The sequence below is a fragment of the Bacillus sp. JAS24-2 genome, assembly GCF_008274905.1.
Lineage (GTDB): Bacteria > Bacillota > Bacilli > Bacillales > Bacillaceae_G > Bacillus_A > Bacillus_A cereus.
Map to the genome: position 1 here is coordinate 4,006,470 of NZ_CP031068.1, position 54,500 is coordinate 4,060,969.

Consider the following 54,500-nt stretch of genomic DNA (forward strand, 5'->3'; position numbering starts at 1 on the left):
TCACAGCCTTTTTCTTTTCCTTTCACATAAGAACGAGATGCTGGATCTTCTCCAACTAAAATAACTGCTAATCCTGGTACAATACCTTGCTCTTTCAACTTCACAACTTCTTCTGTTAATTGTGCTCGTTTTTTCTCCGCAACTTCATTTCCTTTGATGATTACTGCTACCATTTTAAGATTCCCCCTTAAAGAATTTACAGTGTATCTTTTATATTAGATAAAACGCCGTTAATAAAACGACGAGATTCCTCATCCCCAAATGTTTTTGCAATTTCAATTGCTTCGTTAATTGTTACGTTGTGTGGAATTTCTTCCATGTACTTCATTTCATACACAGCTACACGTAAAATACTGCGATCAACAATACTAATACGCTCAAGCTTCCACTTTTTTAAGTTTTGACGAATCGCTTCATCGATTGCTTCTTTATTTTCTACAAAACCTACTACAAGTGACTCTAGAAACTCATTTGTTTCTTCGCCTTCATCCAGCGTGTTTTCCACTGCTACTTTCGGTTCTAATTCACCTGTAATATCCATTTGGTATAATGCTTGCATTGCTCTTTCTCTAGCCGTCCTACGTTTCATTGTAACTCTCCTTTATGCTTCAAGTCTTTCCTTATACTTTGTTATATTATTATAATTTATAAGCCGTCAATTCACTTACTCTTACAGTTTTCATTGATTTTCCAACCTTATAATACAATGATAATAACACAATTTATCGTTTCACACACGGGTTACAAGGCTGAAAAATAATAAAAAGATTAACTTCAAGTTCCATATCTTATCACAATGTACGTTTTTTGGAAAAACGACACATTTTCTTGTTTATTTCTTATTTTTTGAAATAGTATAATAATTAGAGGGTTGTAATTTGTGAAGAAATGAAACGATAAAAAAGATGCCTATGTTACTAGGCACCTTTTCATTCTTACACTGGTTCGATTTCTGTTTTTTGTGTTTCGAATGTTACGCCAACGATGTGAACATTCACTTCTTTTGGCTCAAGTCCTGTCATTGTAAAGAGTGCTTGGCGAATATTGTCTTGAATCTTTTGTGCAACAACTGGAATTGCTACACCAAAATACATTACAACATAAAGGTCAACGATAATATCTTCGTTTGCTAATTCAACCTTTACACCTTTACCATGATTTTTCTTACCTAACTTCTCAACAACATCTGTAGCAAAATTACCGCGCATTGCCGCTACACCTTCTACTTCAGCAGCTGCAATACCTGCAATTACTTCAATTACTTCTGGTGCAATTTCTACTTTACCAAGAGTTGTATCTTGACCCATATCTAACATATGTTCAGCCATGAAAAAAACCTCCTTTAATGTATCACTGCGTCACAAGTTCATGCTCTTCCAAAAATTTCGTATTAAACTCACCTTTTACAAAATCAGGATGATCTAGCAATTGCAAATGGAACGGGATTGTTGTATGTACGCCTTCAATGACAAATTCACTAAGTGCGCGCTTCATTTTTGCAATTGCCTCTTCACGTGTTTTTCCGTGAACAATTAATTTAGCAACCATCGAATCATAGAAAGGTGGGATTGAATATCCCGGATATACAGCTGAATCGACGCGAATACCAAATCCTCCTGGTGGTAAGTACATTTCTACTTTACCTGGAGATGGCATAAATTTTTTGGCAGGGTTTTCCGCATTAATTCGACATTCAATTGCCCAACCATTAAATTGTACTTCTTCTTGCTGTAACGATAACTTTTCTCCTGAAGCAACAAGAATTTGCTCTTTAATTAAGTCCATTCCCGTTACCATTTCAGTAACCGGATGCTCAACCTGAATTCTCGTATTCATCTCCATGAAATAAAAGGTTTTCGTTTTATATTCATAAATAAACTCAACCGTACCAGCACCTGTATAATCAACCGCTACCGCCGCTTTAACTGCCGCTTCACCCATCTGCTTGCGAATATCTTCATCAAGTGCAGGTGATGGACTTTCTTCTAGTAGTTTTTGCAAACGGCGCTGAATTGTACAATCACGCTCTCCTAAATGAATGGCATTTCCGTGTGTATCTGCCATTATTTGAATCTCAACATGGCGGAAATCTTCAACGTACTTTTCTAAGTATACACCAGGGTTCCCAAAAGCGGTACTAGCTTCTTGCTGTGTAATTTGAATTCCTTTTATAAGCTCTTCTTCATGGCGTGCAACACGAATACCTTTTCCGCCGCCACCTGCAGTCGCTTTAATAATAACTGGATATCCAATTTGATTAGCAAGCTCGATCGCTTCTTCGGTATTTTTAATAATCCCTTGTGAACCTGGTACAATCGGAACCCCTGCTTCTTTCATTGTATCACGAGCAACGTCTTTTGTGCCCATCTTTGAAATAGCTTCTGGACTTGGACCGATAAAAATCAAGTTACATTCACGGCATAATTCTGCGAAATCTGCATTCTCTGCTAAAAATCCGTATCCCGGATGAATAGCATCGCAGCCTGTTAACTTCGCAACGCTAATAATGTTCGTCAAATTTAAATAGCTTTCTTTCGAAATCGTTGGTCCTACACAATACGCCTCGTCTGCAATCTGTACGTGAAGTGACTCTTTATCTGCTTCTGAATAAATTGCAACTGTTTCAATATCCATTTCTTTACAAGCACGAATAATTCGTACAGCAATTTCCCCACGATTGGCTATTAATACTTTTTTTATCATCACAAAGACTCCCTTATTACGCTTTTACAAGAAATAGCGGTTGTCCATACTCAACAAGCTGTCCGTTATTAACAAGAATTTCAACAATTTCGCCCTCTACATCAGCATCAATTTCGTTAAATAACTTCATAGCCTCGACAATACACACGATAGAATCTTTCGATACTCTATCCCCAACACTTACATATGGAGGTGTATCAGGCGAAGAAGAAGAATAGAATGTACCTACCATCGGTGATGTGATTTTATGTAGGTTTTCATTTTGAACAGCCTTCTTCTCTTCTTGTTTTGGCGCTTCTGCTTGTGCTGCTGCTACTTTCGTTTCAACTTCAACAGGCGCTACTGGTTGCATAGCTTGTTTTGCTGCAGGTGCTTGCACAGCAACAACTTCATTACCACGCTTTTTCATTTTGATTGTTGTACCGTCTTTTTTGTATTCAAATTCATCAATATTAGAGCTATCAATTAATTTAATTAATTCGCGAACTTCTTGAATTTTAAACATGTAAAATCCACTCCCATACTCTTGTTTGTCCCGTTTTTACAGATTCTCGTCACGAAAACTAGATTGACTGTAAAAATACGATGTATTCTATTAGAAAATATATTTCATTAACTAATAGAAATATTTACTATTTCCATCTTACGATAAATTTTTTAAACATTCCAATTTATATTTCTTTATAATAAATCGAAACTCCTGTAAAAATATTATTCCAATAAAAATTTAATACCTAGTAATAATACCAAGTTTCACACGAAATTGGCAAGACCACTTCTTAAAAAACATTCACTACTTTTTCAAAACGTTACACAGCAAACATGCCATTCCCTCTTCACTCTTCACCACACCTATAGTCAATAACATATTTTTACCAAATATTTTTTTTTGTTTACACACCGTTCATCATTCCTTCATATAAGAATAGTATGTTCAAAGTGTAGAAAATATATTGTGTCGAGGTGTGGAAATATGATATGGCTCATTCTCTTTTTACCTGCTGTAATCGTTTGGGCATGCGTTCTTTGCATCCACGTCAAATCCGGAAAAAGTAATCATCAGTACCATGAACCATTAATCTTTTACTCACAACGTGTTTCTCCATTCCGAGCTGAACATAGTAAAAATAATTACAAAGACGCAATAGAAAAAAGCTATCGAAAATGATAGCTTTTTTCTATTCACACGTACTTGCATACTCTTTTTACTATTTGCATACCCTTTGCTTAGTAAAAGATAATAATCCGTAGGGAAATCCCTACGGATTAAAGTTTCACTTATTTCGCTGGTGGATCAAATTTCACACCTACATCTTTTGATCCGCCTTCACTTCTTACAAGTTGAATAATTTTATTTGCTTCTTTCTGTGAATGTTTTGCCGCTTTAACCGTTACTCTAATATCAGTACCATCAGCTCTTACAAGAGCATCTGGATATCCTCCTTGAGATTTAATTACTGTCTCAAGTAATTCTTGCTTCGTTTCCATTGTCGTAATGGCATCAAAATTTTCTTTCGCTTTATTCTTTTCTGTTGCTGAAGCTTTTGTTGAACTCATCACTTCTTGTAATTTTGCTTTTTGTTCACTACGCTGATCTTCCATTTGCATACGTAAAGCTGTGAAATTCTCATCACTTGATTGAACTGATACATTGCCCTCTTTTTTACTTGTTTCTTTTTTTGCATTTTCTTTTTTGTCTGTTTCTTTATTTGTTGTTTCTTTGCTTGTATTTTCTTTTTTCGGAGTTTCTTTAGGCGCTTCGTTTGTTACTGCTTTATCAGTACCTTGTTTTTCTTGTCCAATCTTTTCACCTGTTGCTGGCGATGCTGTATTCATTTTGTCAGGAGTTGTCACGTAATACACAGATAGTACAACAACTAAACTTAACATCGTTAATAACCAAACTGTTTGTTTTTTTAACACTTTATTTCCTCCCTATCAATTTTTCGGTGAAACTGAAACGCGATGGGCCGGTACATCTAGCAGCCTTATCACAGCTTCTTTTACCATTGCTTTAACTTGTATATTATCCACTCCCTTTGCTACGACAAGAACACCACGTACTTTCGGCTTCTCTGTTCGTAAAACAACAGGAGTTTCTTTATCCCCTTCACGTATAATGACAGTCTTTTCATCAAGAGACTCGTCCTCTACTTCTCTCTTACCGCCTGTTTTATCTGTTTCACCTGTTGTTTGTGAGCGTTTCACTGTATTTTTTTCTAAAATTTTTTCTTCAGATGAATCTAAATTCACTTTAATCGTTACGTCTTTTACTCCTGCTATTTCTTCTAAAGCAGTTTTTAATTCTTGTTCATACGCTTTTTCATATTTTTCTACATTTGACATACTATCATTACTTTTTTGTCCGAAAGTTGGTACGTCTTTTTCTTGGTTTTGAGTTTTTTGTTCTTTAAATACAGGTACTTCTTCTTTTTTACTTGAAAAGAGACTACTAGAAAACATAAGCAAAATTCCAAGTATGAGTAGGACAAGTAAAAACTTAGGTGTTACCTTTTTACCCTTCTCGTTACTTTCTTTTTGATCCCCATTCAATAAGTTTCGAAAAAATGAGAACTTCGAATTTTTATCTTTATTGTCCATTTACTCTACCTGTCCTCCCTTCCATTTGAACTTGGATTTGTTTACCCTCTAGTTGCCACCTGCTTGAAAAGAAATCTTTCATTTCTACATTCGTTTCTTCCACTTTTTTTGGAGGCTCTTTCGTGTTAATTTCAATTGGCTTTACTGTTTCGATTGCATCATTTTTACTACGTTCTTTTTCTTTCAACGTCACAACAACAGATTGAATATCTTTCGCTGACTTTACTTCTTCTATATTTTCTGCTGCGACTATTTGTATTTCAGAGACAGCCATACCATACTTTTTCTCAAACTCTTTTCCTACTTCTTTTTTCATTTTGGTAGCCATCTCTTCTAAACTATATGCACGTGTTAGAGCTTGTATTTCTTTTTTCTTCGAATCTATTGAATTTTTTACAGATCCTTCTGCTACGTACTTTTCTTCATTAAAATTTGCAATTACTTCATTTACATCTGTCTGCAATAGTTTAAAAAGGGGTGTTAAAATTAATACGACTAACAAAAGACTTACAACAAATTTAACGTATTTTTGCAAATTCGAATTTGGAAGAATAAGATGAAGCATTGTCGCTAAGAGCAAAAAAACGATAATATTTCTGATCCACTCTGTAACAAATTGCATACTCTTCACCTCCTACCGCATCATAAGTGTAATATTCCCCGCAGCAATAATAATTGTAATACTTAAAAAGAACATAAATGATACGATAGCTAAGCAAGCAAATACGTAAATGATGCTTCTTCCAATAATGTCTAAACATTGAATAATTGCTCCGCCGCCAACCGGTTGTAATACTGCTGCTGCGAATTTATAAATAAATGCAATACAGAAAATTTGAATCGCAGGAAAAGCAACAATTAAGCATAAAATGACGAGCCCAATAATTCCGACTGTGTTTTTCAATAATCCTGATGCGCTAATAACAGTATCTGCCGCTTCCGTAAACATCCTTCCAACTACTGGAATGAAGTTTCCTGTTACAAATTTAGCAGTTTTCACAGCTATGCCATCAGCAACGGCTGTCGCTGTTCCTTGTACAGATAATACCCCTAAAAAAATCGTTAAGAAGATACCGATAATCCCAACGCTAACGTTTTGCAGAAGCTTGGACAATTTTGTAACTTTATATTGATCACTCATTGTACTTACAATACTTAATATCGTTGCCAGTAATAAAAGCGGTAGAACGATATAATTCATAAGAAGCCCGCTTGTATTCATTAAGAAAATGATAATCGGATGAAAGAAAGATACAGATACAACCCCGCCACCAGTCGCTATAAGCGCCAATAAAATTGGCAATAGCGCTAATATGAAATCTACCATTGTTTGTATCGTTTCTCTTGCATATGTCATAACGACATAAAAACTATTTAAAGCAAAAATAATAAGTACCATATATACAACAGCATCAGCAATTTTACTTACACTACTTTTTGAAAAAGCGGATTGCAGTGATTGCAACAATGCACTAAAGATTGTGAGCATAATGAGTGTGCCAAGCAGTTTTCCATTAGCTGCAAGCTCATGAAATAAATATTTTAATAACCCTATCATCCACTCTTTTAGAGAGAATTCTTTTTCTCCCTTTACAAACTCCATAAAACTCCCTTTTTGACTCTCTGGCAAATAGCCACCATATTTTGTAACAAGCCCGTCCCAAAATTGCTTCACATCTTCAATTCCGAGCTTATCCAATTGTTGATCAACGACGTTTGTTTCTACAGGAGAAGCTTGTACAACAACCGGTAAAGAAAAGAAAAGGAAGCAAGCAAATAGCAGCTTAGCTCCAAACCTCCTCAACATTCACTCCCCCTTATCCCGTCGGTAAAAATCCGAGAATAGTTTCAATTACAACCGTCAAAATAGGAATTGCCATAACGAGAATTAAGATTTTCCCAGCAAGTTCAATTTTCGAAGCGATGGCACCTTGACCAGCATCTTTTGTAATTTGAGCTCCAAACTCGGCAATATAAGCAATTCCAATAATTTTTAGTAACGTTTCCACGTAGACGTTGCTAACTTTCGCTTCACTCGCTACTCTCTCAATCATTTGTAAAATAGAATGAATTTGATCGATTAAAATAAGAAACATCACGCTACCTACGAACACAATAAATAAAGATGTAATACTAGATTTATGCTGGTTCAAAACAGCAGCTAAAAACGTAGCAACGAGGCCTAATCCGACAATTTGTATAATTTCGATTCGAACCGCCTCCTTTACTGGAAGAGAAAGACACTTTTAATCTTGTCGAATAGCGTATTAATTAAAAATGCAACATGAAATAAAATGACGACAAAACCGACAAGGATAACCCAATTTGCAATATCCTCACGCTTCAATTCTTTTAGTACAGTATGAATGAAAGCTAAAACAATGCCGATTCCGGCGATTTGAAATATTAATCCAACATCAATGGACATCGCCTTTCTCCCCCCTATAGCAGTAAAATTACAATAAGTAGCCCTGCTAGTACCCCTAAGCTCTTAATCATTTTTTCGTATTGCAGTTGTAAAGCTTTCGCTTCCTCTTCTTCTCTCTCCAAATGTGTAATACATAAGCGAATATGTTTTTGTTGTGATTCACGATCATGTTGCCCGAGCGTTTCACCAAATTGCTGCAGTATTTCATACTCGGTTTGTTGAAAAGCCGTCAACTTCCAATTCTCTTTCAAACTATCTATCCAAGCTTCCCTTACTGTTTGTTCTCCACTTTCTAGTTTTTTAGCGAAACTTTGAAATATCCAATTTAATGGCTTTGGCATTTGTTTAACTAATCGCTCGGCAGCCTCAGATAAAGGTGTGTGTCCATACATAATTTCTGCCTCTAATGATTGAAGTGCTGATTTTAATAACCTAAGTTGCCTCGGTCTCTCACTGTATCTTTTAGCGTACGAAAACCCGAAAAAGGTGCTGACCGCAACGATTAACACTGCACCAAATATTTTCACCATACGCCCTCAGCCTTTCTATTTGATAACACTGGTTTTCCATATTTATCTTTCACCTGCATAACCGTTCCTGGACCCCTCGCTTTTGACAACTCCACAAACCTATCAAATATACCAAGCTCTAGCACTGCCTTGAGCGATGGACGTCTCACAACATCCTCATAGGAAAATCCGTGTGCGCTTATAAAAAGCTGGACACCTGCATGCACTGCCTCCATAATTGCTTCACTATCTTCTTTACGGCCAATTTCATCTACGATCAAAATATCAGGACTCATAGAACGAATCATCATCATCATTCCTTCTGCCTTTGGACATGCGTCTAACACATCGACTCGGGTACCAAAATCATATTGCGGGATCCCTTTCACACAACCAGCAATTTCTGACCGTTCATCAACGATCCCCACTTTACAGGAAGGAATTTCCGAAGCACTTACCCCTTGACTCATGCAACGTGCTACATCTCTTAAGAGTGTCGTTTTTCCCGTTTGGGGAGGGCCAATTACCATCGTGTTTAACCACCTTTTTTCATACAAATATGGCAAAAGCGGTTCAGCAATCCCTATTTTTTGACGAGCAATACGAATATTAAAGGAAGAGACATCACGAATCATTTTCACTGCGCTTTTTTCTGTAATGACTTTTCCTGCTAACCCGATTCTATGCCCTCCGCGAAGCGTCACATACCCACGTTTTAATTCCTCTTCCATCGTATAAATTGAGAATTGACTTAACTTATTCAATAAGTAAATAGCATCCTCTGCAGTAGTGATATAGTCATAAAAAAACACCTTTCCGTGTGCAATACACTCTAGCGGCCTTCCAATTCGAACACGAATTTCCTCTAAAGCATCGTATTGCTTACATTCTTCAATTAAGTACTTCATCGTTTTTGGTAAAACTTCTAATACCTCTTTCATCGGCTTCTCCCCACTATACTCGACTTACTATTTCAGTAATGCGATAAAAATACAGCAAATTCCAAGCGCTAGAAAAAAGAGCTTCAAGAAAGAAATTTCACTTGCTACACTCGCTATCCCAATTGTCATTGTTAAAATTAATACGGTAGGTCCAACAAACGCCAACATACCATTTATAAACAACGCTTTCTTCGCATCATTCACATAAAGCATAAGCAAAGCAGCAAATATCTCCGCACTACCTGAAAATAATCGAAGTGCCCCCATAACAAGCACGGATGTTTCCATTGCCGCTAGCCACTGTTTCATTCTTCCACCTTCTCCCGTAACAGTTACTAACTTCGTATTCTAAAAAAGAATATATTTGTACAACCATATGCAGAGGTTGTCTATTTCAGAAGTAAAAACATAATTTTTCTCTAAAGTCTGAATTACAATCTGAATATTCATATTATTTCATGGTATATTATGGTACATTTAGTTTAAAAGAGGTTTAAACCATGCAGCACGTCACTTTATTACCACTAGATTTATGCTATACAAATGTGATTTTCGAGCTATCAAGTGATCCACATATAAAAAATGCATTGGGGATAACGGTAGAAAATATCGAAGACACGAAAACATTTCTTCTTTTCGCAATAGAAGAAGAGCGTCAAAAGAAATCCTTATCGAGAATGATTGTGAATGAAGAAAATGAAATAATTGGCCTCACCACACTTAAACATATTAATAATGAGAAAAAGCAATCTCACATTGGTAGTTGGCTCGGCTATCCGTACTGGGGAAAAGGCTATAACGAGGCTGCTAAAAAAGAAATCTTTAAAATCGCCTTTTTAGACTTACAACTTTCCTACGTATTTGCTGGTGCTAAAACGAATAATATCCGCTCTTTAAAAGCACAAGAAAAACTACCTTATATTTCATTGCATGTGGAAAACAAGTTTCCAGACGAACACGCTGCACTAGAGAAAGAAGTAAAGTCACCTTGCTCTCTGCATGTCGTGTCACGTGAAAATTTTTTAAACTGGTTGAAATTAAAGAATGAGGGGGAAAAATATGAAGGCATTGAAAGTTAGTTTAACCGTTGTAGTAGAATTAGCTCTTATTTATCTTTTTTCATTATTGGTCGGTTGGTCATTTATAGAGACCTTTTTCCTTGGTAGTTTAGCAATATTTGCAATTATGTGGTTAATTATTATGAGTAACCATAGAAATAACATTACAGATCACGCAATAAGTAAAACATTAACTGGCGTTGAGACTGGCGAAATAAAACCATTTCAAATTGTTTTGACTCCATCTATTATGGGTACTCTTTCACTTGTTTTAGTCAGTTTTATAATAACAGCTATTTACTATCTACCCTATTTCCTATAAAAAAAGCACTCGTGAATTATCACGAGTGCTTTTTTACTATGCACGAGAAACGTATTTACCTTCACCAGTGTTGATGATAAGCATTTCGCCTTCGTTAATGAAGATTGGTACTTGTACAACAAGACCAGTTTCTAATGTAGCTGGTTTTGTTACGTTAGAAGCAGTATCACCTTTAATACCAGGCTCTGTTTCTGTAACTTGTAATTCAACTGTGTTTGGAAGTTCAACACCAAGTACTTCGCCTTGGTAAGTCATGATTGCTACTTCCATGTTTTCTTTTAGGAATTTAAGCTCGCGCTCGATTTGTTTTTCACCAAGTTCGATTTGCTCATAAGTTCCGTTATCCATAAATACGTGAGCCTCACCGCTTGCGTATAAGTATTGCATACGACGGTTTTCGATGTGTGCTTTTTCTACTTTCTCACCTGCACGGAATGTTTTCTCTTGAACAGAACCTGTGCGAAGATTACGTAGTTTAGAACGAACGAATGCAGCACCTTTACCTGGCTTTACGTGTTGGAAATCAAGTACTTGCCAAAGGGCATTGTCCACTGAAATTGTTAAACCTGTACGAAAATCGTTTACTGAAATCATGTAAAAAAATCCTCCTGTGTATTACAAAATAATAAGTTCTTTTGGTGATTTCGTAATTACTTCATTACCTTCACTTGTCACAATGATATCATCTTCAATACGTACGCCGCCAATACCTGGAATATAAATACCTGGTTCTACTGTTACAGCCATACCTGGTTCAAGTACTGTATGAGAACGGAATGCTAAACCTGGTGCTTCATGGATTTCAAGACCTATTCCATGACCAGTAGAGTGTCCAAAGTATTCACCATATCCTTTTTCCGTTATGTAGTCACGCGTTAGCGCATCAGCCTCGCGACCTGTTAAACCAGCTTTAATACCGTTCACACCACGTAGTTGTGCTTCTAAAACGATATTATAAATTTCTTTTAATTTATCAGATGGTTCACCGACTGCAATCGTACGAGTAATATCAGAGCAATATCCTTTGTAATAAGCGCCGAAGTCTAATGTAACGAAATCTCCTGTTTCTATCACTTTTTCAGATGCCACGCCGTGCGGTAATGCCGAACGAAGACCTGAAGCAACGATAATATCAAACGAAGAAGATGTTGCTCCTTGTTTTCTCATGAAAAATTCAAGTTCATTTGACACTTCAATTTCAGATACTCCCGGGCGAATGAATGATAGAATATGCTCAAAGGCAGCATCTGCAATCTGTGCAGCTTCCTTTAATATCTTAATCTCTGAATCAGTCTTTATCAAGCGTAACTTTTCTACAAGTCCAGAAGTCGGGATAAATTCAGCATCAATCGCTTCCTTATGCACTGAATAAGAACTATATGTAAGAGTATCTTGCTCAAAACCAAGCTTTTGAATTCCAAGCTCTTTCACTTGCTTTGCCACTTCATCAATGATCAATCCTGCGTGCTGTACAACCTCATATCCAACCGCTTGTTTACTTGCCTGCTCGACGTAACGGAAATCTGTAATAAATTGAGCACGATCTTTTGAAATAAGAACAACGCCTGCTGTTCCTGTGAAGTTAGCCATATATCTACGACTATGTTCATTTGTTAACAAAATACCGTCAATACCAGCCTCATCAAATGCACTTCGTAATCTTTCAATTTTCTCCATTACTTTATGCCTCCCTCAATTTCTCCATTAATGCAAATAACGCTAACTTATAGCCATAAAAACCAAATCCTACAATTTGACCTGCACAAACAGCTGCCGTCACAGATTCATGACGGAACGATTCACGCTGATGAATGTTAGAAATATGTACTTCAATAACAGGAATCGAAATGCTCGCAATGGCATCACGAATCGCATAGCTATAATGCGTAAATGCTCCCGGATTTAAAATGATCCCTTCATATATATCTTCCGCTTCATGAATAATGTCGATAATGGCACCTTCATGATTCGATTGGAAACATTCTAACTCCACTCCCATTGTTTCTGCTTCTTGCTTCATATCTGCTTCAAGTGTCGTTAGCGTGCCCTTTCCATATACATTTACCTCACGAACACCGAGGCGATTTAGGTTAGGACCGTTTACGAGGAGTAACTTTTTCATATTCTTAAAACTCCTTAATATTAAATATCTATACAATATTTTAACATAGGAGTTACTTATTTGAATAGTTCGTCTTCTCTTACCCTTCTTGTTCTGCTTTATTGCTATTTACTGCGTAAGAAACAGAATATGCTATAAACACACCATACAATATAAAAATACATATTGTCGTCACAATTGTCTCTTTTGGTAAATGGAGCGCACTTTTAATAACAGGAGCCATTAAACCCATCCCCAGAAACAGTAGTGCCCACCAAAATAGCCCATAAATAATTCCCGCTATAATCCCTTCAAACTTTGCAAAAAATGCTTTATACAAAAAGGCAATTAAAATTGAAAGAAGTCCCATACACACTATTCCGAACACATTGCCCCATACACCCTCTTTCCAACTTCCAAACGCAAATGGTAAAAGGAAATAATTCGGGCCCGCCTCCGTGAATGAAAATATATGAAGGAAATACCATATCCCGCCCCAAAAGATTCCACCAAACAAACCAATCTGCACAAAATTCCTTGTTCCTAATTGTTCTTGACTCACATCGACACCTCCGCTCAATAGTATGCCCGAAACTATTTTGAAGCATGTTTAAATCCTGCGAAATTTGTCTATAAAAAGAATAAGAAATGTCCGACTCTCATAACATTTTCCCTTGTCATCTACTTGTATTTGCCGATAAAATAAAGGAAACTCGGTGATTGTCTTATTTCAAAACGACAGAACCCAGTATGACAATTGCCTCTTTTTCTACATAAGAGAGAAACAAATACAGGTTGGTGTTAACATGGCAGAAGAGTCAAAACAAATATATGGCGGGCAAGCGGTCATAGAAGGAGTTATGTTTGGCGGTAGAGAATATACTGTTACAGCGGTTCGTCGTAAAGATAAATCGATTGAATTTTATCGATTACCACGCGTTCGTAATAAAGTACTATCTACCCTAAAAAAAATTCCATTTTTACGAGGGATTGCCGCTATTGTGGATGCAAGTGCGAATGGAGCAAAACATTTAAACTTCGCTTCAGAACGATTTGACGTCCACCCAGAAGATGATGAACAAATTGCAAATAAAAAAGAAGAACAATCAAAATTAACGATGGTATTAGGAGTTGCAGCTGTTGGCGTTTTATCTTTTATATTCGGTAAAGTCATTTTCACAGCAGTTCCTGCACTATTAGCTGAATTAACAAGACCGATTTTCCCGTCTCATACTGGGCAAATCATTGTCGAAAGTGTCATTAAGCTCATGCTATTATTGAGCTATATATACTTTATTTCTTTAACCCCACTTATTAAGCGGGTATTTCAGTATCACGGTGCAGAGCATAAGGTAATCAATGCTTACGAGAATAACCTTCCTCTGACTGTAGAAAACGTTCAAAAGCAAACTCGTCTCCATTATAGATGTGGCAGTAGCTTTATTATATTTACAGTCATTATTGGAATGTTCGTTTATTTCCTAGTCCCTACAGATCCTCTTTGGGCACGAGTTATAAACCGAATTTTATTAATTCCAGTTGTACTTGGTATTTCTTTTGAAGTATTACAATTTACAAATCGATTACGAGATATTCCCGTATTACGCGTACTTGGATATCCTGGATTATGGCTACAACTATTAACAACGAAAGAACCAACAGATGATCAAGTGGAAGTAGCAATTGCATCGTTTGAAGAATTATTACGTTTAGAGAACAAACAATAATTATTTAAAAATGGTGTTCAACTCCTTTCCTCATCGTTAATATACTAATTTTAATATACGTTTTTAGGAGGTGTCCCTTATGAACGGTCGTTCGTTTACTTTCGCTATATTTGTGCTTATTATCGGATTGGCAATATTCGGCCTTGTTTCATCTGTTATTACAAATCCCATGGGTGTATTAAGAAATATCGGGTACATGTTACTTGTTGTTGGTATCTTTTACTTGCTATACAAGATGTTTACAAATTCCAATGGTTCTGCAAATTCACAAAGCTCATATAAGCGTGCGGCAAAACAATCGAACCGCAAACATGGGAAACAAAATGTAGCACCCCTAGGCAATTCTTTCTTTAAGTCAAATACTTCTAATGACAAAAGTAAAAAAGGGAATTCTTCCACTTTGAAACGAAAAAGAAAACAGTCTCATTTAACTGTCATTGAAGGCAAAAAAAGCAAAAAGAAAGACCGTGCTTCCTTTTAGGAAATACGGTCTTTTTTTATACTTTGAAGCACTTCTTTTAAACTTTTCTCTCTCATACTTTCAATTCGAAGATGATGATTTTCAAATGGTAAATTCCGTGTCACATCATTAGGTACCACAACGCACGTTAATCCCGCTGCAACTGCTGCTCTCAATCCATTTAATGAATCTTCAAATACAACAGCTTCAGACGGCTTAATTCCTAATTCTTCTATTGCAACTCGATAAAGAGCTGGATCTGGTTTTACCTTCTCAACATCTTCTCTCGTTTTAATTACTTCAAAATATTCTCGAATTTGTAGCTCTTCTAAAAAATGAATAACCCATTCTCTAGAAGAACTAGAGGCTAGTGCGATTTTTAATCCCATTTCTTTCGCTTCTTCTAAATATTCTTTTACCCCGTCACGAGCTTCTGGTATTCTCATTTTCTCTTTATGTAAAGTTGCCACTTTTTCTTTTAATGCACTTTTGTTAAACTTCTCTTTTAATTGATCATTTAAATATGTATAAAGTACCTCATCTGTTGTTCCAATGCATTTCGCAAATTCCTCTAAAGGTAGTTCCCCGCCGTATTCACGAACAGCATCTCTGAAAGAGTGAAACCATATCGTTTCTGTGTCCACAATTAATCCATCAAAATCAAAAATAATTGCTTTCATAATTCTCCCATCCTTTTCGAATTGAAATAAAAAAGGAAACGCCATACGTTCCCCTTAATTACTTTTCTCTTCATTTGCTCTTTGAACACCACGAAGTGTTTCCACTCGGACTGCATCTTGTTCAAAGTATTCCACTAAATCACCAATGCGATCAATTGCTTCCCAACTTAAATGATGTTCAATTCCTTCTACATCATTGTAAATTTTACTTTCATCCACACCGATAATACGCATAAATTGCTCTAGCAAGTCATGACGATATACGAGACGTTCTCCGATTTTTTTACCTTTTGTTGTTAATACAAGCCCTCTATATTTTTCATAAATTAGATATTCATCTTTGTCTAATTTTTGCACCATTTTTGTTACAGAGGATGGATGTACACTAAGCGCTTCAGCAATATCAGATACGCGGGCGTAACCCTTTTCATCAATCAACAAATAAATTTGTTCAATATAATCTTCCATACTAGGGGTAGGCATCGGTTTCCTCCATCCAAGTTCATTTTGCTTATTCCGTACGAAGCAATCAATAAAATGATACACCAGAAAGAATAACGTGACAAGTTGAAAACGAGCCTAAATATATAAAACAAAAAAGAATCTGTATTTGCATACAGACTCCCCTTAAGTAAAATATTGTATTTCTGCATTAGGAAAAAACTCATTTCTATAACCTCTTATCGTTTCTTTTAATACTGCTGCATCATCTTTTTTATATACATATTTTCCGATGGTTTCGGAAAACAATGCTGAATCAATTCAAACGTTAAATTTGGTATCGTCATATCTTTGTCGCTCAAATAGTTTACGGTATCCTTCTTCCCATTCTTCATGCATTTAAATTGGCGCAACTATAAAACCAAGTGGATATTCAAGTGCCTTTCGTTCAAAGTAAACGAGCTTTGGCATAAACGGTCTCATATAATTTTCGCCCTCTCGTTAGTATGGGGGACATTAAAGTTTTCCACCCCAGTAACTTGCATTGCAAGTTACTGAATGTTATAATTTGGATACCAGCTACCTTGCAACGCAAGTTACCTGAATAAAAGGTGGTGAAATCATGCACAGCCAAATGTTAAAAGGCGTGCTCGAAGGGTGCATCCTATACATCATTTCACAAGAAGAAGTGTACGGATATGAACTGAGTACAAAATTAAATAAACACGGATTTACATTTGTAAGCGAAGGAAGCATATATCCATTATTGTTACGTATGCAAAAAGAAAAATTGATTGAAGGAACATTAAAAGCTTCCTCACTCGGTCCAAAGCGAAAATATTATCACGTAACCGATAAAGGATTAGAACAGCTTGAAGAATTTAAACAAAGCTGGGGGATGGTTTCAACTACGGTAAATAACTTATTACAGGGGGAGTGATAGGGATGAATGCACAAGACATGATTGAATTGAATAATAAAAAACGTGAGCTTCTAACTTCCGAAAACGAAATTGCTTATGGTGATATGCTAGTATATCTTCGGTTATCTAATGTACCCGAACATCAAGTAGAAGAACTTTTGTTAGAAATATTAGATCATCTTATCGAAGCACAAGTAGAAAATAAAAATGCTTATGACATTTTTGGTGATGACTTACAATCTTATTGTGATGAACTTATATCAGCTTTACCAACCCAAACAAAGTTAGAAAAAACTTCTTTAATTGGATTTTCTGTTAGCTTACTTCTTGCTATACAGTTTGGCATAAATGCAATTATTTCTTTTTTTATGTTTCTCTTTGAAAAAAATAATACATTATCAAGTCCGCCTTTTAGCATCCTTGGAACTACTTTGTCTGTTTCAATAATTATACTAGGTATACTATTTATTTTATATTTATTAAAGCGTTACTCCTTTGATCAGAAAATGAATTGGAAAAGAAGAATTCTATTTGGATTCGCATTTGCTACTCCATTTTGTTCCGCTGTATTCTTAAATATTTATTTCCAAAAGCAACCTTATCTCATTTATCATCTAACCTTTTGGCAAAATGCTTTAATCGCTATCCTATTTTACGTTTTATATAAATTATTATATAAAAAATCAAATTTTTAACAGCCCTTCAAAAGGCTGTTTTTTCTTCTGTCTAATTTTACAAATTGAAAAATTTCATAAAGAAAATAAGAAAAATGCAAAATAATTAAAGTTAATTGTTGACGTGATGCTTTTATTATCGGTATCATAAATCTTCGTGAGCAATTATTTTTCGTTATACGATTTTTTTATTATTACTGAATTTTTGAGAGGAGAAATTAGATGTCAGTTAAGAAGAAAACGCAAGTACGCACCGGCAAAATGGTACGTGAACTAATGTTAGCAGACGAAGATGTAAATGCTTCGCTAATTATGGTATATAGTGAAAACGGTGTAAACGCAGAAATTAAAATCGAGGGCTTAACGCCGAAATGTAACGAAGAATTATTTTTGAGCGGAAACGTGGATTGGAACAAGAGTGTTATTTATAAAATTGTTGATTTCACTGGAAACGCTGAAGTTGGTAAAGTTACATTAACAGCGATGAACAAAAACAATGTTTCTCTAGAAATTGAACGCGTTATGTGGAGTAAAGAAAATAAAGAAGCTGCCGAGCAAGAAGAAACACAGGTAGAAGCAGCACCGAAAAAAGAAGTAGTTGTAGAAGCTCCAAAAGCAATTACGCCTGCTCCTAAGCCTGTTACGCGTGTGGAAACACCTGCTATGGCACCTAAGCCTACTCCGGTACCGACACCGAAGCCAGTAAGCGTAGAAGCAGCTGTAGAACTAGTTACTCCAGCGCCTGTGAAAAAAGCAGTCCCTACTCCAGTTACAAAGCAAGAGACAGCACCGGTTGCTCCTGCAAAACCGAAGCAGCCTGCTTTGACTGAAACAAATTCAAAACTACAAGAAAATTATGTTAAACTCGTGAAAAAGACAATTGAAGTTTGTCAAGATTACGAGCTTGGCATCGACATAGATGATTCTATTGAAAGCTTAAAAGAAGAACTACAAAGCCAAGGTATTAGCGTTACATTTGACAAAGAAATTATGGACGTTGTAAGTCGCCTTCGTTCTTTACAAGATAAAGGAATCAAAGTAGAAAAAGTACTTAATTTACTATAAAAAAATAAGAGGTGGCTATCGCCACCTCTTATTTTTTATAATTCCACTCATTACTTTCATACTTTTCTTTCGCTAACGTTTGAACTTCATGTAACTGTTCTTCTGTTAATTCATATGGAACAAGTTCTACATCCAATCCTTTTTCAAAGCCAACTTCAAACGCTTTAATTAACTGTTCTATCGTAAATGTACGGTCTGTTAATTCATTAATTGCTACTGCTTTAGAAGAGAACATACTCTTCATACGTTCCTTCACACGTTCATTTGGGAATAAAAATAGATCATATAGTTCATCTAAATCAATTTCTAATGGAATCGATCCATGCTGTAAAATAACACCTTTTTGACGTGTTTGAGCACTACCAGCAATTTTTCGTCCTTCCACTACAATTTCATACCAAGATGGTGCATCAAAACATACGCCTGAACGTGGATTTTTTAAATTTTCACGATCTGCTTCTGTTTTTGGAACTGCATAATATGCTTCTAACCCTAATGCCTTAAAACCATCTAATAAACCTTGCGAAATAACACGATACGCTTCTGTAACTGTTTTCGGCATATTCGGATGATCTTCAGACACAATAACACTATACGTTAGCTCTTTGTCATGTAGTACACCCCTGCCGCCTGTTTGACGACGAACGAATCCATATTTCTTTTCGTTAACTACATCCATATTAATATCTTTTTCAACACGTTGAAAATACCCAACTGTTAATGTTGGTACTTCCCATTCATAAAAACGAATTGTTGGTGGCATTTTCTTTTCACTTTGCCAATTTAATAAACATTCATCTAACGCCATATTAAATGCCGGTGAACATTGACCAGAGTTAATATAACACCATTTTTCTTTTCCCATCCTGCACCTCATATAACCAATTATTTTTCACATTCTCTAGTCTACCAAATTCGACAAAATTTGTGAAAGAATACGAAATTTCTTCTTATATGCAAATGAATCTGTTGCATAAATACATAAGGGCATTATAATATTGAAAGTAGGATAAGAAAAAAGGGAGCGATAGAATCGTGTCAACAACTTGGATTATTTTATTAGCCGTAATCGTAGCATTTATCGGCTACACTGTATGGATGTACTTCTATCAGAAAAAATTAATTAAAACTCTTACAGAAGAAGAATTTCGCGCTGGCTACCGTAAAGCACAGCTTATCGATATTCGTGAAGCAGACGAATATAACGCAGGGCATATTTTAGGTGCACGTAACATTCCGTTATCACAAATTCGCCTTCGCCATAAAGAACTTCGTCAAGATCAACCTGTTTACTTATATTGCCAAAGCGGATTCCGTACAGGTCGTGCAGCGCAATACTTAAAAAAACAAGGCTACAAAGATTTCTACCAATTACAAGGTGGATTTAAATCTTGGACAGGCAAAATTAAAAAGAAATAATAACATACAAAAAACTAGCTGAATAAATCAGCTAGTTTTTTCATTTCATCTTATTCGCAATGTATAATAAATTCTGCTTGATTACCTTTTCATCGTTCTCTTCTACATTCCGATACAGCAGTTGATATTCAATTCCTTTCTCTTTCCATATAAGCGTAGCAAATTCGTCACCACGTTCATAATCATCTTTATTTTTAAAATAAGCAGACGTTCCATTATTCAGTTTCATTTGTTCTTGAAATCGCTTCTCTTCCACAAGATCCGGAAAACTATAAGGAAAGTTCGCGACATTTAACTCAATATACTCATTTCTACCTGACTCCTTCTGTTTATATTTAATCGTTAAGACAGTGTTCTTTTTCCCAAGCGTTCTTACTTCCCCCTTCACATCACTTGTAATGTCGTACGGTAAAAACGTTGGAACTTTAAACTTCACCGGAAAATATTTTGGAAGTTCCTTTAGCGGAATAGGATCCGTAACACAATCCATAGCTCCTCCTGTTGTTCCCACAAAGTGTTTTTCTTCTTGCATCGTTTGCTGAAACGAACACGAACTAAGCATGAAACTAGAAAACACGAAACAAATGATTCTTTTTTTCAATTTGTTTCCGCCCTTTCATACCGCTCTCTTAACGAACGAAGCGTTGATATTCTCTTCATATTCGCTTTGTCACCAAACTCCACCTTTGAAAACTTTCCACGTTATTCTCACACATTTTGACAACACTTTTTGCAAACAAAAAAGACCCCTATCATTCTTACGCCCAAGTGAAAAGGTTACGCGAATAAAAAGAAGTCTTATTAATACCATAGTTTGTGAAAAGCTTTTCAGGTCAAGATTTTTTCTTTCTTATTATTTTCCCTTTATAATAAGGGAAAGAGGTGATACATATGGCCAATATAAAACAAATTGCTAAAACTGCTGGTGTATCGATATCAACTGTTTCTCGTGTCCTGAATAATCACCCTTACGTAAAAGAAGAAAAGCGTAAGCGTGTTCTAGATGCTGTTGAAGAATTAAACTACGCAAAAAATATAAATGCTGTCCATTTAATAAGAGGGAAAACATATACAATTGGCGTTATGCTTCCTTTCATTAACCTCCCCTACTTCAGTACGATTATTGAAGGAATCGGAAACGAAGCGTTAGCTGCCGGATATCACATTAATTTATGTCAAACGAATTACGATAGCATTGAAGAAATTCGTGTTCTTGAAATGATGAAAATGAAACAATTTGATGGGATGATTATTTGCTCCCGAACGAGCTCTTGGGAACAAATCGAACCTTTTGCAAAATTTGCCCCTATTATTTCATGTGAAAAAATGAAGCATCCCCTCATTTCATCCATCTACGTAGATCATTATGAAGGTTTCCGTCTCGGTACTGCCTATTTACTAAGTAGAGGCCATGAAAAAATCGGAATTTGTTTAGCAAGAAAAACAAGTGTAAATTCCATGGAGCGCGAAAAAGCGTTCGCCGATACACTTCGTAACGAAGGGAAAACGTTGCATCCTGAATGGATTTTCCACCAATGCTATACAATGCAGGACGGAGCACAAATACTCCATCATATTTTAAATATGAAAAATCGTCCAACTGCTATTTTCACAGCGAACGATCAAGTTGCAGCTGGTTTATTAACAGAGGCTCGAAAACATGGTATTCGAGTACCTGAAGACCTTGCTATCCTTGGATTTGATAATCATGAAATTTCAAAGGCATTAGAAATTTCCACAATTGAACATCCCGGTCTCGCAATGGGCTCACATGCTTTTTCTTTATTCCATAAGCAGATCCAAAGCGAGCAAATTGTCGGCAGTGCAAAAGAACTTTCATTCCATTTAATTGAGCGAGAGACTGTCTAAAAAGAGCGTTACCTATAATGCTCTTTTTCAGCTCTTCACCTATTGACATTATATTTTTCATCTCATATAATGAACCTAACGAACGGTAGGTAGGGGATGAAAATGACAGCAAACCGCATTAAAGCTGTAGCACTTTCTCATTTCGCACGCTACGGCTATGAAGGAACTTCATTGGCAAATATTGCTCAAGAAGTTGGGATTAAAAAACCATCGATTTACGCACACTTTAAAGGAAAAGAAGAGCTATATTTCATATGCTTAGAATCTGCTCTTCAAAAAGATTTGCAGAGCTTCACAGGCGATATCGAAAGCTTTTCCAATTCGTCCACTGAAGAATTGCTTTTAAAATTATTAAAAGGGTATGCAAAACGATTTGGTGAAAGTGAAGAATCAATGTTTTGGTTACGAACTTCTTATTTTCCGCCTGATGCATTTCGCGAACAAATTATTAATAAAGCAAATGTACACATTGAAAACGTCGGAAAACTTTTATTCCCTGTATTTAAAAGAGCAAGCGAACAAGATGAGCTGCATAACATTGAAGTAAAAGACGCCTTAGAGGCTTTTCTATGCTTACTCGACGGTCTTATGGTTGAACTATTATACGCAGGTTTAAATCGTTTTGAGACACGTTTAGACGCTTCTTGGAAAGTATTTTGGCGCGGACTTTCAAACTGACGGATTGCCCTTTGCAATGCGTCGTTTTTAAGCCCTTTACCTAACGACTGGTAGGAAGGAGAAATGACATATGGCATGGATTTATGTAATCATCGCTGGTATTATTGAAATCTTTTGGGTGATTGGACTAAAAAAAGCAGAGGCACCACTTGAATGGGCTGGTGTTGCTCTATTAATTACAATTAGTTTCGTCTTATTATTTAGAGCTTATAAAGATTTACCTGTCGGCACTGTATACGCAGTCTTTACAGGAATCGGAGCTGGTGGAATCGTTCTTACAGAGATTTTCATCTTCGGAGAACCTTTCTCTATCGTAAAAGTTTTATTAATCGGTTTAATCTTCTTCGGAGTAATTGGTTTAAAACGAGTAACAGAAGAAAAAGAAGCGAAGGAGGCCGCATAAAATGGCTTGGGTATTTTTAATTCTAGCTGGTATTTGTGAAATTATTGGTGTACTCTTTATGAAAGTAGCCACTGAAAAGAAAGGCTGGGCACCAAAAGTTATTTTAATCGCTAACTTCGGCGTAAGCTTCTTCTTCTTATCTCTTGCGATGAACACATTACCGATGGGAACTGCTTACGCAATTTGGACTGGAATCGGAACTGCTGGAAGTGCACTTCTAGGCATTCTCATTTTCCGAGAATCAGCGGATTGGCGTCGTCTTGCTTTCTTAAGCTGCATTTTATGCGGCGCTGTTGGCTTAAAACTATTAAGCTAACGTGAGGTGAATGTCATGTGGAAAGAACAAGGAAAGAAAATATTAGCATGGATCACACTTTGTATCGTCATTCTATTACAAATAAGTTTTCATATAATAGAATCATTGTTTCATAAAGTATTATCCATTCTCACATTCCTTCCTAACATGACACTTGAAATTATATCGATTGTTTGGTCCATTATCGCCTCCATTGCAATCGTCATTATATGGAGTATCGCCAAACTATGGAATAAGTTATTTAAAAAGGACAGTACTTCTGAAAAAGAGTAACTGTCCTTTTTTATATTCATTCAGACTTTCTGTAGAAGTTAGATGTGATAAGACAAAACAGACCAATTATAACAATACTTATACCAATTCCTTTATGCAAATTAGGAAACGGTGATGGTATGTCTGAATAAAAATTTGATAACAAAAGACCTATTGACAAAAATAATACTCCTATTTCAAATAACAATTTTCGTTTCCCCATTGTTCCCCCTCCAATTTTTTTCATACATTCCTTTCTTTTGGACATACTACCCAAAAAAAGGAGTGGATAATATGCAAAATTCTATACATAAGCAAATCCTATTTTTATTTTTCCTATTTCTTATTCTCATCATCGTTTTCAGCTTTATATTACATACTCCGAAAGATGTGCCAAATAGCGTTTCTTTTTATAAACTACTGCTCTCGTATTGTCGTTATTGAAGAAGGTGCCTTTTATAGGGCACCTTTTAAAATTCTCTCTTCTCATACAATTTCACTGAAACGAAGATAGATGCTATGAGCATACATATTGAACCAATGAATAACAAGGTATTATATAATTGAATTTGTTCCAAGTTGATTTGAAACAAAGTTTCTAAAATAACAATCGGCGCCATGAATATTACTATTGTAATAAGAATAGTTTTTTTATATCCTAACCAAAAAGATATTGGTAGAACAAAGCTTAAATACACTAAAATAAAGCTAATACTAGCAAGCAATGTCGTTTCAATAAATTCAAATAGGTTAATCCCATTCTTCATTCCCATCGTGAAACAGCTGACCGTTACACTTATAAAAAGAATAATAATTGCTACTATATATTTCGCATACACAATTTGTTTTCTCAATATTGGTAAACTATTTACTATAACTTCACTCTCATTTTTACTATCTGCTTCAAATGTTTTTACTGTTGCCCCAATTGTAATAATTACTGACATAATGATGAATAAATTTTCCGTATCTGTTAAGGCCATATAAAAGAAAACAGGATACAGTATGTACCAAATTAAAAATTTCCATTGAATGATGAAATCTTTTAAAATTAGTTGCTTGATCATGTATTACACCTCCTAATATGAAAATGTCCCTTCTATAACTCTGCCTCCTGAAACATTTTCATTGAGAGGAACATGGATACGAATATACTCACTAATACTCCGATACCAAGAACACCCATTGCTTGTGTAGCCTCTTGAGAGTGAGGTACTTTTAACATAATTGTTTTATCACCAAAAATATTGCACATAAGACCAATCATACCCATTAAAGGAAAAAGCATAATCAAATTCAAGACAGTAATAACTTTATATCCCCCAATGTAATTAGTCGGTATCGTTACTGCACAATAAATCAAAGTTGCTACTATTGCTGAAAATATTGCATATCCAGGCATAACTATATCTCTGTTCAATAAAATATTCCCTAATATTACGACTATAAAAGTTACACTCAAACCAGCCATAATAAATAATGTGCTTGAAATATATTTAGCTATAATTATCTCTTTTCTCGTTATAGGCAAACTCACTAATACTTTTTCTGCTTTACTTTTCTCGTCATAATAAAAAGAAATATATATAATCGTACTACATGTTATAAATACTCCTATTGCAATCCCCATTGGTTCGACGGAATTCTTAAAAATAGATAAAATAGGGATTAAAAAGTAGAAAGGAAACATCTTCTTCTGTAAAAAAAACTCCTTCAAAATCAACTGTTGCATATGAATTCTCCTCTCTATAAATCACGCGTTTCATAAATTTTAATTGTAAGAAGCATAGAAACGATATAGACACTAGCTAGTGTGATTAATCCAACTATAAATATGCCAAAATGTAATGGATTCATAATCCAATTAATGAATGATGCCGTAACACTTTCTCCGTCACCAATAAACATTCCAACAATAACACCTATTCCAGCGGCTCCACCTGTAAATATTCCACGTACTACTTTTGATTTTGTCCCATAATAACTCGGGAATAATGCTGTAATATAAACTAAAGAATATACAGCACCTCTGACTACTACATACCAAGGAATTTCAATATACAAATTGGGATGATAAGCTCCAATATCACCAATGACAGCGATACCTCTTATAAGAAAAACAACTAGCGTAGTAGAAATCATGCCACCTACAATAAATATTACACCCGAAATATATCTAGCAATAATGATATCCTTTCGTCCAACAGGTAAACTATTTATAATAACATCACTTTTATTTTTTTCATCCATCGCTATTAGTATCATAGAAGATGATATCGTTATGAGTAAGCAACTCATTGGAAATAACAATTCACCATCTGGATCTAATCCAAAGAAAACAAGAGGCATAATAAAATACACTAACCATATAACCCGAAAAAAGAACAAATCTTTATAGATTAGCTGACGCATAGGCACCTCTCCCTTTCGCAGTGTAAACGATAATGTCATCTAATGTAGGCTTTTCTAGTACAACCTCATTTCCAAACCAATCGATAATTCCTTGTTTATCCTTCGCTAAACCTTCAAAACCAAACTTACTTTTTCGTAATCCAACAAATAGTTCTTTTCCTTCTCGATCTAATAAATCATTACTTCCTTTTACGATTACGTAGTTCTCCATTAAGTCTTCTTTTTCACCAGTAAATATAATTTCTCCATCATTGATGAACGTAACATAATCTGCAATGCGCTCTAAATCTGTTGTAATGTGCGTTGAGAATAATACGGATACTTCATCTTCCATTACAATTTCTTGCAACATATCAAGTAATTCACTTCGAACAACTGGATCTAACCCTGCTGTCGGTTCGTCCATAATAATAAACTCTGCGTGGTGCGAAAGTGCGATTGCAATCGCAAATTTCATTTTCATTCCTTTTGATAATTCTTTAATTTTTTTATACTTTGGAACTTGTAATCTATGCATATACGATTGATACTGCTCTTCGTCCCACTTTTTATATAACGGTGCAATAATACGCTTCATTTGTTCACACGTTAAATCTTCGTAATAATGATTTTCATCATATACAAAGCCGATATTTTGTTTTATTTCCTTTTCAGCTTTCTTATTGTCCTTGCCAAAAATTTTTATATCTCCGTTATCTTTTTTAATTAAATTCATAATCATTTTGATCGTCGTACTTTTCCCGGCCCCATTCGGTCCGACAAACCCCATAATATATCCGCGTGGTAACGTAAAACTTATATTTTTCACTGCGAAACCTTCATAACTTTTACAAACGTTTTTTAACTCTAACATCTCTCTCATTCCCCCTTATATAAAAACGCAATCATCTGCTGTAATTCTTCAAGTGAAAGCTGCAACGCTTTACTTTCATTCACAATCTCTTCCGCTTTACTTTCCAATAGGCGAAGCCTTTGTTCTTTTAATAGTTCATTATTTTTACGTGAAACATAAGTCCCCTTCCCAGCAACAGTTTCTATATATCCTTCTTTTTCAAGCTCCTCGTATGCACGCTTCGTTGTAATGACACTAATTTGTAATTCCTTCGCTAAGCTACGAATAGACGGTAATTGATCTCCACCCTTTAAACCGCCATTTAAAATAAGCTGGCTTAATTGTTTTCTTATTTGCACATAAATAGGGTCTTGGGAAGAATTCGAAATAATAATATTCATGTTTTCCTCCAGTTTGTGTATATACTGTGTATACCTTATATATACAGTATATACACACCATCCTATTTTTGGCAAGAAAAAAAGACCAACATTTTCCTGTTGGTCTTTCGTATATGTATCACTTTTCAAAGCGATCTAACATCTCGTCTCTCATTCCGAAACTTACTACTGCAATTCCTATATACATAAACAGAAGGAATGCCGGATGAACTGTGTTGTACCAGCTGCTGTCAACGATTAAGTAAATCGTTAATGCCACAACAAGAACAAACGCTAAGATAAACATATAAAAGTGTCTTGTACTACCCATGATAAACTCCTCTCTTCTCACTTCACCATTCAACAGTTTATTTTATCGAATAATTCGATATGACTCAAGGTTAACTTTCTGTTATGTAATCAAGTTCCACCTTTACAATGTCCTCACATGCTATTGAAATGATTGTTCCTTGTTTATCAATCGCCGTCACTTCTCTATTATCCATTACACGATTTGCTACTCTTTCTAACACTTTTCCTTGGTCTCGATAGCAAAATTCTTTTACATCTTTAATTGTTTCTCCATTTTCTAAATGGTATACCATTCTATAACATCGATATCCCAAAATTTCACCCCCGTCTTGTTCGTTTTTTCACATATACATAAAAATGAGTAATCTTTGCCTCATCACATCTTCTTAATTTCAATAAAATTCTAACAAAAATAAATACTTTTATCAAACCGACTTTTTCAACAAAACTACCTATAAAACTACACCTTTACACCATTAGGAAACAAAAAACATATTTTTTTAACATTTTCTTCACTATTTCTGCATAAAGTGAAACTTTAATCAGTGGGGATTTTTGTTCATTCCCACTGATTATTAGTTGAACCAATCGGGCATTTACGGACAGTTTATCTCCAACCTGGCTTCTTTGCACCAGCTAAGTTTTGAGTTGAGAGTTTACTGTCCGTTAATGCGGGACAAATTATCCATACAAAAAAAGAACCCGCCTCAGCGAGTTCTTCTTTTGTTATTTTAATCAAACTTGTACAGGAGCTGGCTTCGCATAACGTAAAACTGGTTTACGTGCAGCCATCGTTTCGTCTAAACGTTTAATGACTGTCGTATGCGGTGCTTCTTGTACAACTTCTGGATTTTCTTCTACTTCTTTAGCGATTTGAATCATCTTATCAATGAAACCATCTAATGTTTCTTTTGATTCTGTTTCTGTCGGCTCAATCATAATACATTCTTCCACATTTAATGGGAAGTAAATTGTTGGTGGATGATAACCGAAATCAAGCAGACGTTTTGCAATATCTAATGTACGTACACCAAGTTTCTTTTGACGACGACCTGATAATACAAATTCATGTTTACAATGTCTATCGAATGGAAGATCGTAGAATGGCGCTAATCTTCTCATCATATAGTTCGCATTTAATACCGCATACTCAGTTACTGCACGCAATCCATCTGGACCCATAGAGCGAATATACGTGTATGCACGAACGTTAATTCCGAAGTTACCATAGAATGGTTTCACACGACCAATTGCTTCTGGACGGTCGTAGTTGAAGTGATAACCATTTTCGGTTTTCTCTAAAATCGGTTTTGGTAAGTACGGAATTAAATCAGCTTTCACACCTACTGGACCAGAACCTGGGCCACCACCGCCGTGAGGACCTGTAAATGTTTTATGAAGGTTTAAATGCACAACGTCAAATCCCATATCTCCTGGGCGTGCTTGGCTTAATACCGCATTTAAGTTTGCACCATCATAGTATAATTTACCGCCTGCATTATGGACGATTTCTGCCATTTCTAAAATATTTTCTTCGAATAAACCTAATGTATTAGGGTTTGTTAACATAAGTGCTGCTGTTTCTTCGTTTACAACACGTTTTAAGTCTTCTAAGTCAACAAGGCCATTTTCATTTGATTTTACTGTAATTGTTTCAAAACCAGCTACAGTTGCAGATGCTGGGTTCGTTCCGTGAGCAGAGTCAGGCACAATTACTTTCGTACGGTTAAAGTCACCATTCGCTTCATGGTATGCACGAATTAACATTAAACCTGTCCATTCTCCGTGTGCACCAGCTGCTGGTTGTAAAGTAACAGTATCCATACCTGTAATTTCAATTAAATGCTCTTGTAAGTCGTACATTAATTCCATTGCACCTTGTACTGTCTTTTCATCTTGCAACGGATGAATATTTGCAAATCCTGCGAAACGAGCTACACTCTCATTAATTTTCGGATTATATTTCATCGTACAAGATCCAAGTGGATAGAATCCAGAATCCACACCGTGGTTACGGTTTGAAAGTGCTGTATAGTGGCGCATAATATCAAGTTCAGATACTTCTGGTAGCTCTGCATCTTCTACTCGAATATAATCGCTCTCAAACACATCTTCTAGTTTCACTTCTTCTACATCTAATTTGGGTAAGCTATATCCTATGCGTCCTTCTTTACTCACTTCAAAGATAAGTGCTTGGTCTTGGTTCTTCATTGGATAGCCCCCATTTCGTTTACAAGTGTGTCAATTTCCTCTTTTGTACGAAGCTCAGTTACTGCTACAAGCATATGGTTTTCATGCTCTTTATAATCACGGCCTAGATCGTAACCACCGATAATATTCTTTTGTAATAATGCATCGTTTACTTCTTTCACTGGACGTTTGCAATCTACAACAAACTCATTGAAGAATGGTCCAGCAAATGTTACTGTGAAGCCTTTCGTTTCAAATTGACGTTTTGCATATTGTGCTTTAGAAATGTTTTGACGTGCCATTTCTTTCACACCTTGTTTGCCAAGTGCCGTCATTGCAACAGAAGCTGCTAATGCATTTAACGCTTGGTTTGAACAAATGTTAGATGTCGCTTTATCACGACGAATATGCTGTTCACGTGCTTGTAACGTTAATACAAATCCACGTTTACCATCTGAATCTACAGTTTGTCCAACAAGACGTCCTGGAATTTTACGCATAAATGCTTTCGTTGTTGCAAAGTAACCACAGTGCGGTCCACCAAACTGCGTTGGAATACCGAATGGTTGTGCATCACCGATTACAATATCAGCACCAAATTTCCCTGGTGGTGTTAATGCGCCTAATGATAATGGATTTGAAGAAACGATAAATAATGATTTTTGTTGATGAACGATTTTTTCAATATCAGCTAATTTTTCAACTTGTCCGAAGAAGTTTGGATATTGAACGATTACACAAGCAACTGTATCATCTACTTCACTTTGTAATACGTCTAAATCTGTTACACCATCTTTATGATTAATTTCAACAACTTCAAGATTTTGACCTTTTGCATACGTTTCAAGTACTGCTCTTGATTCTGGATGAACCGCGCTAGATACAAGAATTTTCTTTTTGCGAGTATGGCCAGCTGCTAACATTGCCGCTTCAGCTAAAGCTGTCCCCCCGTCATACATAGAAGAGTTTGCTACATCCATTCCTGTTAATTCACAAATCATTGTTTGGAATTCAAAGATTGCTTGTAATTCCCCTTGTGAAATTTCCGGTTGGTATGGTGTGTAAGCTGTATAAAATTCTGAGCGAGAAATAACATGATCTACAATTACTGGAGCATAATGATCGTATACGCCTGCTCCTAAGAAAGAAGCGTATTCTTTTAAGTTAGCATTTTTACTAGCCATTTGAGATAGCTCTTTTAAAAGCTCTGGCTCTGATTTTGCTTCTTTAATTTTTAAATCCCCTTTAAAACGAACACTCTCTGGAATATCAGAGAATAATTCATCGATCGTTTGAACGCCGATCGTTTGTAACATTTCTTTTTTGTCTTCTTCTGTCATTGGAAGATAACGATGCAACATGAAATCTACCCCTCTCCCCGTTACTTTGAACGTTTGTAAAATGGTGTTGGAACAACTACTGCTTTGACGCGTTTATTACGAATTTCAATTTCTACTTCTGTATCAACTGCTGCGTATTTTACATCAATTAGTGCTAAACCAATGCTTTTCTTTAACGTTGGAGATTGTGTACCACTCGTTACTTCCCCAATTTTTTCTTCACCAATAAATACAGGGTAATGCGTACGAGGAATTCCACGTTCGATTACTTCGATGCCGACTAATTTACGAGGCGCACCGTTTTCTTTTTGCTCTTTTAACGTTGCTTTTCCAAAGAAGTCTGCTTCTTTATTTGTTTTTACCGCAAAGCCAATTCCAGCCTCAATCGGTGTAATATCTTTTGATAATTCTTGTCCATAAAGTGGTAATGTTGCTTCGAATCGAAGTGTATCACGAGCACCTAAACCACATGCTTTTAAGCCCTCTTCTGCTCCAACTTCAAGAAGTTTCTCCCAAAGTTTTGCAGCATCTTCACTCTTACAGTAAATTTCGAATCCATCTTCACCTGTGTAACCTGTACGAGATACAAGTGCTGGAATTCCATCTACAAGAATATCGTTTTTAAATTTAAAGAACTTAATTTCTTTCAAATCTTCTGACACAACTTTTTGTAAAATGCCTTCTGCTTTTGGTCCTTGAATTGCAAGCTGTGCAACTTCACTAGAAACATTGACTACTGTCGCATCGCCAATTACATGACTTGCTAACCATTCGTAATCTTTCTCGATATTTGATGCATTGATTACTAATAAATAGTCTTCTTCACCACGTTTGTAGATTAATAAATCATCTACTGTACCACCATTTTCGTAGCACATAGCTGTATATTGTGCGCCCCCTACCTTTAAGGTAGATACGTCATTTGTAACAACACGTTGTAAAAATGCTAAACTATCTACACCTTTTACTTCAACTTCTCCCATATGAGACACATCGAACAAACCTGCAGCTGTACGTACAGCTTCGTGTTCTTCTTTAATGCTTGAAAATTGAACTGGTAATTCCCAACCACCGAAGTCGATTGTTTTTCCACCATACTTCGCGTATACATCAAATAACGGTGTACGTTGTAATGTAATCATGCTCTCTCCCCCTTATGCTTTGACAAATCAATAAAAGTTGCTTCCCTTTTCTAAACATTTTCATTCTGAAAAGATAGGATATACGGAATCTCATTATATTTTTTTATGAAAGCGTAAATAAAAAATCACTTTCTTGGATAAAATACGAAAGATTCCACACATTTCACACCATTATCCTAACATCATTCGCTATATTTCATCAATATTCTAGCATAAAAAATAATTTAGAATTTTTTATGTTAAAACACAATAAATACAGCTTTTGAGATTTAATACTTTATTATTGTCTATCATATAGCCTTTAATAACGATAATTATGCCTTCTTTTAAGGCAAATCATCATACATTAAAAAATAATTACTTTAGTTTATAAAAGGTGGGAGAGTTGTAATGAATGTCGATATTTCCGTAGATCGGACATGGCAAAACAATTTTTTAAATAGAATTGACGAAGATGGTCCTTGGACAAACTGGGATTTATATCACTTAGCTTATGAAACAGAAAAATCGTTACTTGTTCCTACTTTTGATGGACTACAAGCACCGAAACATTTATCCCATTTCACACCGCTTCCGCATCAATTAGAAGTCGCTCAAAATGTGATTGAACAAATGAACGGTAAAGCGATTCTAGCAGATGAAGTAGGCCTTGGAAAAACAATCGAAGCTGGACTTATTTTGAAAGAATATATGGTCCGCGGGCTTGTGAAAAAGGTACTTATACTTGTCCCAGCTTCTCTCGTATCACAATGGGCATACGAACTGAATACAAAGTTTTTCATTCCCGCTGTAGCACAAAAGAAAAGCTACTCATGGGAACAAGCTGACGTAATCGTATCATCAATTGATACTGCGAAACGTTCACCACATCGCGATATCGTGTTGAACTTGGAATATGACCTTATTATTATCGATGAAGCACATAAACTGAAAAATAATAAAACAAAAAACTATGAATTTGCACAACGATTAAAAAAGAAGTTTTGTTTATTACTAACCGCTACTCCTGTTCAAAATAAGATTGATGAAATTTTTAACCTTGTTTCTTTATTAAAGCCAGGACATTTAGGCAATCAATCCAACTTTGAAGAATATTACGCTTCCAAAAATCGCTCAGCCGAATCAGATGAAGACTTAAAAGCTCTCATTAATAAAGTAATGGTGCGAAATAGACGACATAATACCGGTATCGATTGGCCGAAGAGACATGTACGTACAATTTTTGTTGAGTTTAATGAACAAGAACAAGCTCTATATAATGATATCGAAAATTGGCGAGGACAAGACGCCTTCACATCTGCTTTCTCATCGTTAACTTTAAAACGGGAAGCGTGTAGTAGTCGTGAGGCTGTTTACTATTCATTGAAAAAGCATGTAGAAAAAAGACAGAAAGAAAACGAACATTATATAAAAGATCCACATATCGATGTGCTAATGGACAAAATTAATCATATTCCTTTCAACTCAAAAGCAAATAAAGCTCTTGAGCTTATAAAAGAAATTGACGATAAAGTCGTTATCTTCACAGAATATCGAGCGTCACAAATGTACTTACAATGGTTTTTACAACAACACGGTATTTCTTCCGTTCCATTCCGCGGCGGGTTTAAACGCGGGAAGAAAGATTGGATGAAGGAGCTTTTCCAAAACCACGCACAAGTATTAATTGCAACTGAAGCTGGTGGTGAAGGGATTAACTTACAGTTTTGTAGCCATATGATCAATTATGATTTGCCATGGAATCCAATGCGTCTTGAGCAAAGAATCGGACGTATTCACCGTCTCGGTCAAAAAAATGATGTTCATATTTATAACTTAGCTACAAAGCATACTGTTGAAGAACATATTCTGAAACTGTTATATGAAAAAATCAACTTATTCGAGCGTGTTATTGGTGAACTCGATGAAATTTTAACGAGAATTAATATGAAAAACATCGACGCGCACATTCAAGAAATTTTCGCGCAATCAAAAAGCGAAGGTGAAATTAGAATTAAGATGGAAAACTTAACATCTATTATCGACTTTGCGAAACGAAATGAAGCTGAGGTGCAAGGCTATGCAGCAACATGAAATTCATAATTACTTATACAATTTCTTTGAGGCGAATAACTGTGAAATTTTAGAACGTTCTCCCCATTTATTAGATGTACAGTTAACAATTGAGATGGATAAATTATTAATGAATCGCCCTTTTTATTGGCACTATCTTGAGAAAACAGGAGGCGTACCGAATCCGATGCGCCTTACTCTTATTACAAATCCAGAAAATGAAGAAAATGATGGTGAGCTTATTCACTACGGTTCACCACGTCTACATCAAATTTTCCAAACGACAAAAGAATTAGGCTCATACATACGTTTATATGAGGATGTAAGACATAATGGGGCAACACATACACCGCTCCACCCTTGGCTCGGTATTAATATAAAAGTTTCCTATCAATGTGATCGAAAAAAAGACATCCTTCACTCGATTGGTATTCATCTCATTTCTGGAACAATGATGGCAAACTTTCATGAAACATTAACAAACATTAAACTTACACCAAAAATACCTGATTTTTGTTTTACGCTCTCGCCCATCATTAAACCTCAAAGTGGTTTACAACGCATAGAAGACGCTTTAAAAAATATAATTGCAGAAGATGACCATACGTGGGCAAAAGAAGCAAGAGTGCGTTGGAATCATGATTTAGACCTTTTAAACCGTTTTTATGAAGAAAGTGACGAACTTCCTGAGAGCTATGAAATTGAAAAACAAGCTCTGCAAGAACAGTATGAACCACGTATTACAGTGCAAATTATTAACGGTGGACTCTTTTATGTTACCGCGAATCATTTTCTATCGAAATAAAGCTCCTTCTGCTTTAGAAGGAGCTTTATTTCGAGTTATTCTCTATCCTCATTACGCTCTTGTTGTTTTTGCTTTGCCATGCGTTTTTGATACGCACGATCCTTCGCGCTCACATGATTTGCATCAGTTGGAAGATTTTCTTTCGAACGTCCAATTCCATTGCTCATCTTTCCCACTCCTTTTTACGTTTTTCAGAATACATGTTTATTTTCAGCTAGAGTTACAATCCTTATACAAAAAATAAGAGCAGCCATTGGCCACTCTTACTCGCTCACATATTTTTGAAACATATCATGGATGCCTTTATTTACTAGGTTCGAGATCTGCTCGTCAGATTTATTCGGATAACGATCACGCAATCTGATAGATGCCTTCACCATTAAATTTTCTAATACAGAACGGCCACCTTCTCCATAAATAATTTCAGCATATTTAACAAGCCTTCCATCCTCTACTGTTGCTGGATTATGATTGAAGAAAAATTTACTCATTGTCTCCACCTCTCTATTTTGATAACGTTTACATTTATATAGATTATTTATGTTATTTATTTCACAATATTGTATGCATGTATATTTAATTAGTTTCATTATAAAGCAACATATCGATAGTAAATATGTGATTTTCCGTCCATTTTGTGAACAAATTAAAATGAAAGCGTTTCCTTTATTATATACTAAAAAAACTTACTACGCTAGGGGCAATTTTTTTCAATCTACTCCCCCCTCGAAAATTGATATATTTTTTCTTTTCCCATTAAACCTTATACAATTTTCAGAAATTATATTATAAAATATATATATGACTTAAGGAGGCTTTGTATGAATCAAAATAAAAAAGCTATATTAGATCTTGTCTTTTATCTCGTAATCCCATTCCTCATTTGGAAATTTGCAAAACCTTATATCGATCCTTATTACGCGATGTTACTTTCCTCTGTTCCGGGGATTATTTATACACTGTATACCTTTAAAAAAGAAAAACAGTTTAACGTGACAGGGTTCTTTATTTTAATTACACTCATTTCTAATACAACGGTAGATTTATTATCTGGGTCAGCTGAACGAATGTTGTGGAATGATGCATATTATCACATCGTACTCGGTATTATCGTCATATGTACAATTTTTATAAAGAAACCACTTATGTTATATTTCGCTGCGGATATTGCCGCACTGCAAGGCCATGATCGCGATAAAAGTCGTGAGCTTTATCGTGATAGTCGTATATATCCAGCACTGCAATATTTAACGTTATTTTTCGGACTGCAATTTATATTAAAAAGCTTCTTAAAAATTTATTTCATCTCTGTTTTTGGTGTAGATGGCTATGGTGAAATGAGAGCCATTATGACCGCTGTCGGCTGGGGCATTTCTATTTGTATCGGAATAGGGTTCGTATGGGTGAACAATAAAATACATGCCGTTACGGAAGAACAAGAATCCGTGCAGTAAATAAAAATCCCCTAGTGTAATACGACACTAGGGGATTTTTGGTTTGCTAAACATATGACTAAAATTTAACATGATTTTTTTCTTTTACTTTTTACATTTCGGTAAAACAAAGCAGCACTCAGCGGCATAACACCAAACCACTTATTCATAAATGGCTCTTTTTCAGCACGGCGTTGTTCTTTCTTTTGTTTTCGATCTTCTTTTGGAGCATCCATATACGACACAAACTGCTGCGTCACAAAGCGAACATAATCATTAGTAGACATATTATCATCACCTCTACTTGATTAGTATGTCCACTTTTTTATACATTAATCTTTTCCTTTAATTCATTCATAATTTGCTTTACAGACTTATTTGTCGTATCGATATGAATATGAGCCTCTTCATAATAAGCTCGGCGTGATTCAAATTTCTTTACGAATGCATCTATATCTTTCTTTTGAAATAGTGGACGTGTCGTATCTTCACGAAGCCTTTCTGCAATTACATGCGGATCACAATATAAATACACGACAGTTCCGTTCTCTTTCATCCACTTGCGATTTTCCGCTCGTTCAATAATTCCCCCACCAGTTGTAATAATAACATTATGGACTGGTAGCGCACGTAACATTTCGCTTTCATATTCCCGAAAAGCCATTTCGCCTTCTTCGGCAAAAATTTTTCGAATTACCTTCTCTTGCTTCTCTTCGATTTTTTGATCAGTATCTACAACATCCATTTGAAGTTCTTTACTTAACGCTTTTCCAATTGTTGTTTTCCCTGCTCCCATGTAGCCGGTTATGTATATAGATTTCATTTCTTGTCCTCTCAATCGTCATTTATTAATTGTTATTATAACGAAAGATGCTACTTTGTTTAATAAAAAAACGTTTTGTTCTTATACTATGAAGAACAAAACGTAACACTCGCTTTTACTTATAAGTGCCTCTTCTCACCCACTGCGTTGCAATCCATTTCTCGCCTTTCGTTACAGGTGCCCCTCCGTGTAACGTAAGCTCGTTTAATGATTGATCTTGATAAAAATACTCAAAGTATACTGCCATTCCCTTTCTAGGGTGTACAGAAAGATTTAATTTTGGGAAGTACGTTTCTCCGCCTTCTTCTACATCATTTAAATACATTACAAGCGTACTAATACGATTGTTAGCAGCTGATCTACTATGTTCCGCAAAATAATCATAGTGTGCTTTATATTGTTGATCCACTTCATAATTTAAAATGTGCAATCCTTCTCCGTGCGCCACCGGAACATTCATGATAGATGAAATTCGTTTTTCAATCTTTGAAGTAAGTTCATTGTCTTCCAAAAATGCACCGCTACTTGTTCGAATATCATTTACATCACGTGATGAACCAATTTTAGAACGCTCCATTTTATTTTTAGACATTTCAATCAATTCATCACACTCTTCATCACTTAGTACATTTGCTAATACGACAATAAGAGGTTCTTCGAATTTTGAAATAATGTGTATTTCTCTATCTTCTGTCATAATCGTATTTCCTTTATGATCAAAAATAGTTTGTTCCTTATTTTCACCTATTTGATTGTTGTTTGTCATTTCCCTATTCTCCCTAAAATAATGATTGGATAGCATGAATATATCATATTCTTTCTACCTTTCTCTTTTTTGAGAAAATTTAAACTTTTAATCATTATATTTATCTATTTCTTCTAAAAAATCAATTCAATTTACAATAGGAAATCCTGGTTTATCTATATATATATTTTACATATTATCCTTCTATCCAATCGACTATTTTCCCATCCTTTTTTCTATACCGAAAACTCACCGTATAGAAAGCTTCCTGTTTGAGTGTACACTGCAAAGCAACGAGAATTAAATCATTTTCAAAGACATAATTCCCACTCGCTTCTCCCTTTTCATACTGAAAGAAAAATGTACCTTCTTTTTCTTTTTGCTGTAAGTCTTTTTTTATATCTGTAATAGATCGGTTAAGTAATTCATCCAATAAAAATTTTTGTTCTATTCCTATATAAAAATTTTTATCTGTAAACAACATATTTGTTTCGTATATAAAAAAAGAAGTTAATAAAATAAGAAAGATAATCGTTCCAGGCATTGTAAATCCCTTTTGCTTTCTCATACGTTTATTCCTATTTCGCTATATCGCATAACTACACCTTCATATATTTTCCCACTAGTATCTTTCACATTTATAATGAGTACATGAGGTGTTAGTTTGTAAGAAACCGTTCCAATATTTTGTAAAACAACTTCCCTCCCGCGCCTATTTACCTTTCTTATAAGACGACTATTCTCTTTTTCATACGATACTTCACTCCCATTACGCGATCGGAATTGTAAAATACTTTCTCCATTTTCAAATGCTAGCTGTTCTCCAGATGATACTTCACGAAACTCCAATTGCATTTGCCCTAAATACACATCCCACTCCCAATCATTTAACCCTTTCGACTGTTTATTTTCCATTTCAATGAAATGTAGGCGGGGAAAGAGCAAAAAAAATATTGATAATAGAAACAGACATACAATCATTTCTATTAATGAAAAACCAAATTCTAATTTATTTTTTCTCCTACATAAAAGCATTGTTCCATCATTCTGTCTTTCACATCTTTCCACATGGTACAAACTTCATTGCCTCCCCAATATGTGTAATACACAATTCCATTTATATTCTTTTCTATTATTCGCTTTTCTTCATTTCCATACATATATATAGCTGCTTCTTTTTTTAATAATCCAGTTGCCTTATAACGAATTTGTATATTTTTTCTTTCTTGCATAACTAATACTGTTTGCGGTAGTAGTAACGATACAGCCATCATTAAAACACTTAACGATACAATCATTTCAGCCATTATGGATCCTTTTTGACATTTCACGATACGTAAATCTCCCTCTTCCAAGCTGAAATACAATTTCATATTTATAATTTCTATACGAAATTATAATCGTACCACCTCTATTAATATTTCCACTTGGATTATATGTCATCGGATTTGGAAACGTATGCAAATCAATTTGTATATCTTCTTCATACTCTCGCTTGACGATATAATACTTTGTACCTGACTCTTTTATAGCATACATATTTCTATCTTTATGCCAACGTAATGTGTAGTGCTTTTGATGGTTTATCGCTAATTGCTGCATATACAAAATATCATTTGAAAACTGTCTCAAAAATTGTTCAACTTTTTGTCGCTCGTATAAGGAATGAACACTAAAATACGTAATTATACTTAATACAGAAATAACAAATAAAACGAGTAACATTTCTAAAAAAGTAAACCCTTGTTGTTTCACAATGCCCTAATTGATACTGTGCCATCATCTGATATATGAATAGATTCGCCATTCGGACACTTATCAGTTGTAATATACTTTTCATCTGCCAGTTCTTTTAACGATGGAATTTTATTATGTTGTAATTGATATACTTGTATTTGCGCTTCTATAGATTTCACGTAAGCTGCACACCCTTTTCCTTGGACCGATGAACGCTGTGTAACTACATTTGGAATAATTAATAGTAATAATATAGTTATGACAACCATTACTAATAGCATCTCTAACAGAGTAAATCCTTCCTCATTCTGCATACAAATGCCCCCTAAATAGAATTCATCATTTGAAACATCGGCATAATCATCGCTAAATACATAAGGACAACGATTCCTCCAATACATGTAAATAAAATAGGCTGAATGATAACTAACATATGTTTAATTTTTCGTTCCATCTTTTCCATAATAAGATCGCTATAGTCACCTAATTCAATCCCTAAATTGCCATTTGCTTGTCCATGCGTAATAACATAAGAAAGTTCTTTCTCGTAATACCCACTTTTAGCAATGATAGATTGTAACTGTTCTCCTCCAATTAATTGTCTTTCAATCCGATTCGCTTCATATTGAAAGAACGGATGATATCTTTGCTCCATCATTATTGTTAAAGCTTCGCATACTGATAGTCCACCATTTAATAAACCACTCAACTGAGTAGCAAAATAATGTGAATGCTTTAAAATAAGAAATGTTTTGATGAGAGGAATACGAAGCATGATTTTTACCTGTCTAATATGTGGAAGTTTCCTAAAATACAACATGTATAAACTACATCCAATAATAACAGTTAAAATAGCGGTTAAAATAATGTATGGTAGCAGTTTTATTGCACTTAAAATGTGTTCTGTAAGTAGTGGTGTATTAGAACCGAACGAACTATAAACCATTTCAACCTGAGGTAATAAAATGAGGTTAAAAATAAAAAGCATGATTAGTAGAAAAAACATCAAGAACATAGGATACTGCATTATTTTCATCATGTCTCTCCTATACTTATCTTTCTTATAAAGAAGTACACTTCCTTGTTGCAAAGCAAAAGAAATATCACCATGTTGCTCGGCATAAAATAGATAACTTAACATGTCCTGATGAAACTTTAACTGATGAAAAGAATCGTGTAGACTTTTCCCATCTTTTAATCCCTCAATCATGCGCTGCAATTGTACTTTCTTTTCTACAGGTAATTGAAACTGTAAAAATTCTAATGCTTGTAAAAGAGAGTAGCCTTTTTCTAATAATTCTCCTAAACGTTTCAACAATACTACTTGATCACTTAAACTCCAAGTTTTCTTAAACATAAACATCTTCTTCTAAAAAACCTAAAGCATATCCTTTTCGTATTGATGATTCTAAAGTCTCATGTTTGTAAGTAACACATTCTCCATCTGCTTCTTTAAGTGCTTGTTTTAACTCATATCCATATAGCAGCTCATAAATGCTTGCTTGCCTTACTTGCCTCATTGATTTACATAAAGTTGAGCACTTTCCTCTGCAAAACGGACACTTCAATTCGACAAGTCGCTGTGCAGCTACAGCCAATAAAGACTGTTCAATCTCTTGCCTCGTTATACCATAATCCATGAAACGAATGATTGCTCCTTTCGCATCATTCGTATGCAGCGTTGTCATTACTAAATGTCCTGTCAAACTTGCTCTTATAGCTATTTTTGCTGTTTCCTCATCCCGGATTTCACCGACTAAAATAATATCTGGATCATGACGTAAAATAGCCTTTAATCCTGTTTCATATGTGAGACCCGCTTTTTCATTTATTTGAATTTGTAATACATCGTCACTTCTTTTTTCAACCGGATCTTCAAGTGTAATGATGCGACGTGTTTTCTTTTTTCTAATTACTTCTAATAATGCATACATTGTCGTCGTCTTCCCAGATCCAGTCGGTCCAGTAAACACGAGTAGCCCCTGTGAATAGCGTAAAAACGAGAGTAGTTTTGCTGCCGTACTTGGAAATAACGAAAGATGTGATAAGGGCTGAACAGATGCTTGTAAATGAAGGCGAATAACGAGACTTTCTTGATATACTGTTGGAAGTGTTGAAAGGCGTAAATACACTTCTTGTCCATCAATTTGCAAATACAGCGAACCATTCTGTGGCTTCCGTTTCTCTCCTATGTCCATAGATGCTAAAAATTTGAAATGTGAGACAAGTTTTTCTCCAAACTCCTTTTCAATACACTGGCTCGTCATTAAATCTTTTCCTATACGTAGTTGCACCGCTACATCCTTCTGCCGGGGCACAATATGTAAATCTGACGCTTGTACCCTACACGCTTCTTTTAAAATTGTATTCGCGAAAATTTCAATCCCATTCATCACTTTTCCCTCCTCACTATGTATATAGCATGAAAACATTCGCAATAAAAATTTGGACTTTTGTATTTTCAATAGAGGAAAAAGGAAAAATATGTTTGTGAAATTATGAACAATTTCCGAATTATTGTCTGAAATTACCTATACTCATGTTTATCTGTATTATAATGTTATTATCTTGGATAAAGTGATAAAGGTGGAGATCCTCATGGAACAAGCTTTAAAAATTACAGGTGTATTATCTGACCCAACTCGTTATTACATTTATAAATATATTTCGCAAAAACATAGTTACGTAACGGTACAAGAAATTGCAGATGAGTTTGACATTCATCCAAACGTAGCGCGTTTACATTTATCTAAATTAGAAGATGTTCATATGCTAAAATCGGAAACGAAGAAAACTGGAAAAGGCGGACGACCGAGCAGATTGTATGTCTTATCTGAAGATGTTATCCAATTACAATTTCCATTCCGTGATTATCAATTGTTAGCAAGAATCGCATTTAATTCTTTACTTAGCCTTGGCGCTGCTGGTGAGAAAGCGCTATACGAAACAGGAAAACAATTCGGAGCTGAATTAATGCAACAACATATGCAACGTTTAAATGTGAGTGAAGATGCTTTAACAGTGGAACAAAAAGTTCAAATTGCAAAAGAAGCTTTCTCAACAGCTGGCTTATCACCTGCATTTGAATTAAGTGCAGATGGAACAAAAATTTTCTATGATGTACACAATTGTCCATTTAAAGAAGTTGCTGTTCATCATCCAACTGAAATTTGTAACATGCACGGAGATATGATGAAAGGAATTTTTGAAATCCTATTCCCTAACATGGAATTAACTCGACATGATAGTCTATTAGATGGATGTAAATCTTGTAATTATAAACTAACAATTTAATTTCTCATATAAAAAGAAGCCAATAATAATTGGCTTCTTTTTATATGAACGAATATTTACAATAGTAAGAAAAATAAACTATAATGAAAAGAGGTTTTATTTTTTCTAGAAAAGGAGGGAAATGGCATGGATCGCATGTTTCGCGTTCTCGGCTTTTGGACTGGAATTTTCTCGGTTATGTTTTACGTAGGAGATATGCAACAGGCTGCACTACTATTTTTAGGACAAACAGGTTTCTTCGTACTCTTAAGCTATTTAAAATTGACAGAGCGTATGTATATATACGTATTCGGGGCATATTTAACTGTTTTCTTCATAGGATTTACATACTACACGACGTTTTTACTTGTCCCTGGGGCTGGACATTAAAAGATGGCATTTTGCCATCTTTTTTTAATTCCGGAATTTCCTAGTTGACTTATAGGTTTTATTGCCTTATATTCTATATAACAGATTGGAATTAGGGGGAATCAACATGAATACACTGCTTGTCGGAATTAACGTTGCAGTCATGCTCATTTTAGTTGGCGTATTATATTATATGCAACGTAAGCATGTATCTTTTAATAAACGTGTATTTACTGCTTTAGGAGTCGGAATTATATTCGGTCTTATATTACAATTTATTTATGAACCAACTTCTAAAATAATTATTGAATCAAATACTTGGTTTGGCTTAATCGGTAACGGTTATGTGAAATTACTTCAAATGATCGTTATGCCACTTATTTTAGTATCTATTATTTCAGCCTTTACAAAATTACAGTTAACGAAAAACCTTGGTAAAATCAGTGGTCTTATTATCGGAATTTTAATTCTTACTACAGGAATCGCTGCAGCTGTCGGTATCGCTGCAAGTGCAGGATTTGATGTATCTGCAGCAGGCTTGCAACAAGGTGATGCAGAATCTGCTCGTCTGAAACTAGTTGAAGAAAGATTTACTTCTATTGAAAAGACAACAATTCCAGATAAATTATTAGAGCTATTGCCTACAAATCCGTTTCTTGATTTAACAGGCGCTCGTCCAACATCAACAATTTCTGTCGTAATATTTGCAGCCTTTATCGGCATTGCCTTTATAGGTGTAAAACGAAAATATCCAGAACAAGCAGAACTATTTAAGAAAATGCTTGATGCTGTATATGCAATCGTAATGCGTATGGTAACATTAATTTTACGCCTTACTCCATACGGCGTATTAGCTCTTATGGCAAAAACAGTTGCTGGTAGCGATATAAATGCTATTTTAAAACTTGGTAACTTCGTGTTAGCCTCTTACGTAGCACTTATCGTAATGTTTATCATTCACTTATTATTAATTGCATTGTCTGGTTTAAATCCAATTCAATATTTGAAAAAAGTGTTCCCTGTACTAACTTTTGCATTCACATCTCGCTCTAGTGCTGGTGCGATGCCATTAAATATTGAAGCTCAAAAAGAAAAGCTTGGTATTTCCGAAGGAATTGCAAACTTCGCAGCTTCATTTGGGGTATCTATCGGACAAAACGGTTGCGCAGGTATTTATCCAGCAATGCTTGCAATGATGGTCGCTCCAACTGTAGGAATTGATCCATTACAACCACAATTTATTTTAACTTTAATCGCTGTTATCGCTATTAGCTCATTCGGTGTTGCCGGAGTTGGTGGCGGCGCAACATTCGCAGCTTTAATCGTACTATCTACAATGAACTTACCAATCGGTATTGTTGCTCTAGTTATCTCGGTTGAGCCATTAATCGATATGGGGCGTACAGCTCTTAACGTAAGTGGTTCTATGACAGCAGGTCTTATTTCAAGTAAATGGCTTGGTGAATTAGATCAAGATACGTACAATCAAGATGATACAAAAACTGGTGAAATTGCTTCATAATGAAAAAAAGACGCTAACATACAATTGTTAGCGTCTTTTTTATTCCGTTCCCTCTTTATAGATTTTATCTTGAGAATTCTTACTCCAAGTATTCTTCTAGTTGCTCTTTTAACTCCTCCTCAATCTCATAACAAGATTCATCAACAAGTTCCCCTACTTTCTTACTCCCAAAAATGTTTGATTGAATTGACATTCCTAAAAAGATTCTTTCGCATTTCCAAATTGGAATATAGTGAAATTCAATCATCTCTTTTTCTTCATCTAATATAGCTATGGCAACTGATGAATAATAACCCACCTCAAAGGGATTCTCTTTTTCTCTTGCAAATCCCATATCTAATTCCATGTGTTTTTCTATGTATAAATGCGCATACTCTTTATGCAGTTTAAGTGATATTCGCTCTATTTCCTTCTCCATACATTGAATGTTCTCTTTTAACTCCAACGTAAACCCCTGTTCTTTATATTTCATTTTCGCCTCCTGAAACATAGAAAAAGAGAATATGATAACATATCCTCTTTCCTCAAATATATTTCATTATCTCACAGCCCGTCCTTTTCACAAATAACCATTTTGTTCGCACCATTTATGAAATTGTCCTACGTCTACTCCAACTAACACGATATCCTTTAGCTCTACATCAATGATTTGTTCTCCAATTACAATAGCAAACTGCGATGCTAATTTTGTCTCGTTTTTCTTTACAATTCCAATTCGGTTCCGATGCGGTCCATCTTTTATATATGCTTTTTGTCCTACAATATCAAAGTTCAAAATTCTCACCTCTTTTACTGCGCTCAAATTGGAAATACGATCTCCACCTCGGAAAATTTCCTTTCATTGCACTATTTCTCTATATATATGACGAAACAATAAAAGAGTCCTTCCTTCTTTACAATTATTTTTTCTTTGTTTCATTTTTGTGATTGAAACGTAAAGTTTATAATAAAATACACTTGGAAGCGCTTTCTATGTAATTTTTTATGTTATAATATATAAGTAGAACTTCGTAAAGAGGGTTAAAAAATGAATACAAAAATGATTAAAAAAGTAATTGAAGCATTAAAAGTATATGGCTTTCAGGATGTATCATTCTGTGACAAAACGAAGCAATTTTTATTTCATAACGAAACCGATATTATGAGCGGCTATGCAGAAATAACATATAGTAGTCAATTTGAAAAATTCAACGTACAAATTCATCCAATTGAAACGCATCACCAAGCAGAGTTACAAGAGATTGAAAGACATATACAAGCTTGTATAAGAAAAGTGGAATATTTAAACGCACTTCTTACCGGGCAGACAAAACTAGATGATAAAATTATTATTATGTAAAAAAAGAACGTGATCCAATCACGTTCTTTTTTCATTATACGTTCATCTTTTCCTTTAGTTGTAATCCTGTAACAGATTCTAATACATCCATCGATTCTCCAAATGTCATATCAAAAATTGTCTTGTCCTCTATGTATGGAAACTGTCTGAAACGCTTTTCTAACACCTTCACAGCATCTGATGTAAAGTTTGCACTATCAATGCCAAATTCTGTTTCAAGAAGAACGATCCAATCTAGCACATGAAAACCTAATCCATTGACGAATGAAATAAGTTTTTCTTCTGGATTTGAAGATAAGAATACTTGGCGTTCCATCTCACTAAAAAGTTCTTCTCCTAAGATTTCAGCTAACTCATCATCATGTTCACGTTCAACAAGTTCTTCGTAGCCGTAATCATCCACAAGCTCTTCTACTTCTTCACTATCCTGACAAAGCAATTGACTAAGAAGTGCCTCTTTCTTAAATTCACTATTTTGTACGACTTCTAAAAAGCTCGTTTCCCATCCATTTTCTAATTTCATATTATGTACTCCTTTATATACGTTTCTTATCATCACTGTACCCAAAAGATCACTTTTATAACCTTTTAGGTAGTTACTATTATTTCACATGATTCATAACATAAGATGCAAACTCAGCTACATCTCCTTCAAAAATATTTATTTCTGGCAAGTGATAGAACGTTGTTTGGAGCGGGTTTCCTGCATGATATACATATATCGTTTTCTCTAGTGCAATCGCCATTCCAAACTCTGTATGGCTCCCGTTTCCGCCATCTAATATAAGTAAAAATACATCCGCTTCTTTTACAGCATTTCGTTCTGCCTGACCACAATTTCTCTTAATTGTTCTTCATTCGCTGCTCTTTCATTTTTGGTCCAATCATATGTATGGTGCCATCCTGCATGTTTCAGTTCATTTGCTACAGAATGTACAAGATGTTTATTTTGGAAACCTGAGGCGATATAAAAATTCATTTATATACACTCCTTCATTATGTATGGGGAAACTCCTTTTTAGCGTTATTTGTTATAGCTATAATAAAGAACAACTTCAAAAAAAATCCCCATCTTTAAAACTTATTTGCGTTTAAATGATGGGATGCTTCATGGTCTTCTTTTATTTTTTGTTTTTTATAACTTTCATCAGCTAACATTTCTAGTTCAGCTGTTATCTCTGACTTTTCAAGCTCTCTTTCTTGCGAAAATTTCCTTGAAATATAAACAATAACACTACCAACGTACAACACAAAGCATATAATAAGTGCAGTATTTTCATAGAGACTTAGCTCCAACACAGTCACTCCTAATCCATTCGTATTTTCACGCCTCATTAATTGGAATTTCCCTATTAACCCATTTGTTATCCCGCTATTTGAGGGCAGTAAGACTCCCTCCTCAAAATTCAGTAACAGTAAAGAAGTTAGATGTGGGATGAACCCAACTGATTAAAGTTTCACTTTATTGTAACATAAAAATATCAATTCTTGGAATCTTTCACCCTACTAAAAGAGGCATGATTGTTTTATCATGCCTCTGAAATATTTTGAATGATTGTTTTAATTGCTTCTTTTCCATTATATTTTTTTAGTGCTATTTTATACTTCTCATTATTTTGATTCAATTCTTCGACATACTTTATAAGAGATTTTACAGTTACATCTTCTTCATATAATACGGAGGCATACCCTTGCCTTTCAAAGGACTCTGCATTTAATATTTGATCTCCACGGCTTGCAAATTTCGATAATGGAATTAAAACCATCGGCTTTTGTAATGTTAAAAATTCAAAAATTGCGTTGGAGCCCGCGCGTGAAATAACAAAATCTGTTACCGCTAATATATCTGGCAGTTCTCCATGTACATATTCAAATTGTCTATATCCTTCTTTATTTTGTAAACTTTCATCAAGGTTACCTTTTCCGCAAAGGTGAACAATTTGATATTTTTTAAGAAGTTCTGGTAATGCTTCTCGAGCCGTATCATTAATTTTTTTCGCGCCCAAGCTGCCTCCCATAATCGTAATAACTGGCTTTTTACGTGAAAAACCTAAAAACGCTAAACCTTTTTCACGATTTCCCTTCAGCACTTCTTCACGTACAGGAGATCCCGTATATATTACTTTTTCTTTCGGTAAATGTTTCGCTGCTTCTTCAAATGTAACAAATATTTTCGAAGCAAAACGAAGCGCAATTTTATTTGCTAGTCCTGGTGTCATATCAGATTCATGTAATAAAACTGGTACTCTATTTAGCCATCCTCCAATTACGACTGGTACAGATACGAAACCGCCTTTTGAAAAAATTACATCTGGTTTTAGTTTTCGAATCCTTACATACGCATCCATAACACCCTTCATTACAAGAAAAGGATCTTTTATATTTTTCAAATCAAAATAACGACGTAGCTTTCCACTCGAAATACTATAGTAGGGAATGTCTTCCTTTTCTATAATCGTTTTCTCAATACCTTGATGAGAACCAATATAAGAGATATCCCAGTTGTCTTCCTGTAAATATGGGATAATGGCTAAATTAGGTGTTACATGTCCTGCCGAACCGCCACCTGTAAAGACTATTTTCTTCATACGTCTCCCCCTTCTAGACTATAATACACTAAAATATCTTGCCTCAGGGTGAGAAAATACCATAGCCGTTACGGACGCTTCTGGCTCCATCATGAATCCTTCTGTTAATGAAATACCTATTTCCTCTGGATGAATTAAGCGAAATAGCTTTTCTTGATCTGCAAGTTCTGGACACGCCGGATAACCAAATGACACTCGTATTCCTCTATATTTCGTACGGAAACGTTCTTCCATCGTCAGTTCAGGTGAGTCCGGAATGCCCCAGCGGTCACGAATGAGCATATGTGTTTTTTCAGCAAGTCCTTCCGCTAATTCAAGCGCTAACGATTGAATGGCATGACTACGTAAGTAATCACCTTTCGCCTTCCACTCTTCAGCAATGTCCCGAACTCCTTCCCCAACCGTAACAGATAAGAAAGCAACATAGTCCATCTCATCTCCTATTGGGCGCAAATAATCACCTAAAGTACGATAGGGAGCCTTTCCTTGTCTAGGGAATGTGAAACGCTCTATAACACGCGTATGATCTTCTGGATCATATATTACAATGTTTTGTCCGTCGCTTTGCGCTGGGAAAAATTGATACACTGCTTTCGGCTTTAACCAAGATTGTCCTTCCTGCAATAATTCATCTATTAAATCATTTAATTCATGTGCTCTCTTATCTCCCTCTTTCAAAAGCTTCTTCACATTTCCTTTTAATCCAAGGTGATGCCCAAGTAGCATTTGTCTATTTAAAAATGGAGCGAGATGAAGGGCCGGAATATCGCGTAATACAATTCGTTTTGTTGAATCAGGCACGATAACTTCAGCCTTCGGTAATGGCTCAATTACTGCTGGAATTTCTACTTTCTTCTCCTCTTTTTTTACGATATGAAGATGACGTTCTTTTTTATCCTGTTTCATCTTCTCACGCTCTTCTTCTTTTTGAAGCTTATTAATAATATCGAGCCCCGTCATCGCATCACTCGCATAACAAACGAGCCCTTTATATGATGGTGAAATCCGATTATCTGTAAACTTTCTCGTTAACGCTGCACCACCTACAACAATGGGAACATCAATATTTGCTGCTTTTAAATCTTCAGCAGTCGTTACCATTTGTTGCGCTGATTTTACTAATAAACCGGAAAGGCCTATAATATCCGGCTTCTTTTCTTGTACTTCTTGAACAATTCGATCCGAACGTACATTAATTCCTAAATTAATAATCTCATATCCGTTATTTGCTAAAATAATTTCAACGAGATTTTTCCCAATATCATGCACGTCACCTTTTACAGTTGCTAATAATACTTTCCCTTTTTTCGCACTATCACTAGATTCCATATGTGGCTCTAAATAGCTTACAGCAGCTTTCATACTTTCAGCACTTTGCAATACTTCAGCAACAATAAGTTCATTATTATTAAATAGTCGTCCTACCTCATCCATCCCTGTCATAAGCGGACCGTTAATAATATCAAGAGGTTTTCTTCCTTCTTCAAGCGCAAGACTTAAATCCTCGTGTAATCCTTGTTTCGTACCTTCTACAATATAATTTGCTAGTCTTTCATCAAGCGTTAACGTTTCTTGCACAACGATATCTTTCTTTTTAGCAACTCGGTAAAAGTTTGTAAATTCTTCTAACGTCTCTTTCGTCGTTTCAAACAGTAGTGCATCTGCAAGGCGTTTTTCTTCCTCTGGAATCGACGCATAGCGTTCTAATTTTTCCGTATTCACAATCGCGTAATCTAACCCTGCTTTCGTAGCATGATATAAAAAGACTGAATTTAATACCTCACGTCCAGCCGGTGGTAAACCAAATGATATGTTACTTACCCCTAAAATCGTTAAACACTCTGGTAACGCTTCTTTAATAAAGCGAATTCCTTCTATAGTCGCTGCTGCTGAACCAATATATTCTTCATCACCTGTCCCTACCGGAAACACAAGTGCATCAAAAATAATATCTGACGGGCGTATCCCATACTTCTTTGTAAGTAATTCATAGCTTCTTTTCGCAATTTCTATCTTTCGCTCCGCACTAACCGCCATACCGTCTTCATCAATTGTTCCTACAACTATAGCAGCACCATACTTCTGAAGAAGCGGTGTCACTTTTTTAAATCGTTCTTCTCCATCTTCTAAATTAATTGAATTAATAACAGCTTTTCCTTGAATATAAGTAAGAGCTCGCTCCATCACATTTTCATCTGTTGAATCAATCATAATCGGTACTTTTAAAACTTTCGTAACTTCTGCTAAGAAGTTTTCCATATCTTCTATTTCATCGCGATCAGGATCTGCCATACAAATATCAATAATATGAGCATTTTTCTTCACTTGCGCTCTTGCCACTTCAGCAGCCTCTTCAAATTTCCCTTCTGCTACTAATCGTTTAAATTTACGTGACCCAATAACATTCGTTCTTTCACCTACAAATAACGGTCTCATAGACTCATCATATTGCAGTGCTTCTAATCCACTAATTCCATGTCCTTCTCTCTCATGATGGTCACGAGGCTTAAGAGATGCTAGCGCGGATTTCATTGCTTTTATATGTTCTGGTGTCGTGCCACAACAACCACCAATAATATTAACCCACCCTTCTTCAGCAAATCGCTTCACCTTTTCAGCAAGAGAAGATGGAGATTCATGGTAATGTCCATCTTCATCAGGAAGACCTGCATTTGGATAACAAGAAATGTAACACTCCGATAAATCAGATAGTGAACGAATATGGTCCCTCATAAACTCCGGACCAGTCGCACAGTTTAACCCAACAGATAATGGTTTCATATGTTCTACTGATAAATAAAAAGCTTCAATTGTTTGCCCAGCCAGAGTCGTTCCCATTGGCTCAATCGTACCTGAAATCATAATAGGAACCGTTTTTTTCAGTTCTTCAAAAGCAGCTTGAATTCCAATATAAGCTGCTTTCACGTTACGCATATCTTGACTCGTCTCAACGAGTAATACATCAACTTCTCCTTTTAATAATCCTCGTGCCTGCCTTGTATAAGCCTCAATCAATTCTTCAAAAGTCACACCACCAGTAACACTAATTGCTTTCGTTGTTGGTCCCATCGCTCCCGCAACATATACTTCATTCCCGCTTTCTTTAACAGCTTGCTTCGCCAAAAGTGCTGCCTTTTCATTTAGTTCTTCATCTAAATGAGACAGCTCATAATCACTTAGTACAATATTCGTTGCCCCAAATGTATTTGTTTCAATAATATCCGCTCCAGCTTCAATATAAGCTTTATGAATCTTTAAAATAACGTCTGGTCTTGTTTCCACTAAATATTCATTACAGCCCTCGTACTCTTCTCCTCCGAAATCTTCAGCAGTTAAATCCTCTTGCTGAATCATTGTCCCCATTGCACCATCTAATATTAAAATGCTATTTTTCAATTTTTCTTCTATACACTTCATCAATTAATACCTTCTTTCATTTCTTGCTTTTCTCTTACATATTTAACAAGATGTTCTGTAATTTCATACTTTAAAAATGGTGTAATAAGATAAATACCATTAAAATATTTCATCGCTGCGTCGACCAATTCTTGTGAAATGCGAATCCCTTCCTCAATTGCTGCCTCTTTCGTTTCATGTCCATCCATTCTCTCTCTTATTTCTTTAGGAAGAGTAATACCCGGCACCTCAAAATGAAGAAAATCTGCATTCCGCTTACTTACTAACGGCATAATTCCAATAAAAATAGGTTGTTCCAAATGCTTTGTCGCTTCATACACTTCTTCAATTAACTTGATATCGTAAATTGGCTGAGTTAAAAAATACTCCGCTCCAGCATCTATTTTTCGTTCCATTCGCTTAACCGCTGCTTTTAAGTGCCTCACGTGAGGATTAAATGCGCCGCCTACAGAAAACCTTGTCGCCGGTCCAATTGATTTCCCTAAAATTGAACGTCCATCGTTCATTTCTTTAATCATTTTAATAAGCTCAATAGAGGATAAATCATATACAGAAGTGGCACCGGGAAAATCACCAACGCGCGCTGGATCACCAGTTAAAGCTAACACTTCTTCCATCCCTAACGCCGATAAACCTAACAAATGAGATTGTAGTCCAATGACGTTATGATCTCTACACGTTAAATGCGTCAATACTGGGATATCATGCTTCGTTAATAACGCACCCATCGCCATATTAGAGACACGAGGCGATGCTAATGAATTATCTGCTAGAGTAATAGCATCTGCTCCCGCTCTTTTTAACGCTCTTGCTCCTTCAAAAAAACGCTGTGTATCTAACGTTTTCGGTGGATCTAATTCCACTACAACTGTCGTTTGTTTTTTTGCTTTCTCTGCTAGAGTGACGTGAGCCTTCGAACGTTTCTCATGCGTATGAACGACTTTTGGCCTTTGAATCGTTTCTTTTTCTATTACAGGGGTAATATTCGCAACAGCGCGCTTCATACTTTGAATATGTTCTGGAGTCGTACCACAACAGCCACCCAATAACCGAATACCTTGCTCAATAAATTTCGGTGTCATTGCTTCAAAATAAGCTGGACTTCCCTCATATACGTAACGTCCCTCTACATAATTCGGGAGACCTGCATTTGGGTATGCTGATAAATAGCCATTTTGCGGAATCGATATCATTTTGAAAGCTTCCGTCATATGAAGCGGCCCCAGTTGACAATTCAATCCAACAACATTTGCACCGTAATCTATAAACTGCTTTAATATTTCATTGACATCATTTCCATTTTGAGTCGTACCTGCTTCATGTAACGCTAATTGCGCAACAATCGGAATATTCGTTTGCTTACGCAACACTTTAACAGCATGAAGTAATTCAAATTCATCATAAAAAGTTTCTAATAGTAATCCATCAACCTGTTCTTCTAGTAAAGCCCCCGCCTGTTCAAGTAATATAAACTCCCTTTCCATATCAGTCGTTGTAACAGCTCCGATATGTTTCATACCACCAATTGTTCCTAAAATTGCATTTTTATCTGTCACAGATGCTTTCGCCAATTTCACTGCCGCTCTATTAATTTTTGTAACTTGATTTTCTAAACCATACATACGTAATTTCGCCTCATTTGCTCCATACGTATTCGTTTGAATTACATCTGCTCCAGCAGCTACATATTGTTTATGAATGGATATAATTAGATCTGGATCAGATACGTTCAATTCTTCAAAGCTACTTTGCAAACCATGTGAATGCAATAACGTTCCAACCGCACCATCACCTATTACAATTCCTTTTGATAATAAATCTAGTAATTTCACGAATCTCCCTCATTTCTATCAATATAAAAACCCCCTCTTCACTTTGAAGAGGGGGACATAATTGTTCCTCCTCTTATTATGCAAAACATTCGTTTTGCAGGTATTAGCACCGTTTCAAACATTTCGTTTGAAGGTTGCCGGGTTTCACAGGGCCTTTCCCTCCACCGCTCTCAATAAGAGTTGTCTTTATTATTTTATTTATGTAGCTAAAAGGAAATGCGTTCCCCTTTTAACAATGTTTGTTAATTTTTTAATAAATTTAGCATGCACAAAATTAAAAGTCAATGACACTTGCGGAAAAATAAAAATTATTTAAAATAAAGTTGCAATTCAATTATCTTTTATTGTAAAGTTAAAAACATAATAAAAATTTCATACGAACATTCTT

The 54,500-nt window shown here is 35.4% G+C and carries 73 protein-coding genes, 3 pseudogenes and 2 riboswitches (2 of these 78 cut by a window edge); of the genes and pseudogenes, 22 read left to right on the forward strand and 54 right to left on the reverse strand.

All coding sequences use genetic code 11. From position 1 onward, the window contains the following. The 5 genes from folD to accB form a co-directional block, all read right to left on the reverse strand. Positions 1–173, reverse strand: the start of a protein-coding gene (gene folD / locus DN407_RS20700) for a bifunctional methylenetetrahydrofolate dehydrogenase/methenyltetrahydrofolate cyclohydrolase FolD (protein WP_000226732.1). Its footprint begins 688 nt before the window's first position; the window shows 173 of its 861 coding nt (coding positions 1–173); its start codon is at positions 171–173; its stop codon lies off the left edge, out of view. A 23-nt stretch (positions 174–196) separates the two neighbouring features. After that, the gene (gene nusB / locus DN407_RS20705) at positions 197–589 is read right to left on the reverse strand and encodes a N utilization substance protein NusB (RefSeq protein WP_000830247.1); all 393 of its coding nucleotides are present in this window, start codon (positions 587–589) and stop codon (positions 197–199) included. A 346-nt stretch (positions 590–935) separates the two neighbouring features. Then, on the reverse strand, positions 936–1,328 hold the full coding sequence (locus DN407_RS20710; protein ID WP_000807630.1) for an Asp23/Gls24 family envelope stress response protein: 393 nt from the start codon (positions 1,326–1,328) through the stop codon (positions 936–938). 22 nt (positions 1,329–1,350) lie between these two features. Then, entirely contained in the window at positions 1,351–2,703 is a 1,353-nt protein-coding gene (gene accC, locus DN407_RS20715; protein ID WP_000592870.1) for an acetyl-CoA carboxylase biotin carboxylase subunit, read from the reverse strand. A 16-nt stretch (positions 2,704–2,719) separates the two neighbouring features. Then, on the reverse strand, positions 2,720–3,208 hold the full coding sequence (gene accB / locus DN407_RS20720) for an acetyl-CoA carboxylase biotin carboxyl carrier protein (RefSeq protein ID WP_000472859.1): 489 nt from the start codon (positions 3,206–3,208) through the stop codon (positions 2,720–2,722). Between the two features lie 468 nt (positions 3,209–3,676). Here accB and DN407_RS20725 point away from each other — a divergent pair, with 468 nt between their 5' ends. Next, complete coding sequence (locus tag DN407_RS20725) at positions 3,677–3,871, forward strand: hypothetical protein (RefSeq protein ID WP_002101315.1); 195 nt, start codon at positions 3,677–3,679, stop codon at positions 3,869–3,871. Positions 3,872–3,981: 110 nt separating this feature from the next. Here the strand turns inward: DN407_RS20725 and DN407_RS20730 are convergent, their stop codons facing one another. The 9 genes from DN407_RS20730 to DN407_RS20770 are packed head-to-tail and all read right to left on the reverse strand — an operon-like array spanning position 3,982 to position 9,491. Further along, the gene (locus DN407_RS20730) at positions 3,982–4,626 is read right to left on the reverse strand and encodes a SpoIIIAH-like family protein (RefSeq protein ID WP_000914710.1); all 645 of its coding nucleotides are present in this window, start codon (positions 4,624–4,626) and stop codon (positions 3,982–3,984) included. A 15-nt stretch (positions 4,627–4,641) separates the two neighbouring features. After that, positions 4,642–5,304, reverse strand: coding sequence for a stage III sporulation protein AG (spoIIIAG, locus tag DN407_RS20735; RefSeq protein WP_000368890.1), 663 nt, complete (start codon positions 5,302–5,304; stop codon positions 4,642–4,644). Continuing rightward, positions 5,294–5,926: a stage III sporulation protein AF gene (spoIIIAF, locus tag DN407_RS20740; protein WP_001161033.1), complete on the reverse strand. Its 633-nt coding sequence runs from the start codon at positions 5,924–5,926 to the stop codon at positions 5,294–5,296. Before spoIIIAF ends, spoIIIAG begins: the two co-directional genes overlap by 11 nt. A gap of 12 nt (positions 5,927–5,938) precedes the next feature. Next, positions 5,939–7,111: a stage III sporulation protein AE gene (gene spoIIIAE / locus DN407_RS20745; RefSeq protein ID WP_000946110.1), complete on the reverse strand. Its 1,173-nt coding sequence runs from the start codon at positions 7,109–7,111 to the stop codon at positions 5,939–5,941. 10 nt (positions 7,112–7,121) lie between these two features. Beyond that, positions 7,122–7,505: a stage III sporulation protein AD gene (gene spoIIIAD / locus DN407_RS20750; RefSeq protein ID WP_077393170.1), complete on the reverse strand. Its 384-nt coding sequence runs from the start codon at positions 7,503–7,505 to the stop codon at positions 7,122–7,124. Positions 7,506–7,528: 23 nt separating this feature from the next. Beyond that, a complete protein-coding gene (gene spoIIIAC, locus DN407_RS20755; protein WP_000020914.1) occupies positions 7,529–7,732 on the reverse strand; it encodes a stage III sporulation protein AC in 204 nt (67 codons plus the stop codon). A 14-nt stretch (positions 7,733–7,746) separates the two neighbouring features. After that, a complete protein-coding gene (spoIIIAB, locus tag DN407_RS20760; protein WP_000238702.1) occupies positions 7,747–8,262 on the reverse strand; it encodes a stage III sporulation protein SpoIIIAB in 516 nt (171 codons plus the stop codon). Beyond that, on the reverse strand, positions 8,256–9,182 hold the full coding sequence (gene spoIIIAA, locus DN407_RS20765; protein ID WP_000665905.1) for a stage III sporulation protein AA: 927 nt from the start codon (positions 9,180–9,182) through the stop codon (positions 8,256–8,258). Before spoIIIAA ends, spoIIIAB begins: the two co-directional genes overlap by 7 nt. A 27-nt stretch (positions 9,183–9,209) precedes the next feature. Further along, positions 9,210–9,491, reverse strand: coding sequence for a YqhV family protein (locus DN407_RS20770; RefSeq protein WP_000816050.1), 282 nt, complete (start codon positions 9,489–9,491; stop codon positions 9,210–9,212). A gap of 191 nt (positions 9,492–9,682) precedes the next feature. Between DN407_RS20770 and DN407_RS20775 the strand changes: the two genes are divergently transcribed. Next, entirely contained in the window at positions 9,683–10,261 is a 579-nt protein-coding gene (locus tag DN407_RS20775) for a GNAT family N-acetyltransferase (RefSeq protein ID WP_016118619.1), read from the forward strand. Further along, positions 10,242–10,562 carry a hypothetical protein gene (locus tag DN407_RS20780; protein ID WP_000645695.1) on the forward strand — a complete coding sequence of 107 codons (321 nt, stop codon included), beginning with the start codon at positions 10,242–10,244 and terminating at the stop codon, positions 10,560–10,562. The genes DN407_RS20775 and DN407_RS20780 overlap by 20 nt, the downstream gene beginning before the upstream one ends. Positions 10,563–10,598: 36 nt before the next feature. Here DN407_RS20780 and efp read toward each other — a convergent pair whose 3' ends face one another. The 4 genes from efp to DN407_RS20800 all read right to left on the reverse strand — a co-directional run bounded on the left by efp (position 10,599) and on the right by DN407_RS20800 (position 13,225). Further along, positions 10,599–11,156, reverse strand: a complete 558-nt coding sequence (gene efp / locus DN407_RS20785; protein ID WP_000626516.1) for an elongation factor P — start codon at positions 11,154–11,156, stop codon at positions 10,599–10,601. Between the two features lie 21 nt (positions 11,157–11,177). Continuing rightward, entirely contained in the window at positions 11,178–12,239 is a 1,062-nt protein-coding gene (gene pepQ, locus DN407_RS20790; RefSeq protein WP_000411041.1) for a Xaa-Pro dipeptidase, read from the reverse strand. 4 nt (positions 12,240–12,243) lie between these two features. Continuing rightward, positions 12,244–12,684, reverse strand: coding sequence for a type II 3-dehydroquinate dehydratase (gene aroQ / locus DN407_RS20795; RefSeq protein ID WP_000735147.1), 441 nt, complete (start codon positions 12,682–12,684; stop codon positions 12,244–12,246). Between the two features lie 79 nt (positions 12,685–12,763). Then, positions 12,764–13,225 carry a YqhR family membrane protein gene (locus DN407_RS20800; protein ID WP_000076880.1) on the reverse strand — a complete coding sequence of 154 codons (462 nt, stop codon included), beginning with the start codon at positions 13,223–13,225 and terminating at the stop codon, positions 12,764–12,766. Between the two features lie 244 nt (positions 13,226–13,469). Here DN407_RS20800 and DN407_RS20805 point away from each other — a divergent pair, with 244 nt between their 5' ends. Both DN407_RS20805 and DN407_RS20810 read left to right on the forward strand, forming a co-directional pair. Further along, the gene (locus tag DN407_RS20805; RefSeq protein WP_000807121.1) at positions 13,470–14,390 is read left to right on the forward strand and encodes a DUF1385 domain-containing protein; all 921 of its coding nucleotides are present in this window, start codon (positions 13,470–13,472) and stop codon (positions 14,388–14,390) included. Between the two features lie 79 nt (positions 14,391–14,469). After that, entirely contained in the window at positions 14,470–14,871 is a 402-nt protein-coding gene (locus DN407_RS20810; RefSeq protein WP_149216614.1) for an SA1362 family protein, read from the forward strand. Here the strand turns inward: DN407_RS20810 and DN407_RS20815 are convergent. The 3 genes and pseudogenes from DN407_RS20815 to DN407_RS32210 form a co-directional block, all read right to left on the reverse strand. Next, on the reverse strand, positions 14,868–15,530 hold the full coding sequence (locus DN407_RS20815; RefSeq protein WP_025966333.1) for an HAD family hydrolase: 663 nt from the start codon (positions 15,528–15,530) through the stop codon (positions 14,868–14,870). The genes DN407_RS20810 and DN407_RS20815 overlap by 4 nt on opposite strands. Before the next feature lie 54 nt (positions 15,531–15,584). Beyond that, the gene (gene mntR, locus DN407_RS20820) at positions 15,585–16,013 is read right to left on the reverse strand and encodes a transcriptional regulator MntR (protein ID WP_001143083.1); all 429 of its coding nucleotides are present in this window, start codon (positions 16,011–16,013) and stop codon (positions 15,585–15,587) included. Positions 16,014–16,157: 144 nt separating this feature from the next. Beyond that, positions 16,158–16,403, reverse strand: a pseudogene (locus tag DN407_RS32210) (spore photoproduct lyase family protein); the annotation flags it as partial. A gap of 190 nt (positions 16,404–16,593) precedes the next feature. Between DN407_RS32210 and DN407_RS20830 the strand changes: the two are divergent. From DN407_RS20830 to DN407_RS20840, 3 genes are all read left to right on the forward strand, one after another. Next, positions 16,594–16,911, forward strand: coding sequence for a PadR family transcriptional regulator (locus DN407_RS20830; RefSeq protein ID WP_000556083.1), 318 nt, complete (start codon positions 16,594–16,596; stop codon positions 16,909–16,911). 5 nt (positions 16,912–16,916) lie between these two features. Beyond that, positions 16,917–17,588 carry a DUF1129 family protein gene (locus DN407_RS20835; RefSeq protein ID WP_000993592.1) on the forward strand — a complete coding sequence of 224 codons (672 nt, stop codon included), beginning with the start codon at positions 16,917–16,919 and terminating at the stop codon, positions 17,586–17,588. Between the two features lie 201 nt (positions 17,589–17,789). Further along, positions 17,790–18,632 carry a hypothetical protein gene (locus DN407_RS20840; protein WP_000111900.1) on the forward strand — a complete coding sequence of 281 codons (843 nt, stop codon included), beginning with the start codon at positions 17,790–17,792 and terminating at the stop codon, positions 18,630–18,632. A gap of 28 nt (positions 18,633–18,660) precedes the next feature. Here DN407_RS20840 and DN407_RS20845 read toward each other — a convergent pair whose 3' ends face one another. After that, entirely contained in the window at positions 18,661–19,497 is an 837-nt protein-coding gene (locus DN407_RS20845) for a lipoate--protein ligase family protein (protein ID WP_000514081.1), read from the reverse strand. A gap of 170 nt (positions 19,498–19,667) precedes the next feature. Between DN407_RS20845 and DN407_RS20850 the strand changes: the two genes are divergently transcribed. Continuing rightward, on the forward strand, positions 19,668–20,051 hold the full coding sequence (locus DN407_RS20850) for a rhodanese-like domain-containing protein (protein WP_000108653.1): 384 nt from the start codon (positions 19,668–19,670) through the stop codon (positions 20,049–20,051). A gap of 40 nt (positions 20,052–20,091) precedes the next feature. Here DN407_RS20850 and DN407_RS20855 read toward each other — a convergent pair whose 3' ends face one another. Further along, complete coding sequence (locus DN407_RS20855; protein ID WP_118043310.1) at positions 20,092–20,628, reverse strand: DNA polymerase III subunit delta; 537 nt, start codon at positions 20,626–20,628, stop codon at positions 20,092–20,094. A gap of 314 nt (positions 20,629–20,942) precedes the next feature. On the opposite strand from DN407_RS20855, the gene DN407_RS20860 reads away from it, so the two are divergent. The 5 genes from DN407_RS20860 to DN407_RS20880 all read left to right on the forward strand — a co-directional run bounded on the left by DN407_RS20860 (position 20,943) and on the right by DN407_RS20880 (position 23,590). Further along, positions 20,943–21,920, forward strand: a complete 978-nt coding sequence (locus DN407_RS20860) for a LacI family DNA-binding transcriptional regulator (RefSeq protein WP_001273979.1) — start codon at positions 20,943–20,945, stop codon at positions 21,918–21,920. A gap of 96 nt (positions 21,921–22,016) precedes the next feature. Then, positions 22,017–22,598, forward strand: coding sequence for a TetR/AcrR family transcriptional regulator (locus DN407_RS20865; protein ID WP_002005730.1), 582 nt, complete (start codon positions 22,017–22,019; stop codon positions 22,596–22,598). A gap of 70 nt (positions 22,599–22,668) precedes the next feature. Next, positions 22,669–23,001 (forward strand): DMT family transporter, encoded by a 333-nt coding sequence (locus DN407_RS20870; RefSeq protein WP_000312339.1) that lies wholly within the window; start codon positions 22,669–22,671, stop codon positions 22,999–23,001. A gap of 1 nt (position 23,002) precedes the next feature. Beyond that, on the forward strand, positions 23,003–23,317 hold the full coding sequence (locus tag DN407_RS20875) for a DMT family transporter (RefSeq protein WP_000312623.1): 315 nt from the start codon (positions 23,003–23,005) through the stop codon (positions 23,315–23,317). Positions 23,318–23,332: 15 nt separating this feature from the next. Further along, positions 23,333–23,590 carry a DUF3975 family protein gene (locus DN407_RS20880; protein ID WP_000265427.1) on the forward strand — a complete coding sequence of 86 codons (258 nt, stop codon included), beginning with the start codon at positions 23,333–23,335 and terminating at the stop codon, positions 23,588–23,590. A 16-nt stretch (positions 23,591–23,606) separates the two neighbouring features. On the opposite strand, the gene DN407_RS20885 is transcribed toward DN407_RS20880, so the two are convergent. From DN407_RS20885 to gcvT, 11 genes are all read right to left on the reverse strand, one after another. After that, positions 23,607–23,792 carry a hypothetical protein gene (locus DN407_RS20885; protein ID WP_000518066.1) on the reverse strand — a complete coding sequence of 62 codons (186 nt, stop codon included), beginning with the start codon at positions 23,790–23,792 and terminating at the stop codon, positions 23,607–23,609. Positions 23,793–24,039: 247 nt separating this feature from the next. Then, the gene (locus DN407_RS20890; protein WP_000595346.1) at positions 24,040–24,636 is read right to left on the reverse strand and encodes an ABC-2 transporter permease; all 597 of its coding nucleotides are present in this window, start codon (positions 24,634–24,636) and stop codon (positions 24,040–24,042) included. A 32-nt stretch (positions 24,637–24,668) separates the two neighbouring features. Beyond that, entirely contained in the window at positions 24,669–25,301 is a 633-nt protein-coding gene (locus tag DN407_RS20895) for an ABC-2 transporter permease (RefSeq protein WP_149216615.1), read from the reverse strand. Between the two features lie 14 nt (positions 25,302–25,315). Next, entirely contained in the window at positions 25,316–25,981 is a 666-nt protein-coding gene (locus tag DN407_RS20900) for an ABC-2 transporter permease (RefSeq protein WP_149216616.1), read from the reverse strand. After that, positions 25,962–26,834: an ABC transporter ATP-binding protein gene (locus tag DN407_RS20905; protein ID WP_000891307.1), complete on the reverse strand. Its 873-nt coding sequence runs from the start codon at positions 26,832–26,834 to the stop codon at positions 25,962–25,964. The genes DN407_RS20900 and DN407_RS20905 overlap by 20 nt, the downstream gene beginning before the upstream one ends. A gap of 5 nt (positions 26,835–26,839) precedes the next feature. After that, a complete protein-coding gene (locus DN407_RS20910; RefSeq protein WP_001021353.1) occupies positions 26,840–27,214 on the reverse strand; it encodes a GntR family transcriptional regulator in 375 nt (124 codons plus the stop codon). 118 nt (positions 27,215–27,332) lie between these two features. Continuing rightward, the gene (locus DN407_RS20915) at positions 27,333–27,524 is read right to left on the reverse strand and encodes a hypothetical protein (protein ID WP_000535933.1); all 192 of its coding nucleotides are present in this window, start codon (positions 27,522–27,524) and stop codon (positions 27,333–27,335) included. A gap of 70 nt (positions 27,525–27,594) precedes the next feature. Beyond that, a complete protein-coding gene (locus DN407_RS20920; RefSeq protein WP_000262496.1) occupies positions 27,595–27,798 on the reverse strand; it encodes a DUF3929 family protein in 204 nt (67 codons plus the stop codon). 442 nt (positions 27,799–28,240) lie between these two features. Then, positions 28,241–29,716: an aminomethyl-transferring glycine dehydrogenase subunit 2 gene (gene gcvPB, locus DN407_RS20930; RefSeq protein ID WP_000795702.1), complete on the reverse strand. Its 1,476-nt coding sequence runs from the start codon at positions 29,714–29,716 to the stop codon at positions 28,241–28,243. Beyond that, entirely contained in the window at positions 29,713–31,056 is a 1,344-nt protein-coding gene (gene gcvPA, locus DN407_RS20935) for an aminomethyl-transferring glycine dehydrogenase subunit 1 (RefSeq protein ID WP_044584858.1), read from the reverse strand. The genes gcvPB and gcvPA overlap by 4 nt, the downstream gene beginning before the upstream one ends. 20 nt (positions 31,057–31,076) lie before the next feature. Then, positions 31,077–32,177, reverse strand: a complete 1,101-nt coding sequence (gene gcvT, locus DN407_RS20940; protein WP_000631769.1) for a glycine cleavage system aminomethyltransferase GcvT — start codon at positions 32,175–32,177, stop codon at positions 31,077–31,079. Between the two features lie 390 nt (positions 32,178–32,567). Here gcvT and DN407_RS20945 point away from each other — a divergent pair, with 390 nt between their 5' ends. Then, on the forward strand, positions 32,568–34,250 hold the full coding sequence (locus DN407_RS20945) for a DEAD/DEAH box helicase (RefSeq protein WP_001100037.1): 1,683 nt from the start codon (positions 32,568–32,570) through the stop codon (positions 34,248–34,250). Next, entirely contained in the window at positions 34,237–35,034 is a 798-nt protein-coding gene (locus tag DN407_RS20950; protein ID WP_001183964.1) for a YqhG family protein, read from the forward strand. The genes DN407_RS20945 and DN407_RS20950 overlap by 14 nt, the downstream gene beginning before the upstream one ends. A gap of 35 nt (positions 35,035–35,069) precedes the next feature. On the opposite strand, the gene DN407_RS32215 is transcribed toward DN407_RS20950, so the two are convergent. Continuing rightward, positions 35,070–35,201, reverse strand: a complete 132-nt coding sequence (locus DN407_RS32215; RefSeq protein WP_000064668.1) for a hypothetical protein — start codon at positions 35,199–35,201, stop codon at positions 35,070–35,072. 96 nt (positions 35,202–35,297) lie between these two features. Further along, a complete protein-coding gene (locus DN407_RS20955; RefSeq protein ID WP_000032702.1) occupies positions 35,298–35,525 on the reverse strand; it encodes a hypothetical protein in 228 nt (75 codons plus the stop codon). Positions 35,526–35,598: 73 nt separating this feature from the next. Here DN407_RS20955 and DN407_RS32220 point away from each other — a divergent pair. Together DN407_RS32220 and DN407_RS20965 are read left to right on the forward strand one after the other, a co-directional pair. Continuing rightward, positions 35,599–35,714, forward strand: a pseudogene (locus DN407_RS32220) (GTP pyrophosphokinase). A gap of 141 nt (positions 35,715–35,855) precedes the next feature. Beyond that, positions 35,856–36,488 (forward strand): VC0807 family protein, encoded by a 633-nt coding sequence (locus DN407_RS20965; protein WP_001073111.1) that lies wholly within the window; start codon positions 35,856–35,858, stop codon positions 36,486–36,488. Between the two features lie 65 nt (positions 36,489–36,553). Here DN407_RS20965 and DN407_RS20970 read toward each other — a convergent pair whose 3' ends face one another. From DN407_RS20970 to comGA, 10 genes are all read right to left on the reverse strand, one after another. Then, positions 36,554–36,754, reverse strand: coding sequence for a YqzE family protein (locus tag DN407_RS20970; protein ID WP_000106082.1), 201 nt, complete (start codon positions 36,752–36,754; stop codon positions 36,554–36,556). Positions 36,755–36,792: 38 nt separating this feature from the next. Further along, positions 36,793–37,290, reverse strand: a complete 498-nt coding sequence (aroK, locus tag DN407_RS20975; protein WP_000836657.1) for a shikimate kinase AroK — start codon at positions 37,288–37,290, stop codon at positions 36,793–36,795. A gap of 115 nt (positions 37,291–37,405) precedes the next feature. Continuing rightward, positions 37,406–38,056, reverse strand: a complete 651-nt coding sequence (locus DN407_RS20980; protein WP_000183860.1) for a 2OG-Fe(II) oxygenase — start codon at positions 38,054–38,056, stop codon at positions 37,406–37,408. A gap of 175 nt (positions 38,057–38,231) precedes the next feature. After that, positions 38,232–38,603: a competence type IV pilus minor pilin ComGG gene (comGG, locus tag DN407_RS20985; RefSeq protein WP_001231273.1), complete on the reverse strand. Its 372-nt coding sequence runs from the start codon at positions 38,601–38,603 to the stop codon at positions 38,232–38,234. Further along, positions 38,600–39,070, reverse strand: a complete 471-nt coding sequence (gene comGF / locus DN407_RS20990; protein WP_000923099.1) for a competence type IV pilus minor pilin ComGF — start codon at positions 39,068–39,070, stop codon at positions 38,600–38,602. Before comGF ends, comGG begins: the two co-directional genes overlap by 4 nt. Then, complete coding sequence (locus tag DN407_RS20995; RefSeq protein WP_000829473.1) at positions 39,040–39,342, reverse strand: hypothetical protein; 303 nt, start codon at positions 39,340–39,342, stop codon at positions 39,040–39,042. Before DN407_RS20995 ends, comGF begins: the two co-directional genes overlap by 31 nt. Continuing rightward, the gene (gene comGD, locus DN407_RS21000; RefSeq protein WP_098366915.1) at positions 39,335–39,790 is read right to left on the reverse strand and encodes a competence type IV pilus minor pilin ComGD; all 456 of its coding nucleotides are present in this window, start codon (positions 39,788–39,790) and stop codon (positions 39,335–39,337) included. The genes DN407_RS20995 and comGD overlap by 8 nt, the downstream gene beginning before the upstream one ends. After that, the gene (comGC, locus tag DN407_RS21005) at positions 39,787–40,086 is read right to left on the reverse strand and encodes a competence type IV pilus major pilin ComGC (protein WP_001178686.1); all 300 of its coding nucleotides are present in this window, start codon (positions 40,084–40,086) and stop codon (positions 39,787–39,789) included. Before comGC ends, comGD begins: the two co-directional genes overlap by 4 nt. Positions 40,087–40,097: 11 nt before the next feature. After that, positions 40,098–41,129, reverse strand: a complete 1,032-nt coding sequence (gene comGB / locus DN407_RS21010) for a competence type IV pilus assembly protein ComGB (RefSeq protein WP_000475192.1) — start codon at positions 41,127–41,129, stop codon at positions 40,098–40,100. Next, positions 41,122–42,165 (reverse strand): competence type IV pilus ATPase ComGA, encoded by a 1,044-nt coding sequence (comGA, locus tag DN407_RS21015; protein WP_001013186.1) that lies wholly within the window; start codon positions 42,163–42,165, stop codon positions 41,122–41,124. The genes comGB and comGA overlap by 8 nt, the downstream gene beginning before the upstream one ends. Positions 42,166–42,370: 205 nt before the next feature. Between comGA and DN407_RS21020 the strand changes: the two genes are divergently transcribed. The 3 genes from DN407_RS21020 to DN407_RS21030 all read left to right on the forward strand — a co-directional run bounded on the left by DN407_RS21020 (position 42,371) and on the right by DN407_RS21030 (position 44,936). Continuing rightward, on the forward strand, positions 42,371–43,066 hold the full coding sequence (locus DN407_RS21020; RefSeq protein WP_000434124.1) for a helix-turn-helix transcriptional regulator: 696 nt from the start codon (positions 42,371–42,373) through the stop codon (positions 43,064–43,066). A 126-nt stretch (positions 43,067–43,192) separates the two neighbouring features. Then, complete coding sequence (locus tag DN407_RS21025) at positions 43,193–43,435, forward strand: DUF2626 domain-containing protein (protein WP_000375619.1); 243 nt, start codon at positions 43,193–43,195, stop codon at positions 43,433–43,435. A 106-nt stretch (positions 43,436–43,541) separates the two neighbouring features. Continuing rightward, positions 43,542–44,936 carry an L-cystine transporter gene (locus DN407_RS21030; RefSeq protein ID WP_001094330.1) on the forward strand — a complete coding sequence of 465 codons (1,395 nt, stop codon included), beginning with the start codon at positions 43,542–43,544 and terminating at the stop codon, positions 44,934–44,936. 79 nt (positions 44,937–45,015) lie between these two features. Here DN407_RS21030 and DN407_RS21035 read toward each other — a convergent pair whose 3' ends face one another. Together DN407_RS21035 and DN407_RS21040 are read right to left on the reverse strand one after the other, a co-directional pair. After that, a complete protein-coding gene (locus DN407_RS21035) occupies positions 45,016–45,408 on the reverse strand; it encodes a hypothetical protein (RefSeq protein ID WP_149216617.1) in 393 nt (130 codons plus the stop codon). An 87-nt stretch (positions 45,409–45,495) separates the two neighbouring features. Next, positions 45,496–45,711, reverse strand: coding sequence for a DUF3912 family protein (locus DN407_RS21040; protein ID WP_001008326.1), 216 nt, complete (start codon positions 45,709–45,711; stop codon positions 45,496–45,498). Positions 45,712–45,963: 252 nt separating this feature from the next. On the opposite strand from DN407_RS21040, the gene DN407_RS21045 reads away from it, so the two are divergent. Next, the gene (locus DN407_RS21045) at positions 45,964–46,275 is read left to right on the forward strand and encodes a hypothetical protein (RefSeq protein WP_001093237.1); all 312 of its coding nucleotides are present in this window, start codon (positions 45,964–45,966) and stop codon (positions 46,273–46,275) included. A gap of 34 nt (positions 46,276–46,309) precedes the next feature. Here DN407_RS21045 and DN407_RS21050 read toward each other — a convergent pair whose 3' ends face one another. From DN407_RS21050 to DN407_RS21075, 6 genes and pseudogenes are all read right to left on the reverse strand, one after another. Further along, positions 46,310–46,798: a hypothetical protein gene (locus DN407_RS21050; protein WP_000764267.1), complete on the reverse strand. Its 489-nt coding sequence runs from the start codon at positions 46,796–46,798 to the stop codon at positions 46,310–46,312. A gap of 79 nt (positions 46,799–46,877) precedes the next feature. Beyond that, positions 46,878–47,254, reverse strand: a pseudogene (locus DN407_RS21055) (nucleoside 2-deoxyribosyltransferase). A gap of 95 nt (positions 47,255–47,349) precedes the next feature. Beyond that, entirely contained in the window at positions 47,350–47,610 is a 261-nt protein-coding gene (locus tag DN407_RS21060; RefSeq protein ID WP_001250699.1) for a DUF3966 domain-containing protein, read from the reverse strand. Between the two features lie 194 nt (positions 47,611–47,804). Next, positions 47,805–48,863 carry an undecaprenyldiphospho-muramoylpentapeptide beta-N-acetylglucosaminyltransferase gene (gene murG / locus DN407_RS21065; protein ID WP_149216618.1) on the reverse strand — a complete coding sequence of 353 codons (1,059 nt, stop codon included), beginning with the start codon at positions 48,861–48,863 and terminating at the stop codon, positions 47,805–47,807. An 18-nt stretch (positions 48,864–48,881) separates the two neighbouring features. Further along, the gene (metH, locus tag DN407_RS21070) at positions 48,882–52,280 is read right to left on the reverse strand and encodes a methionine synthase (RefSeq protein WP_149216619.1); all 3,399 of its coding nucleotides are present in this window, start codon (positions 52,278–52,280) and stop codon (positions 48,882–48,884) included. Next, positions 52,280–54,112, reverse strand: coding sequence for a bifunctional homocysteine S-methyltransferase/methylenetetrahydrofolate reductase (locus DN407_RS21075; protein WP_149216620.1), 1,833 nt, complete (start codon positions 54,110–54,112; stop codon positions 52,280–52,282). Before DN407_RS21075 ends, metH begins: the two co-directional genes overlap by 1 nt. A 70-nt stretch (positions 54,113–54,182) precedes the next feature. Then, positions 54,183–54,292, reverse strand: a riboswitch (SAM riboswitch). Between the two features lie 203 nt (positions 54,293–54,495). Further along, positions 54,496–54,500, forward strand: a riboswitch (SAM riboswitch); it runs 106 nt beyond the window's last position.

Excerpts from the sequence above, each read along its gene's own strand:
- nusB (WP_000830247.1), bottom strand. The coding sequence starts at position 589 with ATGAAACGTAGGACGGCTAGAGAAAGAGCAATGCAAGCATTATACCAA.
- DN407_RS20710 (WP_000807630.1), bottom strand. The coding sequence starts at position 1,328 with ATGGCTGAACATATGTTAGATATGGGTCAAGATACAACTCTTGGTAAA.
- accC (WP_000592870.1), bottom strand. The coding sequence starts at position 2,703 with ATGATAAAAAAAGTATTAATAGCCAATCGTGGGGAAATTGCTGTACGA.
- accB (WP_000472859.1), bottom strand. The coding sequence starts at position 3,208 with ATGTTTAAAATTCAAGAAGTTCGCGAATTAATTAAATTAATTGATAGC.
- DN407_RS20725 (WP_002101315.1), top strand. The coding sequence starts at position 3,677 with ATGATATGGCTCATTCTCTTTTTACCTGCTGTAATCGTTTGGGCATGC.
- spoIIIAG (WP_000368890.1), bottom strand. The coding sequence starts at position 5,304 with ATGGACAATAAAGATAAAAATTCGAAGTTCTCATTTTTTCGAAACTTA.
- spoIIIAF (WP_001161033.1), bottom strand. The coding sequence starts at position 5,926 with ATGCAATTTGTTACAGAGTGGATCAGAAATATTATCGTTTTTTTGCTC.
- spoIIIAE (WP_000946110.1), bottom strand. The coding sequence starts at position 7,111 with ATGTTGAGGAGGTTTGGAGCTAAGCTGCTATTTGCTTGCTTCCTTTTC.
- spoIIIAC (WP_000020914.1), bottom strand. The coding sequence starts at position 7,732 with ATGTCCATTGATGTTGGATTAATATTTCAAATCGCCGGAATCGGCATT.
- spoIIIAB (WP_000238702.1), bottom strand. The coding sequence starts at position 8,262 with ATGGTGAAAATATTTGGTGCAGTGTTAATCGTTGCGGTCAGCACCTTT.
- spoIIIAA (WP_000665905.1), bottom strand. The coding sequence starts at position 9,182 with ATGAAAGAGGTATTAGAAGTTTTACCAAAAACGATGAAGTACTTAATT.
- DN407_RS20770 (WP_000816050.1), bottom strand. The coding sequence starts at position 9,491 with ATGAAACAGTGGCTAGCGGCAATGGAAACATCCGTGCTTGTTATGGGG.
- DN407_RS20775 (WP_016118619.1), top strand. The coding sequence starts at position 9,683 with ATGCAGCACGTCACTTTATTACCACTAGATTTATGCTATACAAATGTG.
- DN407_RS20780 (WP_000645695.1), top strand. The coding sequence starts at position 10,242 with ATGAAGGCATTGAAAGTTAGTTTAACCGTTGTAGTAGAATTAGCTCTT.
- efp (WP_000626516.1), bottom strand. The coding sequence starts at position 11,156 with ATGATTTCAGTAAACGATTTTCGTACAGGTTTAACAATTTCAGTGGAC.
- pepQ (WP_000411041.1), bottom strand. The coding sequence starts at position 12,239 with ATGGAGAAAATTGAAAGATTACGAAGTGCATTTGATGAGGCTGGTATT.
- aroQ (WP_000735147.1), bottom strand. The coding sequence starts at position 12,684 with ATGAAAAAGTTACTCCTCGTAAACGGTCCTAACCTAAATCGCCTCGGT.
- DN407_RS20805 (WP_000807121.1), top strand. The coding sequence starts at position 13,470 with ATGGCAGAAGAGTCAAAACAAATATATGGCGGGCAAGCGGTCATAGAA.
- DN407_RS20810 (WP_149216614.1), top strand. The coding sequence starts at position 14,470 with ATGAACGGTCGTTCGTTTACTTTCGCTATATTTGTGCTTATTATCGGA.
- DN407_RS20815 (WP_025966333.1), bottom strand. The coding sequence starts at position 15,530 with ATGAAAGCAATTATTTTTGATTTTGATGGATTAATTGTGGACACAGAA.
- mntR (WP_001143083.1), bottom strand. The coding sequence starts at position 16,013 with ATGCCTACCCCTAGTATGGAAGATTATATTGAACAAATTTATTTGTTG.
- DN407_RS20830 (WP_000556083.1), top strand. The coding sequence starts at position 16,594 with ATGCACAGCCAAATGTTAAAAGGCGTGCTCGAAGGGTGCATCCTATAC.
- DN407_RS20835 (WP_000993592.1), top strand. The coding sequence starts at position 16,917 with ATGAATGCACAAGACATGATTGAATTGAATAATAAAAAACGTGAGCTT.
- DN407_RS20840 (WP_000111900.1), top strand. The coding sequence starts at position 17,790 with ATGTCAGTTAAGAAGAAAACGCAAGTACGCACCGGCAAAATGGTACGT.
- DN407_RS20845 (WP_000514081.1), bottom strand. The coding sequence starts at position 19,497 with ATGGGAAAAGAAAAATGGTGTTATATTAACTCTGGTCAATGTTCACCG.
- DN407_RS20860 (WP_001273979.1), top strand. The coding sequence starts at position 20,943 with ATGGCCAATATAAAACAAATTGCTAAAACTGCTGGTGTATCGATATCA.
- DN407_RS20865 (WP_002005730.1), top strand. The coding sequence starts at position 22,017 with ATGAAAATGACAGCAAACCGCATTAAAGCTGTAGCACTTTCTCATTTC.
- DN407_RS20870 (WP_000312339.1), top strand. The coding sequence starts at position 22,669 with ATGGCATGGATTTATGTAATCATCGCTGGTATTATTGAAATCTTTTGG.
- DN407_RS20875 (WP_000312623.1), top strand. The coding sequence starts at position 23,003 with ATGGCTTGGGTATTTTTAATTCTAGCTGGTATTTGTGAAATTATTGGT.
- DN407_RS20880 (WP_000265427.1), top strand. The coding sequence starts at position 23,333 with ATGTGGAAAGAACAAGGAAAGAAAATATTAGCATGGATCACACTTTGT.
- DN407_RS20885 (WP_000518066.1), bottom strand. The coding sequence starts at position 23,792 with ATGGGGAAACGAAAATTGTTATTTGAAATAGGAGTATTATTTTTGTCA.
- DN407_RS20890 (WP_000595346.1), bottom strand. The coding sequence starts at position 24,636 with ATGATCAAGCAACTAATTTTAAAAGATTTCATCATTCAATGGAAATTT.
- DN407_RS20895 (WP_149216615.1), bottom strand. The coding sequence starts at position 25,301 with ATGCAACAGTTGATTTTGAAGGAGTTTTTTTTACAGAAGAAGATGTTT.
- DN407_RS20900 (WP_149216616.1), bottom strand. The coding sequence starts at position 25,981 with ATGCGTCAGCTAATCTATAAAGATTTGTTCTTTTTTCGGGTTATATGG.
- DN407_RS20905 (WP_000891307.1), bottom strand. The coding sequence starts at position 26,834 with ATGTTAGAGTTAAAAAACGTTTGTAAAAGTTATGAAGGTTTCGCAGTG.
- DN407_RS20910 (WP_001021353.1), bottom strand. The coding sequence starts at position 27,214 with ATGAATATTATTATTTCGAATTCTTCCCAAGACCCTATTTATGTGCAA.
- DN407_RS20915 (WP_000535933.1), bottom strand. The coding sequence starts at position 27,524 with ATGGGTAGTACAAGACACTTTTATATGTTTATCTTAGCGTTTGTTCTT.
- DN407_RS20920 (WP_000262496.1), bottom strand. The coding sequence starts at position 27,798 with ATGGTATACCATTTAGAAAATGGAGAAACAATTAAAGATGTAAAAGAA.
- gcvPB (WP_000795702.1), bottom strand. The coding sequence starts at position 29,716 with ATGAAGAACCAAGACCAAGCACTTATCTTTGAAGTGAGTAAAGAAGGA.
- gcvPA (WP_044584858.1), bottom strand. The coding sequence starts at position 31,056 with ATGTTGCATCGTTATCTTCCAATGACAGAAGAAGACAAAAAAGAAATG.
- gcvT (WP_000631769.1), bottom strand. The coding sequence starts at position 32,177 with ATGATTACATTACAACGTACACCGTTATTTGATGTATACGCGAAGTAT.
- DN407_RS20945 (WP_001100037.1), top strand. The coding sequence starts at position 32,568 with ATGAATGTCGATATTTCCGTAGATCGGACATGGCAAAACAATTTTTTA.
- DN407_RS20950 (WP_001183964.1), top strand. The coding sequence starts at position 34,237 with ATGCAGCAACATGAAATTCATAATTACTTATACAATTTCTTTGAGGCG.
- DN407_RS32215 (WP_000064668.1), bottom strand. The coding sequence starts at position 35,201 with ATGAGCAATGGAATTGGACGTTCGAAAGAAAATCTTCCAACTGATGCA.
- DN407_RS20955 (WP_000032702.1), bottom strand. The coding sequence starts at position 35,525 with ATGAGTAAATTTTTCTTCAATCATAATCCAGCAACAGTAGAGGATGGA.
- DN407_RS20965 (WP_001073111.1), top strand. The coding sequence starts at position 35,856 with ATGAATCAAAATAAAAAAGCTATATTAGATCTTGTCTTTTATCTCGTA.
- DN407_RS20970 (WP_000106082.1), bottom strand. The coding sequence starts at position 36,754 with ATGTCTACTAATGATTATGTTCGCTTTGTGACGCAGCAGTTTGTGTCG.
- aroK (WP_000836657.1), bottom strand. The coding sequence starts at position 37,290 with ATGAAATCTATATACATAACCGGCTACATGGGAGCAGGGAAAACAACA.
- DN407_RS20980 (WP_000183860.1), bottom strand. The coding sequence starts at position 38,056 with ATGACAAACAACAATCAAATAGGTGAAAATAAGGAACAAACTATTTTT.
- comGG (WP_001231273.1), bottom strand. The coding sequence starts at position 38,603 with ATGAGAAAGCAAAAGGGATTTACAATGCCTGGAACGATTATCTTTCTT.
- comGF (WP_000923099.1), bottom strand. The coding sequence starts at position 39,070 with ATGCTTTTATGTAGGAGAAAAAATAAATTAGAATTTGGTTTTTCATTA.
- DN407_RS20995 (WP_000829473.1), bottom strand. The coding sequence starts at position 39,342 with ATGGCTGAAATGATTGTATCGTTAAGTGTTTTAATGATGGCTGTATCG.
- comGC (WP_001178686.1), bottom strand. The coding sequence starts at position 40,086 with ATGCAGAATGAGGAAGGATTTACTCTGTTAGAGATGCTATTAGTAATG.
- comGB (WP_000475192.1), bottom strand. The coding sequence starts at position 41,129 with ATGTTTAAGAAAACTTGGAGTTTAAGTGATCAAGTAGTATTGTTGAAA.
- comGA (WP_001013186.1), bottom strand. The coding sequence starts at position 42,165 with ATGAATGGGATTGAAATTTTCGCGAATACAATTTTAAAAGAAGCGTGT.
- DN407_RS21020 (WP_000434124.1), top strand. The coding sequence starts at position 42,371 with ATGGAACAAGCTTTAAAAATTACAGGTGTATTATCTGACCCAACTCGT.
- DN407_RS21025 (WP_000375619.1), top strand. The coding sequence starts at position 43,193 with ATGGATCGCATGTTTCGCGTTCTCGGCTTTTGGACTGGAATTTTCTCG.
- DN407_RS21030 (WP_001094330.1), top strand. The coding sequence starts at position 43,542 with ATGAATACACTGCTTGTCGGAATTAACGTTGCAGTCATGCTCATTTTA.
- DN407_RS21035 (WP_149216617.1), bottom strand. The coding sequence starts at position 45,408 with ATGAAATATAAAGAACAGGGGTTTACGTTGGAGTTAAAAGAGAACATT.
- DN407_RS21045 (WP_001093237.1), top strand. The coding sequence starts at position 45,964 with ATGAATACAAAAATGATTAAAAAAGTAATTGAAGCATTAAAAGTATAT.
- DN407_RS21050 (WP_000764267.1), bottom strand. The coding sequence starts at position 46,798 with ATGAAATTAGAAAATGGATGGGAAACGAGCTTTTTAGAAGTCGTACAA.
- DN407_RS21060 (WP_001250699.1), bottom strand. The coding sequence starts at position 47,610 with ATGAGGCGTGAAAATACGAATGGATTAGGAGTGACTGTGTTGGAGCTA.
- murG (WP_149216618.1), bottom strand. The coding sequence starts at position 48,863 with ATGAAGAAAATAGTCTTTACAGGTGGCGGTTCGGCAGGACATGTAACA.
- metH (WP_149216619.1), bottom strand. The coding sequence starts at position 52,280 with ATGAAGTGTATAGAAGAAAAATTGAAAAATAGCATTTTAATATTAGAT.